Origin of the sequence: Polaromonas sp. CT11-55, assembly GCF_047303325.1 — a bacterium.
GTDB lineage: Bacteria > Pseudomonadota > Gammaproteobacteria > Burkholderiales > Burkholderiaceae_C > Polaromonas.
Window position 1 is genome coordinate 57,128 of record NZ_JBKBEX010000003.1, and the last position, 57,074, is coordinate 114,201.

47 protein-coding genes (2 of these 47 running past the window's edge) are annotated in these 57,074 nt (G+C 63.7%); 26 read left to right on the top strand and 21 right to left on the bottom strand.

Annotation, left to right across the window (positions count from 1 at the left end; genetic code table 11):
* Positions 1–40, top strand: partial view of a GspE/PulE family protein gene (locus ACEN8I_RS03880; protein WP_413326493.1) — the 3' portion only. The gene continues 2,366 nt to the left of window position 1, outside the view; only the last 40 of its 2,406 coding nucleotides appear in the window; the start codon falls outside the window, past its left edge; it ends in the stop codon at positions 38–40.
* Positions 41–71: 31 nt separating this feature from the next.
* Here ACEN8I_RS03880 and ACEN8I_RS03885 read toward each other — a convergent pair whose 3' ends face one another.
* From ACEN8I_RS03885 to ACEN8I_RS03895, 3 genes are read right to left on the bottom strand one after another with little or no spacing between them, the layout of a single operon-like run.
* A complete protein-coding gene (locus tag ACEN8I_RS03885) occupies positions 72–2,204 on the bottom strand; it encodes a tetratricopeptide repeat protein (RefSeq protein WP_413326495.1) in 2,133 nt (710 codons plus the stop codon).
* Positions 2,191–4,374: a tetratricopeptide repeat protein gene (locus ACEN8I_RS03890; protein WP_413326497.1), complete on the bottom strand. Its 2,184-nt coding sequence runs from the start codon at positions 4,372–4,374 to the stop codon at positions 2,191–2,193. Before ACEN8I_RS03890 ends, ACEN8I_RS03885 begins: the two co-directional genes overlap by 14 nt.
* The gene (locus ACEN8I_RS03895) at positions 4,371–6,758 is read right to left on the bottom strand and encodes a tetratricopeptide repeat protein (RefSeq protein ID WP_413326499.1); all 2,388 of its coding nucleotides are present in this window, start codon (positions 6,756–6,758) and stop codon (positions 4,371–4,373) included. The genes ACEN8I_RS03890 and ACEN8I_RS03895 overlap by 4 nt, the downstream gene beginning before the upstream one ends.
* Positions 6,759–6,995: 237 nt before the next feature.
* Here ACEN8I_RS03895 and ACEN8I_RS03900 point away from each other — a divergent pair, with 237 nt between their 5' ends.
* The 9 genes from ACEN8I_RS03900 to ACEN8I_RS03940 all read left to right on the top strand — a co-directional run bounded on the left by ACEN8I_RS03900 (position 6,996) and on the right by ACEN8I_RS03940 (position 15,431).
* Positions 6,996–7,295, top strand: coding sequence for a hypothetical protein (locus ACEN8I_RS03900; protein ID WP_413326502.1), 300 nt, complete (start codon positions 6,996–6,998; stop codon positions 7,293–7,295).
* Between the two features lie 192 nt (positions 7,296–7,487).
* Positions 7,488–7,949, top strand: coding sequence for a pilin (locus tag ACEN8I_RS03905; RefSeq protein ID WP_413326503.1), 462 nt, complete (start codon positions 7,488–7,490; stop codon positions 7,947–7,949).
* A gap of 225 nt (positions 7,950–8,174) precedes the next feature.
* Positions 8,175–8,636 carry a pilin gene (locus tag ACEN8I_RS03910; protein WP_413326505.1) on the top strand — a complete coding sequence of 154 codons (462 nt, stop codon included), beginning with the start codon at positions 8,175–8,177 and terminating at the stop codon, positions 8,634–8,636.
* 60 nt (positions 8,637–8,696) lie between these two features.
* Complete coding sequence (locus ACEN8I_RS03915) at positions 8,697–10,607, top strand: tetratricopeptide repeat protein (RefSeq protein WP_413326508.1); 1,911 nt, start codon at positions 8,697–8,699, stop codon at positions 10,605–10,607.
* Positions 10,608–10,627: 20 nt separating this feature from the next.
* Positions 10,628–11,515: a glycosyltransferase gene (locus tag ACEN8I_RS03920; protein ID WP_413326510.1), complete on the top strand. Its 888-nt coding sequence runs from the start codon at positions 10,628–10,630 to the stop codon at positions 11,513–11,515.
* Between the two features lie 92 nt (positions 11,516–11,607).
* Positions 11,608–12,705 carry a glycosyltransferase family 4 protein gene (locus ACEN8I_RS03925; RefSeq protein WP_413326512.1) on the top strand — a complete coding sequence of 366 codons (1,098 nt, stop codon included), beginning with the start codon at positions 11,608–11,610 and terminating at the stop codon, positions 12,703–12,705.
* Positions 12,702–13,565 (top strand): NAD-dependent epimerase/dehydratase family protein, encoded by an 864-nt coding sequence (locus ACEN8I_RS03930; protein WP_413326514.1) that lies wholly within the window; start codon positions 12,702–12,704, stop codon positions 13,563–13,565. Before ACEN8I_RS03925 ends, ACEN8I_RS03930 begins: the two co-directional genes overlap by 4 nt.
* Entirely contained in the window at positions 13,562–14,542 is a 981-nt protein-coding gene (locus ACEN8I_RS03935; protein WP_413326516.1) for a glycosyltransferase, read from the top strand. Before ACEN8I_RS03930 ends, ACEN8I_RS03935 begins: the two co-directional genes overlap by 4 nt.
* A gap of 154 nt (positions 14,543–14,696) precedes the next feature.
* Positions 14,697–15,431, top strand: coding sequence for a methyltransferase domain-containing protein (locus tag ACEN8I_RS03940; RefSeq protein ID WP_413326518.1), 735 nt, complete (start codon positions 14,697–14,699; stop codon positions 15,429–15,431).
* Here the strand turns inward: ACEN8I_RS03940 and ACEN8I_RS03945 are convergent.
* The 4 genes from ACEN8I_RS03945 to ACEN8I_RS03960 form a co-directional block, all read right to left on the bottom strand.
* Positions 15,421–17,277 (bottom strand): glycosyltransferase family 2 protein, encoded by a 1,857-nt coding sequence (locus ACEN8I_RS03945; RefSeq protein ID WP_413326520.1) that lies wholly within the window; start codon positions 17,275–17,277, stop codon positions 15,421–15,423. The two genes, ACEN8I_RS03940 and ACEN8I_RS03945, sit on opposite strands and share 11 nt — an antisense overlap.
* Positions 17,278–17,562: 285 nt before the next feature.
* Positions 17,563–18,477 (bottom strand): class I SAM-dependent methyltransferase, encoded by a 915-nt coding sequence (locus ACEN8I_RS03950; RefSeq protein ID WP_413326522.1) that lies wholly within the window; start codon positions 18,475–18,477, stop codon positions 17,563–17,565.
* On the bottom strand, positions 18,474–19,811 hold the full coding sequence (locus ACEN8I_RS03955) for an ABC transporter ATP-binding protein (protein ID WP_413326524.1): 1,338 nt from the start codon (positions 19,809–19,811) through the stop codon (positions 18,474–18,476). The genes ACEN8I_RS03950 and ACEN8I_RS03955 overlap by 4 nt, the downstream gene beginning before the upstream one ends.
* Positions 19,801–20,610, bottom strand: a complete 810-nt coding sequence (locus tag ACEN8I_RS03960; protein ID WP_413326526.1) for an ABC transporter permease — start codon at positions 20,608–20,610, stop codon at positions 19,801–19,803. Before ACEN8I_RS03960 ends, ACEN8I_RS03955 begins: the two co-directional genes overlap by 11 nt.
* Positions 20,611–20,989: 379 nt before the next feature.
* Here ACEN8I_RS03960 and ACEN8I_RS03965 point away from each other — a divergent pair, with 379 nt between their 5' ends.
* Entirely contained in the window at positions 20,990–22,507 is a 1,518-nt protein-coding gene (locus ACEN8I_RS03965) for a PglL family O-oligosaccharyltransferase (RefSeq protein ID WP_413326528.1), read from the top strand.
* Here the strand turns inward: ACEN8I_RS03965 and moaC are convergent, their stop codons facing one another.
* The gene (gene moaC / locus ACEN8I_RS03970; protein ID WP_413326530.1) at positions 22,508–22,993 is read right to left on the bottom strand and encodes a cyclic pyranopterin monophosphate synthase MoaC; all 486 of its coding nucleotides are present in this window, start codon (positions 22,991–22,993) and stop codon (positions 22,508–22,510) included. It abuts the gene before it with no gap.
* Between the two features lie 41 nt (positions 22,994–23,034).
* Here moaC and tfpZ point away from each other — a divergent pair, with 41 nt between their 5' ends.
* A complete protein-coding gene (gene tfpZ, locus ACEN8I_RS03975) occupies positions 23,035–23,814 on the top strand; it encodes a TfpX/TfpZ family type IV pilin accessory protein (protein WP_413326532.1) in 780 nt (259 codons plus the stop codon).
* Positions 23,815–23,845: 31 nt separating this feature from the next.
* Positions 23,846–25,429: a M48 family metalloprotease gene (locus ACEN8I_RS03980; protein WP_413326534.1), complete on the top strand. Its 1,584-nt coding sequence runs from the start codon at positions 23,846–23,848 to the stop codon at positions 25,427–25,429.
* Here ACEN8I_RS03980 and ACEN8I_RS03985 read toward each other — a convergent pair.
* The 3 genes from ACEN8I_RS03985 to ACEN8I_RS03995 form a co-directional block, all read right to left on the bottom strand.
* A complete protein-coding gene (locus tag ACEN8I_RS03985; RefSeq protein WP_413326536.1) occupies positions 25,385–25,738 on the bottom strand; it encodes a phage holin family protein in 354 nt (117 codons plus the stop codon). The genes ACEN8I_RS03980 and ACEN8I_RS03985 overlap by 45 nt on opposite strands.
* 77 nt (positions 25,739–25,815) lie before the next feature.
* Positions 25,816–26,265 carry a hypothetical protein gene (locus ACEN8I_RS03990; RefSeq protein WP_413326539.1) on the bottom strand — a complete coding sequence of 150 codons (450 nt, stop codon included), beginning with the start codon at positions 26,263–26,265 and terminating at the stop codon, positions 25,816–25,818.
* A 51-nt stretch (positions 26,266–26,316) separates the two neighbouring features.
* Positions 26,317–27,045 (bottom strand): TerC family protein, encoded by a 729-nt coding sequence (locus tag ACEN8I_RS03995; RefSeq protein ID WP_413326541.1) that lies wholly within the window; start codon positions 27,043–27,045, stop codon positions 26,317–26,319.
* A 440-nt stretch (positions 27,046–27,485) separates the two neighbouring features.
* On the opposite strand from ACEN8I_RS03995, the gene ACEN8I_RS04000 reads away from it, so the two are divergent.
* The 3 genes from ACEN8I_RS04000 (at position 27,486) to ACEN8I_RS04010 (ending at position 30,136) form a co-directional block, all read left to right on the top strand.
* Positions 27,486–29,186 carry a T6SS phospholipase effector Tle1-like catalytic domain-containing protein gene (locus ACEN8I_RS04000; protein ID WP_413326543.1) on the top strand — a complete coding sequence of 567 codons (1,701 nt, stop codon included), beginning with the start codon at positions 27,486–27,488 and terminating at the stop codon, positions 29,184–29,186.
* Positions 29,187–29,313: 127 nt separating this feature from the next.
* On the top strand, positions 29,314–29,751 hold the full coding sequence (locus tag ACEN8I_RS04005) for a DUF3717 domain-containing protein (RefSeq protein WP_413326545.1): 438 nt from the start codon (positions 29,314–29,316) through the stop codon (positions 29,749–29,751).
* A 64-nt stretch (positions 29,752–29,815) separates the two neighbouring features.
* A complete protein-coding gene (locus ACEN8I_RS04010) occupies positions 29,816–30,136 on the top strand; it encodes a DUF2007 domain-containing protein (protein ID WP_413326546.1) in 321 nt (106 codons plus the stop codon).
* Here ACEN8I_RS04010 and purB read toward each other — a convergent pair.
* The gene (purB, locus tag ACEN8I_RS04015) at positions 30,133–31,524 is read right to left on the bottom strand and encodes an adenylosuccinate lyase (RefSeq protein ID WP_413326548.1); all 1,392 of its coding nucleotides are present in this window, start codon (positions 31,522–31,524) and stop codon (positions 30,133–30,135) included. The two genes, ACEN8I_RS04010 and purB, sit on opposite strands and share 4 nt — an antisense overlap.
* 135 nt (positions 31,525–31,659) lie before the next feature.
* Here purB and ACEN8I_RS04020 point away from each other — a divergent pair, with 135 nt between their 5' ends.
* Positions 31,660–32,277: a glutathione S-transferase N-terminal domain-containing protein gene (locus ACEN8I_RS04020; protein ID WP_413326550.1), complete on the top strand. Its 618-nt coding sequence runs from the start codon at positions 31,660–31,662 to the stop codon at positions 32,275–32,277.
* 390 nt (positions 32,278–32,667) lie between these two features.
* On the opposite strand, the gene ACEN8I_RS04025 is transcribed toward ACEN8I_RS04020, so the two are convergent.
* On the bottom strand, positions 32,668–33,258 hold the full coding sequence (locus ACEN8I_RS04025; protein ID WP_413327050.1) for a glutathione peroxidase: 591 nt from the start codon (positions 33,256–33,258) through the stop codon (positions 32,668–32,670).
* A gap of 333 nt (positions 33,259–33,591) precedes the next feature.
* Here ACEN8I_RS04025 and ACEN8I_RS04030 point away from each other — a divergent pair, with 333 nt between their 5' ends.
* The 3 genes from ACEN8I_RS04030 to rfaE2 are packed head-to-tail and all read left to right on the top strand — an operon-like array spanning position 33,592 to position 35,324.
* Positions 33,592–34,461 (top strand): ferritin-like domain-containing protein, encoded by an 870-nt coding sequence (locus ACEN8I_RS04030; protein ID WP_413326552.1) that lies wholly within the window; start codon positions 33,592–33,594, stop codon positions 34,459–34,461.
* Positions 34,461–34,811 (top strand): Rid family hydrolase, encoded by a 351-nt coding sequence (locus ACEN8I_RS04035; protein WP_413326554.1) that lies wholly within the window; start codon positions 34,461–34,463, stop codon positions 34,809–34,811. The genes ACEN8I_RS04030 and ACEN8I_RS04035 overlap by 1 nt, the downstream gene beginning before the upstream one ends.
* 9 nt (positions 34,812–34,820) lie before the next feature.
* Positions 34,821–35,324 carry a D-glycero-beta-D-manno-heptose 1-phosphate adenylyltransferase gene (rfaE2, locus tag ACEN8I_RS04040; protein WP_413326556.1) on the top strand — a complete coding sequence of 168 codons (504 nt, stop codon included), beginning with the start codon at positions 34,821–34,823 and terminating at the stop codon, positions 35,322–35,324.
* Between the two features lie 16 nt (positions 35,325–35,340).
* Here the strand turns inward: rfaE2 and ACEN8I_RS04045 are convergent, their stop codons facing one another.
* From ACEN8I_RS04045 to glnE, 8 genes are all read right to left on the bottom strand, one after another.
* On the bottom strand, positions 35,341–36,585 hold the full coding sequence (locus tag ACEN8I_RS04045; RefSeq protein WP_413326558.1) for a beta-ketoacyl-[acyl-carrier-protein] synthase family protein: 1,245 nt from the start codon (positions 36,583–36,585) through the stop codon (positions 35,341–35,343).
* Positions 36,586–36,612: 27 nt separating this feature from the next.
* The gene (locus tag ACEN8I_RS04050) at positions 36,613–36,852 is read right to left on the bottom strand and encodes an acyl carrier protein (RefSeq protein ID WP_007870140.1); all 240 of its coding nucleotides are present in this window, start codon (positions 36,850–36,852) and stop codon (positions 36,613–36,615) included.
* 115 nt (positions 36,853–36,967) lie between these two features.
* Complete coding sequence (locus ACEN8I_RS04055; protein WP_413326560.1) at positions 36,968–38,014, bottom strand: SDR family oxidoreductase; 1,047 nt, start codon at positions 38,012–38,014, stop codon at positions 36,968–36,970.
* A 154-nt stretch (positions 38,015–38,168) separates the two neighbouring features.
* The gene (locus ACEN8I_RS04060; protein ID WP_413326562.1) at positions 38,169–41,276 is read right to left on the bottom strand and encodes an efflux RND transporter permease subunit; all 3,108 of its coding nucleotides are present in this window, start codon (positions 41,274–41,276) and stop codon (positions 38,169–38,171) included.
* A gap of 11 nt (positions 41,277–41,287) precedes the next feature.
* Positions 41,288–42,430 carry an efflux RND transporter periplasmic adaptor subunit gene (locus ACEN8I_RS04065; RefSeq protein WP_413326564.1) on the bottom strand — a complete coding sequence of 381 codons (1,143 nt, stop codon included), beginning with the start codon at positions 42,428–42,430 and terminating at the stop codon, positions 41,288–41,290.
* A 48-nt stretch (positions 42,431–42,478) separates the two neighbouring features.
* Positions 42,479–44,008, bottom strand: coding sequence for an efflux transporter outer membrane subunit (locus ACEN8I_RS04070; protein ID WP_413326566.1), 1,530 nt, complete (start codon positions 44,006–44,008; stop codon positions 42,479–42,481).
* On the bottom strand, positions 43,995–44,753 hold the full coding sequence (locus tag ACEN8I_RS04075; protein WP_413326567.1) for a CerR family C-terminal domain-containing protein: 759 nt from the start codon (positions 44,751–44,753) through the stop codon (positions 43,995–43,997). Before ACEN8I_RS04075 ends, ACEN8I_RS04070 begins: the two co-directional genes overlap by 14 nt.
* Before the next feature lie 45 nt (positions 44,754–44,798).
* A complete protein-coding gene (gene glnE, locus ACEN8I_RS04080) occupies positions 44,799–47,561 on the bottom strand; it encodes a bifunctional [glutamate--ammonia ligase]-adenylyl-L-tyrosine phosphorylase/[glutamate--ammonia-ligase] adenylyltransferase (protein WP_413326569.1) in 2,763 nt (920 codons plus the stop codon).
* 73 nt (positions 47,562–47,634) lie between these two features.
* Here glnE and ACEN8I_RS04085 point away from each other — a divergent pair, with 73 nt between their 5' ends.
* From ACEN8I_RS04085 to ACEN8I_RS04110, 6 genes are all read left to right on the top strand, one after another.
* On the top strand, positions 47,635–51,873 hold the full coding sequence (locus ACEN8I_RS04085) for a YhdP family protein (protein WP_413326571.1): 4,239 nt from the start codon (positions 47,635–47,637) through the stop codon (positions 51,871–51,873).
* 2 nt (positions 51,874–51,875) lie between these two features.
* A complete protein-coding gene (locus tag ACEN8I_RS04090) occupies positions 51,876–52,682 on the top strand; it encodes a carbon-nitrogen hydrolase family protein (RefSeq protein WP_413326573.1) in 807 nt (268 codons plus the stop codon).
* 13 nt (positions 52,683–52,695) lie between these two features.
* A complete protein-coding gene (locus ACEN8I_RS04095) occupies positions 52,696–54,768 on the top strand; it encodes a two-component system sensor histidine kinase NtrB (RefSeq protein ID WP_413326575.1) in 2,073 nt (690 codons plus the stop codon).
* Between the two features lie 9 nt (positions 54,769–54,777).
* On the top strand, positions 54,778–55,404 hold the full coding sequence (locus tag ACEN8I_RS04100; RefSeq protein ID WP_413326577.1) for a response regulator transcription factor: 627 nt from the start codon (positions 54,778–54,780) through the stop codon (positions 55,402–55,404).
* Between the two features lie 106 nt (positions 55,405–55,510).
* Positions 55,511–56,758 carry a murein transglycosylase A gene (locus ACEN8I_RS04105; RefSeq protein WP_413326579.1) on the top strand — a complete coding sequence of 416 codons (1,248 nt, stop codon included), beginning with the start codon at positions 55,511–55,513 and terminating at the stop codon, positions 56,756–56,758.
* A 19-nt stretch (positions 56,759–56,777) separates the two neighbouring features.
* Positions 56,778–57,074: the 5' portion of a hypothetical protein gene (locus ACEN8I_RS04110; RefSeq protein ID WP_413326581.1), read on the top strand. Its footprint extends 30 nt past the window's final position; only the first 297 of its 327 coding nucleotides appear in the window; its start codon is at positions 56,778–56,780; its stop codon lies beyond the right edge, outside the window.

Sequence of the window (57,074 nt, forward strand, 5' to 3'; positions counted from 1 at the left end):
GACCGACCTGAAGATGGTCCGCTCCGTCTGTATCAAGTAAGGCCTTGCCGCAAGCTGCGGCTCGCGCAGGCTCAGGCCTGCGCTCGGGCTTTTAATGCGGCCTGTTCCTCACACCACCTGCGCCACACATTGCGCAGGGCTTCTTCAAAATGCCGGGCAAAGCGCGGTGCGTCAAAAATAGGTGACCCCAGCACCCGCTCCCTCATGCCGGCGCGAAGCGATGCCAGGCGCGGCAAGTTGCCGGCATGCAATACCGCCTTCTTGACATAGTCATCGGCATCCTCTGCCACCCACTCGGGCAAGCCGGTATTCATCATCAGCCCGACGCCCTGGCGGGCCAGCAAGCTCTTGCCCGCCAAAGTCAGCACCGGCACGCCCATCCACAGGGCTTCGGCCGAGGTTGTTCCGCCCGTGTAGGGGAAGGGGTCGAGGGCGATGTCAACCTGCTGGTAGGTCGCAAGATAGGCCGCGCGAGGCCCTGCGCTCAGCACCAGCAAACGCTCTGCGGCTATGCCGTGAGCGGCAAAGCGCTCGCCTACGGTGCGCTGCCAGTGGACTTGCTGGTCCGGCGGTGCCACGAGTTGCAGGTTGCTGCCCGGTACGGCGTGGAGTATGCGGGCCCACAGCGCGACCACGGCGTCGTTCATCTTTGACAGAGTGTTAAAGCAGGCAAAGGTCACGTAGCCGTTATGCAGGGCGGGCAGCGGTGCGACGTCCACATCGTGTGCGGGCGGGGTAAAGCAAAGCCGGGTTTCCGGCAGGCGCAGGATTTCTTCGGTGAAATGGCTTTCCAGCTCGGGGGGCAAGGTCCAGGGGTCGGCAATCAGGTAATCGATGGCCGCGACGCCGGTGGTGGCGAAATAACCAAGCCAGCTGATCTGTACCGGAGCCGCTTTCCAGGCAAACACCGGAAGGCGATTTTTGCCGGTATGGCCGGACAGGTCGATCAGGATATCTATCGCGTCATCCCGGATACGCTGGGCCATGGCTTCGTCGGGCAGCCCGACCACAGATTGCCAGCGATGAAAGTGGCGCTTGATCCGGGCCGTGACCTCGTCGCTGTCCAGGGAATTGGTGTAGGCGAAGAGTTCCAGGCGACCGGGCGCTTCAGTAGCCAATGCAGCCAGCACGCTCTCAATGAAGTAACCCACGGGGTGTGAGCGCAAATCGCCCGAGACAAATCCGATCCGCAGGCACTTGGAGGGATCCGCGAGATTCCCTGGGGCGCCAGCGGGTGGGGCCAGCCGTGCAACCATCGCGCCGAAGCGCAGGGCTTCCTCCAAGTGCTGCTCGGCGGAGAGTCTGAACAGCAAGTTCTGAATTAGCAAAACATTGCTGTGCGCGATCGGGAAATCAGGCTTGATGGCCAGCGCCCGGCGGTAGCTCTCGAGCGCCTCGTCCAGCAGGCCAATGTCCTTGAGCGCGGCCGCCAGGTTGTGGTGCACCCCTGCGTTCTCGGGTTCGAGCTCCAGCACCTTTCGGTAGCTGGCCATCGCATCATTGAACAGGCGCAGCCCGATGGAAACATCACCGAGGTTGCAATGCGCATCGACAAAGTCGGGCCTGAGTTCGACCGCGCGCCGGAAGTTGGTGGCGGCGTCTTGCATACGGCCCAGATGGCGCAAGAGCAGGCCCAGGTTGTAGAGTATCTCCACATTGTCGGGATCGAGTTCCAGCATGCGGCGGTAGACGGTCGCGAGCTCGTTGGAGCGTCCGAGCCGTCCCAGCAGCTTGACCAGTTTTTCGTGGCTTTCGGCATAGTCCAGCCTGATCTCCAGGGCGCGGCGATAACTTGCCAGCGCCGCTTCTTCCTGCCCGAGTTCTTCCAGCGCTGTTCCCAGGGCCATCTCCGCCTCGGCGAAATCCGGCTTGAGCGCGAGCGCCTCGCGGTAAGCGGAAACGGCCGCCTCATGCTGATCCAGCCGCGCGTAAGCGGCTCCCAGGTTGAAATGCGCGCCGGCCGAGTCCGGTTTGTAGCGCACGGCCTGGGTGAAAGCTTCCAGGGCCTCACGCGCATCGCCGCGATCCAGCAAAATAGTGCCCCGGTTGAAGTGCGCCCGCGCCAGCCCGGGTACCAGGTTGACGGCCATGTCGTAACAGCGCAGTGCCTCTTCGGCCTGCCCTTGCTGTTCGAGCGCCATGCCTTGCTCCAGCAATTGCCCGGCGGATGGCCCGCTGTCCATGGCTGGCTCAAATTTTCCCATTTCGTACCTCTTCAATGTGCGGCGGAGCCGAAGACGGTGACGTATTCTGCTCGCACCACTTGCGCCATACATCGCGCAGGGCGGCCTCGAAGTGCCTGGCAAAGCGCGGCGCGTCGAAGATCGGCGAGGCGAGAACCTGTGACCGCAAACCCGAGCGCAATGCGGACAGTTTCTGCAAATCGCCGGCGTGCGCAACCGCCCGCCTCACATAGTCATCCGTATCGTCGGCAATCCACTCGGGCAATCCGGCATTCATCAGCAATCCGACACCCTGGCGCGACACAAGGGTGTTGCCCGCCAATGTCAGCACCGGCACCCCCATCCACAGCGCTTCGGCCGTGGTGGTGCCTCCCGTGAAGGGAAACGGGTCAAGGGCGATGTCCACGCGATGGTATGTTTGCAGGTAACTGGCACGTGGCACGGGCCCTTGGATCAGAAGCCGTGCCGCCTCAATGCCGTGCGCCGTGAAGCGCTCCAGAGTCGTTTGCCGGTTTGAGGCCTCGTTGAGTTGGGAGGCCATGAGGTGCAGGCGGCTCCCGGGCACCGCGTGCAATATTCTTGCCCACAAGGCAACGACGGCATCGTTTATTTTGGGCAGGGCATTGAAGCAGGCAAAAGTCACGTAGCCGTTGGCCAGTGCGGGTGGCGCGGCGGTGCCCAGATCAAGCGTGGGGGCGGTGAAGCAAAGACGCGTTTGCGGCAGGCGCAGGATTTTTTCGGTGAACTGGCCCTCCAATGCGGAAGGCAAGGTCCATGGATCGGCAATGAAGTAGTCGATGGCTGCAAGGCCCGTGGTGGCAAAGTAGCCCAGCCAGCTGATTTGCACGGGGGCCGGCCTGCGTGCAAAGGCAGGCAGGCGGTTTCCACCGGTATGGCCGGAAAGGTCGATCAGGATGTCTATGCGGTCATCGCGTATGTGCTGGGCCAGCGAGGCGTCGGATTGGTCGTGCACCGGTTGCCAGCCCTGCAGATGGGATCTGATTCTCGCCGTCACCTCATCCGATTGCGATGAGTTGGAGTAGGCGAAGAGTTCCAGCCGCCCCGATGCCCCGGCCGCCAAGGCGGCCAAGACGCTCTCAACGAAGTAACCGACGGGATGGGCGCTCAAGTCCGCCGAGACAAATCCCACTCGCAGGCACTTATCGGGTATCGGGCTGTTGTTCAGAGGCTCGAGGGGCGGTGCCAGGCGGGTGGCTGTTTCGCCAAACCGGCGTGCTTCTTCGAGTAGTTCTTCTGCGGGCTGTTCGGCCAGGTAGTTCTGGACCATCAAGAGGTTGCTGTGGGCAACCATCAGATCCGGCTTGAGGGTCATGGCCTTGCGATAACTTGCCAGGGCCTTGCCCAGGTCGCCGAGGTCCTTGAATGCGCTTCCCAGATTGTTATACGCATCACCGCTATTCGGGTCGAGCTCCAGCACCCGGCGATAGCTTGCCGCCGCGTCGCCGAACTGGTGCAGGTCCATCAGCACATTGCCGAGATTGCCATGTGCGGCCAAAAAGTCCGGCTTTAATTTCACCGCAAGCCGGTATTGATTGACCGCTTCATGAAGCTCGCCTTTGATGTTCAGGATGAGCCCCAGGCTGTTGAGGGCATTGACATTGTGGGGGTCCCGGGCAAGGATCTGGCGAAAGTGGACTGCGGCTTCGTCGAATTGGTCGAGCCGTACCAGGAGATAAGCCAACTTGTCCTGCGCCGCTGCGTACCCAGGGTCGATCTCCAGCGCACGCCGATACCTTTTCATGGCTTCCTCGTCATCCCCTTGCTCCTCCAGCGCGGCACCCAGGGCCATCTCCGCCTCCGCGAAATCCGGTTTGAGCATGAGCGCCTGGCGGTAGGCTGATATGGCCGCCTCATGGCGCTCCAGCCTGACATACGCGGCCCCCAAGTTGAAGTGGGCGCCGGCCGAGTCCGGCTTGTACTGAGCGGCTTTGGTGAAAGCTGCCAGGGCCTCCTGCGCGTCGCCGCGATCCAGCAAAATGGTGCCCCGGCTAAAGTGCGCCCGCGCGAGTTCAGGCACAAGGACTATGGCCGATTCATAGCATCTCAGGGCTTCTTCCAGTTGCCCTTGCTGCTCCAGCGCCATGCCTTGCTCCAGCCATTGCTGGGCCGATGGTCCGGGGGCGCCTGCGGCGGGTTCCCCGGCCTTGGCCACGGGCTCAAGCGCGCTCATCGCTTGCCTCCCGCCTGTGTGGCTGCGGTTGCGGCATTTTGCGCGCACCACGCTTGCCACATGCCGCGCATAGCCGTTTCAAAGTGGACGGCAAAGCGCGGCGCATCGAAGATCGGTGAGGCCAGCACCTGCGGCCGCAGGGCCGCGCGCAGCCGGGAGAGTTTCTGCAAGTCGCCGGCATGCGCAACGGCACGGGCGAGATAGTCGCCGCGGTCCGAGGCGACCCATTCGGGCAGTCCCGCATTCATCATCAGGCCGACACCCTGGCGCGACAAAAAGCGTTCGCCCGCCAGAGTCAGCACGGGCACACCCATCCACAAGGCTTCCGCTGTCGTTGTTCCACCCGGGAAGGGGAAGGGGTCCAGGGCGATGTCCACCCGCTGATAGGCGGCCAGGTAGTTCTCCCGGGGAACATAGTCTTCCAGAATCAGCCGGCCGGGTTCAATGCCGTGGGCGGCGAAACGGGCCATGACCTCGCGCTGTGCGGACGCCTGCTGCAACTGGCGGGCCTTGAGGAACAGGCGGCTCGCCGGTACGGCATTCAGTACCTGCGCCCACAGTTCCACGACGGCATCATTCATCTTGGTCAGGTTGTTGAAGCAGCCGAAGGTGACATAGCCATTGGACAAGGCTGGAAGCGGCGAGACGCCGATATCCGCACGCGGGGGGGTAAAGCACAGCCGTGTTTCCGGCAGGCGCCAGATTTTCTCGGTGAAACTGCTTTCCTCGCTGGCCGGCAAGGTCCAGGGGTCGGCGAGGAGGTAGTCCATCGTCTGCACCCCGGTGGTCGCGAAATAGCCCAGCCAGGAGAGCTGCACTGGCGCGGGTTTCCAGGCGAATACCGGCAAGCGGTTGAACGCGGTATGTCCTGAAAGGTCGATCAGGATGTCAATACCGTCTTCGCGTATCAGCTCGGCCACATGCTCATCGGAAAGCCCCGCCACTGGATGCCATGCGCTGCAGCAAGCCTTGAGCCGCTGGCTGAGTTCGTCATCGCAACTGCGTGTGGGATAGCCGAACAGTTCCAGCGAGGTGGCGCTGGCGGCCAAGGCCGCCATAACAGCATCCAGAAAATAGCCCACGGGGTGGATGCAAAAATCACCGGAAACCATGCCCACGCGCAAGCGGCGATGCGGGTCGGGTGCATTGGCCCAAGCGAGCGCAGGCCGGGCACGGCGCGCAAGCACATCGCCGAAACGCCTGGTCTCGGCCAGCAAATTCGCAAGGGGCTGGTCGGCCAGGTAGTTGTGTACGAAGAGCAGGCTGTTATGGGCTTCGGTGAAATCCGGCTGGAGCTCCAGCGCGCGGCGCGTGCTCTCCAGGGAGCTTTCGAGCTGCCCAAGATCCTGCAGGGCATTTCCGAGATTGCTGTGGGCCTGCGCGTAGTCCGGCTTGATGGCCAAAGCCCGCCGGTGGCATTCAACCGCCTCGTCAAATTGTCCCTGTGTCTGGAAAACCGCGCCCATGGCGGTGAGCGATTCGGCGAAGTCAGGGTTGATCTCCAGCGCCTGGCGGTAACTTGCCACGGCAGAATCGGCCTGACCCAGGTCGGCAAGGAGATTGCCCAGGTTGTGATGGGCCTCGATGAAGTTCGGCCGGATCTTCAGCGCTTGCCGGTAGCTGTCCACAGCCTCCGTGAGCTGCCCGAGCGTGCGCAATGTGGCGCCCAGGTTGTTGTGCGCCAACGCATCATCCGGGTCGGCCGCTACCGCCCGGCGAAAACTGGCGGCCGAATCTTTAAACCGGCCGAGCTTTCTCTGGACAGCTCCCAGGTTGTTGAGCCAGTCCGCGTTGTGGGGATCGGTTTCCAGCATCTGGCGATAGGTGTCGGCGACTTCATCGAGTCGCCCCGACCGGTTCAAGACCTTGACCAGCTTGTCACAGGCTTCGATATAGACGGGATTGATCTCCAGTGCGCGGCGATAGCTTGCCAGCGCTGCTTCATCCTGCCCCAGCTCCTCCAACGCGGCGCCTGAGGCCATCTCAGCCTCAGCGAAGCCCGGCTTGAGTGCGAGCGCCTCCCGGTATGCCGAGACGGCTGCCTCATGTTGATCTAGTTGTGTGTAAGCGGCTCCGAGGTTGAAGTGGGCGCCGGCCGATTCCGGTTTGTAGCGGACGGCTTGGGTGAAGGCCTCCAGGGCCTGCTGCGCGTCACCGCGGTCCAGCAAAAGAGTGCCCCGGTTGAAATGCGCTCGCGCCAGATCGGGCATGAGGCTCACGGCCGTGTCGTAGCAGCGCAGCGCCTCATCGAGCCGCCCTTGCTGCTCAAGCTCCATGCCGTCTTCGAGCAGTTGCTCGGCGCTTGGGCCGCCGGGTTTCAAAAACTCTTCGGCACCTCCGGCGGTGGTACGCCCGCCCTTCATGATTCGATCGAATATCCCCATCCCTTGCCTCTTCAATTGATTGCGGCCTCGGCCGAATGGTTTAATGGGTGCGCTGAAAGTTGCTTGCGCAACTGTCTTCCTGAGCGGGCTGGACTCTCCACCGGACCGAGGTGCTTCGTACCTCAGGCATCATTGCATCGCGATCAGAACGAAAGGGCAAAGCCGCCCCTCGGCCCGGTACGTTGCCATGACACCATTTTTATAATGCCACAATCGTGAAAAAGCACTGGAGGCCACATGATATTGAGTTGGTTTGACGCTCGTGAAGCGAAGACGTTTGGCGAATCTCTCGCGCGGTATTTCCTGGAGGGCATGCCTCCCGCCAACCAGATTGGGGACAAGGCCTTCGCGCAGAAGTCCACCAAGCTGCTGGGGAAAATGGCGGACCAGATATACCACTTCAAAAGACAGCACAAACTAAACATTTACAAGAAGGCCCAGCTTGGCAACGCCTTCAAATGGAAGCTCAAGGATGCCGGTGTTTCGTCCGACTACACGGATGAACTCACCAAGTGGCTCATACGGCATATCGGGTGAGCTGCTTGCAACGGACAAGAAGTGACAAAAATGCCACTTTGAGAGTCTGAATTGACAAGAACCGGCACAGGCAACCCGAATTCTGACCTGTCCGCTTGTCAAAACTGCGTGCTCAAGGAAGCTGCTGCTTTGGCACGATAACTGCTGTAAGTCGCCGGCTATTCTGTTTGCTTTTTATTTAAGGAGCTTTTTATGAAGCGTTCTCTCCAGCAGGGTTTTACCCTGATTGAATTGATGATCGTGGTTGCGATCATCGGTATTTTGGCTGCGGTGGCTCTGCCTGCGTACCAGGACTACATGGTCCGCGCCAAGGTCTCTGAAGTTGTGCTGGCCGCATCTTCCGGCCGTACGGCTGTGTCCGAGACTTTCTCGCAAAAATCCACGATGAACCTGAACCAGGCGTCGATGGGCGTGCAATCGCAGACATCGCGCTACGTCGCGACGGTGGTCTATTCGGGCACCAACTCCACTCAAGGCGACATTATCGTGACGTCTTCGACGGACACTGGTTTGTCGGGTGCTGCAAGCAAGACCATGATTTTGCGCGGCGTTGGCGACACCAGCACCGGCACCGTTGCCTGGACCTGCGGTACCGACAACAGCACGACCGCCATCCCCAAGAAGTACCTGCCAAGCTCGTGCAAAGACTTCTGATCGGTTGATTGGATTAAGCCCCTTGGCCTTGCCAAGGGGCTTTTTTCTTTTTTTGGCGCATGATTTTGCGATCCAAGTGACAAAAACTGCCATCCGCTAACGGGGTTTTGCTAGCTTCCGTTGTCAAAAGCGCAAGCTCAGAAGGCGCTGACTTGGTTTGGCACAGAAACTGCTGTAATTGAGCGGCTATCTGCCTGTGTTTGTTTTTTATTTAAGGAGCTTTTTATGAAGCGTTCTCTCCAGCAGGGTTTTACCCTGATTGAATTGATGATCGTGGTTGCGATCATCGGTATTTTGGCTGCGGTGGCCCTGCCTGCGTACCAGGACTACATGGTCCGCGCCAAGGTCTCTGAAGTTGTGCTGGCCGCATCTTCTGGCCGTACGGCTGTGTCCGAGACTTTCTCGCAAAAATCCACGATGAACCTGAACCAGGCATCGATGGGCGTGCAATCGCAGACATCGCGCTATGTCGCGACGGTGGTTTATTCGGGTACCAACTCCACGCAAGGCGACATTATCGTGACGTCTTCGACGGACACTGGTTTGTCTGGTGCTGCAAGCAAGACCATGATCCTGCGCGGCCAAGGTAATACCGCCACCGGCACCGTTGCCTGGACCTGCGGTACCGACAACAGCACGACCGCCATCCCCAAGAAGTACCTGCCAAGCTCGTGCAAAGACTTCTGATCGGTTGATTGGATTAAAAGCCCCTTGGCCTTGCCAAGGGGCTTTTTTCTTTTTGCACATATGCGAATCCGATACCTCCTGGCTGCCGCGGCAGTTTTTGCCATCGCCCTGGTTGCCATCTATTGGCCGGGTTTGCACGGCAGCTTCTTTTTTGACGATGGTCCCAGCATTACCCTCGCGGAAGGTGTGCGTCTTGAAACCTTGTCTCTCGAGACCCTCCACCAGGCCCTGACCAGCGGCGGTGCAGGTCCTTCGGGCAGGCCGGTTGCCCAGTTGAGCTTCGCGCTCAACCACTATTTCAGCGGCTTCAGCCCCTTTGCCTTCAAGGCCACCAATCTCGCCATCCACTTTGCCTGTGGCTTGCTGGTGTTTGCCCTAACGCGACGCTTGCTGGGCACAGTCAGGCCGCCGGCCCAGCAGCGTAACCTTTTACTCGCATCCGGCGCTGTGACCGCGCTGTGGCTGTTGCACCCTATCCAGTTACTCCCGGTTCTGCATGCCGTGCAGCGCATGACCAGCCTGTCGGCTTTCTTTCTTCTTGCCGCGCTGTTGCTGCATATCCGCGGCCGGGAAAGCGCAGGGAGGGTGGCCGTTAGCTGGCTCTTGCTGGCATGGACCGTTTTTTGGCCGCTTTCTTTCCTCAGCAAGGAAAGCGGCCTGCTGTTTCCCGTGTTCGTGCTTGCCTGGGAATTGCTGGTGCGCAGGAACTCGGTCGGGCGCCTCGATCGTTTTGCGCGTGGGTTGATGGCCTTGACGGCCCTGTTCCTGGCGGCTGGACTGGCCTATTCGCTGTCCGCCCGTGCGCAATGGCTGTGGGCCGGTTATCAGTTGCGGCCGTTCTCACTGACGGAGCGCCTGCTGACGGAGGGCCGGGTACTCTGGTTTTACCTTGACCTGATTGTGGCTCCGGACCTCAAGGCGTTCGGCCTGTACCACGACGATTTTGTGGTTTCCACCGGCCTGCTTTCTCCCTGGGCAACCCTGTCTGCGCTGTTGGGGCTGGCGGGCTTGGCATCGCTCGCGTGGTGGACGCGAATACGCGCGCCGCTTGTCGCGTTCGGCATCTTGTGGTTTCTGATCGGGCACGCGCTGGAATCCACCGTATTGCCTCTGGAACTTGTGCACGAGCACCGCAATTACCTGCCCGTCCTTGGCGTCTTGATGGTGGCGGGATGGGCGTTGATGCTCGCGCTGGAGCGACAGGGGACGCACAGGAGGATTGGCATCATGCTCGCGGCGGCGGCGCTGGGCTATTCCTTGCTCCTCACAGCCTTGCGTTCACACCAGTTCGGCGAGGAAGTGCGACGCACCCAGGTTGAGGCCCGTAACCATCCTTCATCGGCCCGCGCCCAGCATGAGGCGGGTGTCTCGCTGGCGGGATTGCCGGATGCGGCTTTGCGAGACTCACCCACCTATGCCTTGGCCCGCACGCGTTACGAGATGGCCGGCAAGCTCGACCCGAATCTCAAGATGAGCTGGCTCGGGTTGATCCACCTGAACTGCAAGGCGGGCATGCCGGCAAAACAGGCGGACATCGAAGAACTGGCCCGGCGCCTGCGGGAGACACCTTTTGCGCCGGGCGATACAGGCGTGCTGTACAACATGAAAGAGATGTCGATTGCCGGCTCCGTATGCCTTACCCGGGCGGAAATGGACGCCTTGTTCGCCGCCGCGCTTGCCAACCCCGGGGTATCGCCCGGAATCCAGGCCATACTGCATTCTTGGCATGCCGACTATCTTTGGCTGCATGAGCACGACCTCGCGGCAGCCCGCCGCGCCTTGGGGCAATCGCTGGCGCTGAACCCGTCCAACCCGAGCAATCGCCTCAAATGGGCACAGCTGCTCATGATCTCCGGGGAGATGGCGCAGGCTCGGCAATTGCTTCTGGCATTGCGGCCGGTGTATTTTTCGGCCGAAGAGCGAAAGACGCTCGATGAGCTGCTCGCTGCGCTTAACATGACGGCACGTTGACACCAACCGGCCGCCTGCCAATGCACCACATCGTCCCTATCTCGATTGTCCTGCCCGCCCGGAACGAAGCGGCCGGTTTGCGGGACATTCTCCCCCGCATCCTGGCCGTGATCCCTGATGCGGAGGTGCTGGTGGTTGATGACGGCTCCACCGATGACACGTCCGCCGTGTGTGCCGAGCACCGCGTCAAACACCTGCGGCACCATTACGCCAAGGGCAATGGCGCGGCGATCAAGACCGGCGCCCGGGCGGCGCTTGGGGCAGTGATTGTTTTCATGGATGCCGACGGCCAGCACAAGCCCGAAGACATCCCCAGCCTGCTCGAGGAATTCAACAAGGGCTACGACATGGTGGTGGGCGCGCGGCAAGCGGGATCCCAGGCAGGCTTGCACCGTGCGGCCGCCAACGACGTCTTCAGCCGTTTCGCAAGCTGGATGGTGATGCAGCCGATTGCCGACCTTACCTCGGGATTCAGGGTGGTTCGCGCGGCTCGTTTCCGCCAATTCCTGTATCTGCTGCCTAACGGATTTTCGTACCCGACGACGATCACCATGAGCTTCTTCCGCGCCGGCTATGGCGTGGCCTATGTGCCTATCCATTCGCCGCGCAGGAACAGCGGCGCCAGCCATATCCACCCACTGCGCGACGGCCTGCGTTTCCTGTTGATCATCATCAAGATCGGCACGCTTTTTTCACCGCAAAAACTTTTTCTCCCGATCAGCGCGGGTTTTTTCCTGACGGGGCTTGCGTACTATCTTTACACCTATATGACGGCCGGCCGATTCACCAACATGAGCGCGTTGCTGTTCATTTCGGCGGTTTTCACGTTCCTGATAGGTATTGTTTCCGAGCAGATCTCCGCATTGCATTACAAGAACATTGATACCAGCGACCGCGAAAGTGATTAGCATGGCCGCGGGATGCCTCGGCACCTGCTGTCCGTCCCGTTGAATATTGGCTGGCTCCCATCGATCTAGAAAGTCATGGTTTGAACATTCTGATGAGCAGCACCTCCTACCCGGAAAGCCCTAAGGACTGGCGCGGCCGTTTCATCGCCAACCAGGCCGGCGCGCTGGCACGGCGTGGCGACGTTCGTCTTTCGCTTTGGGCGCCGCCGGGAGAGCTGCCCGCCCATGTGGCCGCCGCTACGACGCCGGCCGATGCGCTCTGGCTCGCACGCCTGTCGGAACAAGGCGGCATCGCGCATCTGCTGCGCACCCGGAAGGCGCTCGCCGCTGGAACCATCCTGGCCTTGCTGGCACGCCTGGGCCGCACCTATCGCCGCCAACCGGCCGACGTCATCCACGTCAACTGGCTCCAGAATGCCCTGCCCTTGTGGGGCACCAAAACGCCGGCGCTGATCACGGTGCTTGGCAGTGACTTTGGCTTGCTGCGCTTGCCCGGCATGAAGGTCCTGTTACGCGCTGTGCTGCGGCAGCGCCGTGCGATCCTGGCGCCCAACGCCGATTGGATGCGGCCGGCGCTGGAGCAGGCCTTTGGCGATCTGGCCGAAATTCGCCCGATTGCTTTTGGCGTGGATGACCCCTGGTTTGAAGTCACGCGCCGGCCTCCGGCAGGCAATGTGCGGCAATGGCTGGCGGTGACCCGGTTGACCCGTGACAAGATCGGTGACCTGTTCAATTGGGGCGAAGGCTTTTTCGGCAGTGAACGGCAATTGCACCTGTTCGGTCCTATGCAGGAGACGCTCGAACTTCCTTCCTGGGTGCACTATCACGGCCCGACGCACCCGGCTGATTTGCTTGAAAACTGGTTTCCCCAGGCCTGCGGATTGATCACCCTCAGCCGTCACGACGAGGGGCGGCCGCAGGTAATGCTGGAAGCGATGGCCGCGGGCATGCCGGTTCTTGCGTCCGACTTGCCGGCACACCGCGACATGGTTCAACACCGCGTCACGGGCTGGCTTGCGGCTGGCCGTGAGGAGCTGTCCCAGGGCCTGGAATGGCTGGAGGATTCCGTGCATAACCGGGTCACAGGACAGGCGGCTCGCGGCTGGATCAGGGACACGATAGGCACCTGGGACGGCTGCGCCGGCCGTTATGTGGCTGCCTACCAAAATCTTCTGGAGCGCCGCGCGTGAGGCGTGACGGCGTATTGCTGCTGGGCGGCGCCGGCTTCATCGGCAATGCCCTGGCCAGGCGCCTCCAGCGTGACAAGAGGCCGGTACATATCCTCGGCCGCCAGCAGCAAGCGCAGCTTGAGCAGGTGCTGCCTCAATGCGGCACGGTAGTGCATCTTGCCTGCTCCACCACTCCGGGCGTGTCCGCCTCCAATCCAAACCTTGAGCTGGGCAATCTCACCTTGACCTTGCGTTTGCTGGATTTGTTGAAAAGCCGACCAGACACTCACCTGATCTTTTTTTCATCCGGCGGCACCGTTTACGGTAACCCTCAAAGCCTCCCCGTGACTGAAGACAGCCCGCTTGCGCCGCTTTCCCATCACGGCGCAAGCAAGGCCTCGCAAGAGTTTTTCTGCGGCGCCTTGCGAGCCCGCGGCCATGCCGTCACCATCCTTCGTCCTTCGAATGCCTACGGCCCCGGGCAGACTGTGAAAAGCGGCTTTGGTCTTGTGCGGACCGTGCTTGAGCATGCCCGGCTAGGCACGGAAATGGAAATCTGGGGCGACGGTGAGAGTGTGCGTGACTTCATTCACGTCGATGACGTCGCCGAGGCGTGCGCGCGCCTGGTGTCCCTGCCGGACGACAGCGGAACTTACAACCTTGGCAGCGGCAAAGGGCATAGCGTCAACGAGGTACTGCGTATCGTCGAGAGCGTCGGCCGGCGCGAGGTGAAGAAAACGTATCGTCCGGCTCGTACGGTGGACGTGCGCAATATCGTGCTGGACATTTCGCGGCTGGAAACCCGCCTGTCCTGGGCGCCGCGCATTCCTCTTGAAGAAGGGGTTCAGGGAAGCTGGGAATGGCTATTGGGTCAGCCATGAAATCACACACCGCCGGGAACGCAATGTCACGCGCCGGAACGGAGGCAGTTCCTTTGCAGCAAGACGTCTGCAGTGCGTCCCTGGGCCTGGTATGCGCGGTCGTCGTCGCTTATTACCCCGACGAGGAATTCATTACACGGCTTCGCGGCCTGTCGCCCCAGGTTGCGCGTTTAGTCATTGTCGACAACACGCCGGCGGAATGCGCCGTGCGCCAGTTGGAGTTACCGGAGGACGCGGCAAACATCCACCTTGTTTCAAACCGGGCCAATCTGGGCATTTCAGCCGCACTCAACCAGGGCCTTCACCATGCCCTGGATGCTGGATGCAAATGGGCGCTGACACTGGACCAGGACACCCAGTGTTTTGCGGATATGGTGAGCACGCTTCTTGGCGTGTCCCAAGCCTGCTCGCCCGCACCCGCAGTAATCGGGGGGAACTATCTGGATCCAAGGAGCAAGCATCCCAAGGTCGCGATCGGAGAGGCTGCGAGCTTCCTGGTGCAAAAAACAGTCATCACATCAGGCAGCCTTGTCGACGTGCGCCTTGCGCTGGCGATGGGGGGGTTCCGGGAAGACTATTTCATCGACCAGGTGGATCACGAGTTCTGCCTGCGAGCCAGAGCGCATGGGCATCAGGTGATCATCAGTCGCAAGCCGGTCATGACCCATAGCGTCGGCGAGTCCGGCGGTGTGCGCCTTCCCTTGTTGGGCATACTTCCGAATCATCCGCCGGTGCGCAAATACTACATCGCCCGCAATACGGTGGTCACCGTGATGACCTACTGGCGGCGAGAGCCCGAGTGGTGTCTGCGGCGGCTGGCGCGCCTGCTCTTGGGGCTGGGAGGTATGGCTTTTCTGGAGAAGCAGGGCTTTGCCAAAGTCCGTGCATTCGCGGGGGGCATCGTGGACGGCTTGCGCGGGCGCATGGGTCCTTGCGCGAGGGAGTCGGTGCTGCGACCTCGCTCTGGGATATCCTGACCTCATTCAACACATGTTTTGGTCGCCAACCAATTCCCGCTTCCAGTCCTGAACTCCCCTCGGTAGTAACGCCATGATTCGAAGAGCCATTCACATACTGCAATCGCGGGGAATCCGAGGCCTTGCGCGTGCGGCGACAGTCCGTGCGCGCGGCTTGTTGGCGAAACAATCCGCGCTGTTGCGGATTTACCAGAACAGTTTTATAGGCAAGTCCGGGATCGAAATAGGCGGGCCCAGCCAGGCCTTTTCACGAAGAGGCGTCTTTCCTGTCTACCCTATGGTGGGAAATCTCGACAACTGTAATTTCGGTGCAAACACGGTGTGGGAAGGAACTCTCCAGCAAGGGAAAACCTTTGTGTTTGATTCAGCAAAGCCCGCCGGCCAACAGTACCTGGCGGAAACGACAGCATTGGGCGAGCTTCCCTCCGGAGCTTATGATTTTGTGCTGTCCTCGCACATGCTGGAACATACCGCCAACCCCATCCTTGCCCTGCTGGAGTGGAAACGCTTGTTGGTCGATGGCGGAACCCTGGTGCTTTTGTTGCCTGATAGACGCCACACTTTTGACCACCGCCGACCGGTGACCACGTTGTCGCACCTGATGGCCGACTTCAAGGCAGGAGTGGGGGAGGACGATTTGACCCATTTGCCGGAGATTTTGGCGCTGCACGACCTGGGACGCGATCCCGACGCGGGTGACATGGATTCCTTCAAGGCGCGTTCCCTGCGCAACGTGGAAAACCGCTGTTTACACCACCATGTATTCGATACGCGTCTTGCGTCTGAGCTCGTCGAATACATCGGCTTGGACGTTCATGGCGTGGAAGAAATAGTGCCGCATCACATACTGTTGCTGGCTCAAAATAGCCGGCAGCCAGTTAAGATTTGACTCCCCGGCGCTTCGCCCGGAGCTTGGCCACTATCCGAATCAATATGTAATAAAACAGATTCAACCAACGATTCTTCACCAGAATGTTTCTTATCTGGGATTTGGGAATCACCACCGCGTAAATGCTTTTCGAGAGTTCCATGGAGTAATCAATGACCTCCGCGGGACTAAGAGAAGTCAACATTTCCCTCTGCTTTTTCACCGCCAGCGCGTAATACGCGTCAAGCTGCAGGTGCCGATCCCGATAAGTCGCGCGGTCGCTGGGTACGCGATAGAGGGAGGTCGCTTTCTCCACCAACAGAAAATTGTGCTTGAGCGAATAGCGAGTCCACAGGTTCCAATCTTCCAGGTTTTCCATTGACTCATCAAAACCGCCGTACTGTTCATAAAGGGTGCGTCGGAACAGGACGGCCTGAATGGGTAGATAGTTGTGATGCCACAGGATAACGCGGGAAAACGTCTGAATATTAATAATGTCGCGTGCCGTCTCTTCGTATCGCAGAGGATCCACTGAGTTAACGCGAGTAGCCACCTGGTAAGCCAGAGAGTACGTGGCGGCAATATTGGGCCGTATGGAGAGCTCTGCGACCAATGTCTCGATATGCTCCGCGAAAAACAAATCGTCATCGTCGAGAAATACCATGAACTCACCAGTCGCCTGCTCCAGACCCGCATTGCCGGACTTGCAGCGCCCTACCTTGGGCAGGGGCCTGTAAACCACTGAAGTAATCACTTTCCTGCTGGCAACTTCTTCCAGATAGGCGCACGCATCATTCGAGCCGTCTTCTGTTACGACCAGCTCAATGTTGGGATAAGTTTGATTCAGCACCGACGTGACTGCCTCGCGCAACCAGGGAAGTCTGCCCCGATAGGTGCGCATAATCACGCTGACCAAGGGCGGATTGAGTGTTGGAGGGAGGCATGAATAAAACGCTCCTTCGCGTGCGCGCTCATAATCCCAGCGATTCAGCGGGAACGCCGCTTGGCTACCTCTTCTGGTGCGAAGAAAATAAAAGGCATTCCGAAGCATGTGCAAGCCATTTCGTCCCAGCCCTTTCCACAGGCCCTGAACCGGTGGGTGAAACATGTACAAGGAAAAATACATGAAGACACCCGCCAGAATCTGGAGGGGAGTGCCATAGCGCAAGCGGATATAGAAATTAGCCAGCGTGCTGCCGAAAAACTGCAGTGGTTTCAACTGCCCCGCACTCTCGTAGCTATGGTGCAGGCACACTGCTTTGGGGCAATACTTGAGCTTGAACCCCCGATCACGCAGGCGATAGGAGAGTTCGACATCCTCTCCGTATAAAAATATGCGTTCTTCGTAGCCGCCAACAGCCTCAAGTGCCGATCGCCGGAACAGTATGCAGGCGCTGGAAGACCACTGTGTTTCGAGGGTGACCGGGTTGTACCATTTTGGATGCTCGAAGGGCGTTTGCCTCAACTCCCACGACGCGACGTCTTCGGCATCCGCTTCGGCGGCGAAGATTACATGCCGGATCGAATCGGGTGCAAACTCCAGATCGACGTTCGTGACCAGGAAGTAGCTTGCGTCACCCTGATCAAGATTGCGGTTATGCCCATAACCAAAACCTAGATTCTTCCCCGTGTTGATGTGGAACCCGTGGAACAGTGCGCCGTAACGTGCCGCCATTGCCTGGCAGGCGGCCAAGGTATCGTCACCCGAAGAGTTGTCCCTGACAAAAATCCTGATTCGGGCAAGAGGATAGTCTTGCTTGAAAAGGCTCTCAAAAAACTTGCTTATCCATTTGCCCGAGTTATACGTCACCACCGACAGGTCGAGGAGCGGCAGGCTTTCAACGGTTTTTGTGTTTTCTTGACTCATCAGAGGCAGCCTGCAGTGGTCTCTCGCCTTGTCGGAAAAAGCGAGTCGATGTACATATGAAATGAGTGGGCGGCTGGAAGCATGCAGGATTGACTGGCTGCCCTGAGGCGGCCAGGCATGTGCTTAGTCAGCTTCGGCGGGATATTCATCTTTTGTCCCTGGTGCTTGCGTCGAGGCGGAGCCGGAAAAACATCATCAAGGCGCTTAGCTTGCAGAGTGCTTCTTTCGGGTCGGTGCATGTGCTCCGCGGACGCAAGGTTGATGTCGAGATGAAGTGCCGCAAACTCACGCACGTGGCGCGCGCAGCCCCAGCAACCTTGAGATCAAGTACTGGAACAACCGCAGCGGTTTAGTGAGCTGCCAGGAGAGCGTGGCCTTGACGCGCCCGATCTCTGCTGCCAACGCATCCCGATCTTCGGTCATTTTGGCAAGCTGCGACTCGCGATCCCGATAGAAGAAGTCAGTGCCGTCGAAAAAGCTGATCCTGGGAGGAGGAAGATCGCTATCGGAAATTACCGCAACGAGGAAAAGCGGTTGCGGATCCACCGGGCTGCTGACGATGGCGTTGTGGCTGCCCGTATGGAAGGAAAATACACCGCCCCCCTCGCTGGCGACCATGGGCGTCATTAACGATCCGTGGCGTACGCGCTGGCTGAAAAATGCGCTGTGCTTGAAGTGGCCTGCCAATAACTCCGTGAACTCGCCAAGACTCAGTTCCTTGACGTGATATTCGTTGCGATCCTGAGCAAGCTCGTTCAGAAGGTGCTTTTCCGGTGTTGAGATGACCACCACTCCATTGGGCCTGAGGACTCGTTTGATCTCGGCGAGCATGGCTTCGTGCTGATCGTGGTGTTCGATAGTCTCAAAGCTGACCACCACGTCCACGCTGCTGTCTTTCAAGGGGATGCGCGTGCAATCGCCTTGGAGAAACTCAAGGCCGGGCGCCGCATACTTTGATCGCGCATGTTGGATTACGATTTCGGACAAGTCCACGCCGACCACGGTTTTTGCCGTACCGGCGAGGAAATACGATCCGTAACCTTCGCCGCAAGCAATATCCAAAACATCCTTTTGAGCAGTGAAATCCCGAGCGAATGCGTATCGGTGCAAATGCTCCAGCTCAATGTCCCCTCGCAAGAAGGGAACGAACCGTTCGCCTGTCCAGGAAAACTCCTTTGTTTGGTCCGCGGTCGGTGTCATGCTTGCTCCGTATTCCTTTGATTGAGCGTTGTTGTCAACGAGATATCCCGCATCGGCAATCCAATGAGTGCGCCATCTACACTGCCCCGGCGGGATTCGAATACCAGTGCGTCATGAACCCAATGCTGGAATTCGTGAATGCCCTGGCTGCCTTCAGCAATAGCGGCCGCAATGGAATACTGGCCTATGGGCAATCGAGGCATGCGGAAACAAAATCGCGCCTCCAGTGTCTCGCCAGGAGAAGCGGCGACCGGATGATCGGCATAGCTCAAGTAGGTGTTATCGCCAAACAGGGCTTGGCCGATGCCGTCTTTAACGGTAAAACCGATGATGGGGGAGATCAGGTTCTCAATAACATGCGCCCGAATCGACAACGTAACGATCTCGCCGCCCACGACCCAACTGTATGGTCGTCCGGACTGGTCAATCAACCGGACATCCCGTATGCGCGCCCCACTTCCACCAAATGACGGCGCGGCGGGATCAAAGCGGAACAGCTTTAAATCATTTCGAAGGTTGCTTGCCTGCAAGTAGGGTAGTCGCTGGTCGGCCCAGTCGGCAATGCTGTCTTCTGGCGATGTTCGTTCGCTGTGTTGCGCACCCCCGAACAATGCCGAAAGGTAATTTTCGCAGACGGCCTTGACCGGGCCGAATGCTTGTACTACCCCCCGATCAAGCCACAACGCCCGTTCGCACAGGCCATTGACGGCGCGCATATCGTGGCTGACTACGATAAGCGTGCCTTTCTTGCGGAAATCGTTAAGGAAGCGGAAGCATTTTTGGGTAAAGAGGGCATCTCCAACTCCGAGGGCTTCATCCACAATCAAAATGTCCGGCTCAACATGAATGGCCACTGAGAATGCCAGGCGCACGTACATTCCGCTTGAGTAAGTCCGTACGGGTTGATCGATGAATTCCCCGATGTCGGCAAAGCTGGCAATCCTGTCGAAGCGGGCATCCATGTCCGCCTTGGTGAACCCGGTCACGGCGCCCTGAAAATAGACATTTTCCCGCCCGGTAAATTCTGGATTGAAGCCCGCCCCGAGCTCAAGCAGCGCCGAGATTCGGCCATTGACCTGAACGCGTCCGGATGATGGTTTGAGAATTCCGCAAATCAGCTGCAGCAGAGTGCTTTTGCCCGATCCGTTGCGTCCAATGATGCCAATGGTCTCCCCTCTTTTAATGTCAAAAGAAACCTCGCTCAACGCCTTGAATTCGTCGTGAAAGCGTATGCGCCCGAACGTGAGGGCTTGCTTGATGCGGTCGCCGGGATGGCCGAAGACCCGGTAGGTTTTGCCCAGATTCTCGGCAGAGATCGCCACTTCAGAGTGCATCGGCGAACTCCTCTTTGCTATGCTGGAAGAAGGCGTAACCGAGCACGGCCGCTCCCAGGCAAAAACCAAATGCGAGGATCCAGGCTGTCCATCCAATCGCCTGTCCGGTGACTGCGGCACGAGAGGCTTCAATGACAATGGCCAGGGGATTGACCTGGTAGAGCGGGCGCAACATCTGCGGCACTGCGCTTACCGGATAAAACACGGGCGACAAGAACATCAGCATCTGGATGAACACGGGAACAATTTGTGTCATGTCCTTGACGAACACGCCCCACGCCGCGATAAACCACGAAAGCCCCAAGGCAAGCAGCAACACGGGAAGGAGCAGAAGCGGGAAAAGCACGATCTGGCCATGCAGGCCGCCCACCCATGCCAGTGCTGCCACCAGGATCAGGAAGTTGAATGCGCCATGGACCAGGGCAGCACCCAGCGGAACGACCGGCAGGATATTTACGGGAAAGATGATTTTCTTGACAAAGCTGGGATGGCCGCGCACCGATGTCGGCGCACGGGAAGCAGTCTCGGCAAAAATATTAAAAGTGATCAAACCGCTGTAAAGCAGCAGCCAGAAGGGCAAACCACTGTTTTGCTGGGGCCAGCGCGTCTGGAAGACCTCGCCGAAGATAAAAGCAAAAATCGCCAGCATTAGCAGCGGGCTGAGAAAAATCCACAGTACGCCGAACATCGCGCCCCTGTAGCGCAGTAGGACGTCCCGCTTGATGAGTTGGCCGAGCAGGTAGCGGTGGCGCCAGATATCCGAAGCGATCCGAAGAGGGTTTAAAGCAACCGTGCTCATGGTTTGGCAAGCGCTCCGTCGGCCAGGGCACCAAGCCCGGCTCGAGTCACATTTGGTCGCGCTTGTTTGCAGGGGGTGTGCATATTTTCGATGATGGATGACTGTACCGGCGCGAAAAGCCTTGTTCGTACTGGGTTTCAAGGCGAAACGACACGATGCTAACGCATGGCGGCCTGAAAAGACGTTGCTATCGTGCATGAGGTGCCCTGCCGGTGCAGCCTGGCAGACCGGCGGCTGAAGTCGGCCTGACTGCTGTGCTTGCCACTCGCCTGTGACGAGGCAAGTCCCAGCTGCCAGGATCAGTTAATCTCACAAGCTTCGGTCTGATTCTCATCGTTTTGGTGAGTGACCGTTTTGAGCTTTCCGGCGTCCCACGTTTATGCAATTTATCGCCATTTTTTTTCTGGCACTCCCCTGGCTCAACCCGCTTGCGCCCGGCCCTTCGCCGGGCGTGGTGCCCTGGCTGGTGTCACTCGCCGCGGCGGCTGCCCTGGTGTTTCTGGCCTCGCTGCGTGCCTTCCCGGACCGGGCGGTGGGCGATACCTCCTTCGCCCAGCGCTGGGTGGTGCCGGCGGCCTGGGCCTGGCTGCTCGCCGGCCTGATCAGCAGCCTGATAGGCTTGCTGCAATACTTCGGCGCTACCGCGGCGCTGGCTGGCTGGGTGAGCCAGACGGTGGCGCCCGGAGAGGCATTCGCCAACCTCCGCCAGCGTAACCAGTTTGCCAGCCTCACCAATATCGCCCTGGCCGCGTTGGTCTGGTTCGCTGGACGGCGCGATTGCGCAGGACCTCTCCGGTGGCTTCAGTATCTGGGGGTCGGCCTGCTGGCGGCCGGCAACGCCGCATCTTCCTCGCGTGTGGGCTTGCTGGAGCTGATCGTGCTTTGCGTCCTGACGGTGATGTGGGGGGTGTGGCGCCGGCCCCGCGTTTGGCGCCTGCTGGTCACGGCGGTGCTGGCCTATGCCGTGGCGACGCTGGCGCTGCCCTGGTTGCAGGGGTTCGACCCGGTGGCGCATGGCATGGTGGCGCGGCTTCGCGGCGGCGAGCGGGCATGCGCGAGCCGCATCGTGCTGTGGTCCAACGTGCTGGACCTGATCGCGCAGAAACCCTGGCTGGGCTGGGGCTGGGGAGAATTGGACTATGCGCACTACGCCACTTTGTATGCCGGCCCGCGCTTTTGCGACATTCTGGACAATGCTCACAACCTGCCCCTGCATCTGGCGGTTGAACTGGGCATTCCGGCGGCGCTTCTGGTTTGCGGCTTTGGTGGGTGGTGGGTGGTGCGGAGGCGGCCCTGGCGCGAGACGGATGCCGTGCGCCAGCTGGCCTGGAGCGTGCTGGTGGTGATCCTGCTGCACAGCCTGCTCGAATACCCCCTCTGGTACGGGCCGTTTCAGATCGCTTTCGGCTTGTGCATAGGCTTGTTGTGGCGCAGCGGCGGCGAGGTGCCGGTGTCTGCCACGCCAAGAGCGCCTGTTTTGAAGAGGCTGCTGGCCGCGGTGGCGATGGCGTGCTGCGTCTACGCCGCATGGGATTACCACCGTGTCAGCCAGATTTACCTCGCCCCGCAGGATCGCAATGCGGCCTACCGCGACGGCACCCTGGCCAAGATCCAGGATTCATGGCTGTTTCGCAACCAGGTCCGTTTCGCCGAACTGAACCTGACGCCGTTGACGCGCGACAACGCCCGGTGGACCTTTGATACGGCGACGGCTCTCCTGCACTATTCGCCCGAGCCGTCCATGATTGAAAAAGTGGTTGAAAGCGCCGTCATGCTGGGGCTTGACGACGAGGCCTTGATGCATTTGGCGCGTTACCGGGCGGCTTTCCCGAAGGAGCACGCGCGCTGGGCGGCAGCAAAGGCCGGCTTGCCCGAAGGCGTCGAGCGTTTGCCCTGATCAGGGATTGGTGAAGCTGCCGGATTTCCCGCCGTGCTTTTCGAGCAGCTTCACGTCGGTGATGGTCATGGCGCGGTCGGCCGCCTTGCACATGTCGTAAATCGTCAGCAACGCCACTTGCACCGCGGTGAGCGCCTCCATTTCCACCCCGGTGGGGCCGACGGTTTCCACGGTGGCGCGGCAGGTGATGCTGGAATCGCTCTCCTGCGGCAGGAAGTCGATGGCCACGCGGGTCAGGGCCAGCGGATGGCACAGGGGAATCAGCTCGCTGGTTTTTTTGGCGGCCATGATGCCGGCCACGCGAGCGATGCCCAGGACGTCTCCCTTTTTGGCGTTGCCTTGAAGAATGATGGACAAGGTCGCCCGATTCATTACGATACGGCCCTGCGCAATGGCGACACGGTGTGTGGCTGCCTTGCCCGCCACGTCAACCATATGGGCCTGGCCTTGGCCGTCAAAGTGGGTGAGTGCGGGAGGGGAGGCCATGCTTTTACGAAACCTTTACAACGGGCCCTCATCATAAGACCATGTTTGCGAGTCAGAGTCCCCTCAAGAGCCGTTTGCTGGCGGCGGGTGTTCACTTTGGTATCAGTGTGACCGTTGCCGCCCTTGCGGCGGCGCTGGTTTTTTGGATCTGGTATCCCTACCCTTACCGGGAAATCTCAGGCGGCCGCGAGCTGTTCATGATCGTGGTGGCCGTCGATGTGGTCATGGGCCCTTTGCTCACATTGGCGGTGTTCAGTGTCAAAAAAGCCGCCAAACTGCTGCGGCTTGACTTGACGGTGATAGGCCTGTTCCAGCTGGCCGCGCTGGCCTACGGTTTATGGACGGTGGTCGTGGTGCGCCCGGTACACCTGGTATTCGAAATAGACCGTTTCAGGGTGGTCCATGCCATCGAGGTGCCCAAAGAGGAGTTGGGATTGGCGCCGGCCGGATTGGCTACGCTGCCATTGACCGGCCCCACGCTGCTCTCGGTGCGTGACTTCAAGGACGACAAGGAGCGCTCCGATATGACTTTTGAGGCTCTGGCGGGCAAGCCCCTGGGTACGCGCCCCGGATTCTGGCAGCGCTACGATCAGGGCAAGTCCCAGGTCCTGGCGCACGCCAAGCCGCTGGAGGAGCTCAAAAAACGTTTTCCGGCCCAGGTGGGCGAAATTGACACCGCGTTGAAATCAGCTTCCAGCAGAGGAGACAAGGCCAGGCCCATAGGCTATATCCCCATGGTGGGGCGTAAAACATTCTGGACGGTCCTGCTGGACACCAACACCGCAGAGGTCATTGCATTTGTACCCATTGATTCGTTCTAAGCACAGCCGGCTGCCAAGGTCCGGCCCGGTTTTGGGCCGGCTGGCTCTGGCCGTGCTCGCGTGGGTGGCTTCAGCCAACCTCTCGCTCGCCCAGGCGCCCGCCAGCGTACCTGGCGTCACCACGGGCTCCTTGCCCTCGCTGGGCGAAACTTCCGAACTGGCGGCCGCCGCGGAGCGGCGGATCGGCGACCGCATCGCCGCGAGCATCTACCGGGACCCTGATTACATCGACGACCCGGTGCTGACCGATTACCTGCAAAGCATTTGGCAACCACTGGTGGCCGCCGCGCGTACGCGCGGGGAATTGCATGCGGAGCTCGAAGAGCGCTTTGCCTGGCAGGTGTTCCTGATCCGGGACCGCAGCATCAACGCGTTTGCCTTGCCCGGCGGTTACTTCGGTGTGCACCTGGGGCTGATCGCCGCGGTCGGCAATGCGGACGAAATGGCTGCCGTGCTCGGCCACGAGCTCAGCCACGTCACGCAGCGGCACATTTCGCGCATGCTGACCCAGCAGTCGCGCCAGACGCCGTGGATGATTGCCGCCATGGTGCTGGGCGCCCTGGCGGCCGGGAAAAACGGCGACGCCGCCAGCGCCGCCATTGTCGGCGGCCAGGCCGTCGCGGTGCAAAACCAGCTCAATTTCTCAAGGGACATGGAAAGGGAAGCGGACCGCGTTGGGTTCGGCGTGATGACCGATGCCGGCTTTGAAAGCCGCGGCGTGACCACCATGTTCGAAAAGCTGCAGCAGGCTTCGCGCCTGAACGACAACGGCTCCTTTCCCTACCTGCGCTCTCACCCACTGACCACCGAACGGATTGCCGCGGCGCAGGCGCGCGTGCAACTGGCGGCCGCCGAGGCCGAAAAGCCTTCGCGTGAAAAACTGGTCGAGGCCGGCAAGGCCCGTGTGCTGCACGCCATGATGGCCTCGCGCGCGCGCATTCTGGCGGCGCCCGGGGTTGACGCGCTGCGGTCCATGGTGACGGAAGCCCAGCGCCGCACCGCTCCCCTTGCCCTGCAGTCGCCGGCCTCGGCGGACAACGTGCGCGATGCCGGCGTTTTGTACGCGGGCGCCTATGCGGCGGCGCAGCTGCGCGACTTCACGGGCGCCCGAAGCTTGCTGGCAAAACTCAGGCCGCTGGTCGCGGAGGTGCCGCAGGCGGCCGGTGCGGTGGATTTGCTGGGCGTCGACATCGATCTGCTGGCCGGCGTGGTACCGGCCACGGCCGCGAGCTTCGATATCTCCAAGGCGGCATCGCGCGCGGAGGTTTTGACCCAGGCGCGTTCACTGCTGGCGGCGCAACGGGCCCAGGACGTCTCCAGCCGGTTGCAAACCTGGGTGGCAGCGCATCCCAAGGATGCGACGGCCTGGCAGCTGCTCGCGGTCGCGTACGGCAACCAGAACCAGAATGTGCGGGCGGTCCGGGCCGACGCGGAAAGCCGGGCGGCGCAGCTGGACTATCCGGCGGCGCTGGACCGTTTCAAGGCGGCGCAGGCCATGATGCGCAGCAACCCCGGTAGCGCGGACTATGTGGAAGGCTCCATCCTCGACACGCGAACGCGCCAGACGGAATCACTTGTCAAGGAACAGGCGCTCCAGGACAAAGTCGATCACTAGCTGTAGCGCTGAATAAATCAGCGAGCCTATCAGCGCGGCGACGAAGCCCGTCACGTTCAGGCTGCTGGTCAGGCTGGCCGCGGCCCAGAACATGAGGGCGTTGACGACGAAGAGGAACAGCCCCAGCGTCACCAGCGTCACGGGCAGCGTCAGCAGCACGAGGATGGGACGCACCACCATGTTGAGCGCGCCCAGCACGGCGGCCGCGATCAGCGCGCCGGTAAAGCTGCTCACCACCACGCCCGAATACAGGTAGGCGACCGCCAACAGGGCGGCCGCGCTGAAAATCCATTTGAGGATGAGTTTCATACCCAAAGAATACCATCGGGCCGCCCAAAGAAAAATGCGCCCCTGGAGGGGCGCATTGCAATGGGCGGCAGGTCCCGTCAGTCGGTCGCGACCAGCAGGCCGGCGCCCGCCAGCGCGGTGGCGTAACCCAGCACCCCGTGGCTTTCCTGGGCCTGCGAGGCCGTTACCGGCTGCATATCCTGGCCGAACTTCGGCCGACGGGCATCCAGCACGCGCGCGGCGCCATGCCGCTTGATCAGGGACTCTGTCTGGGTGATCAGGGTGGTTTGCGCCAGCTGGGTCAGCACCATGTCGCCCTCTTGTTGCAGCAGGGGCATCAGCTGGGCGAAGACTTTTTCCGCCCACTTGCCGCGCCAGCTTTCGCGCGCGCTGTGCGTCACCCATTTGCTGACGCGGTGCGTCACGCGGGGTGCGCAGCCGACCACGATCCAGCGGGTGGGGTTGCGGGAGCCGCCTGCGGGCAGCATGGGTTGCAGCATCTGCAGGGCGTATGCGGCGTCGTCAACGTACACGATGATGTTGTCCATGAAGTTCTCCTTGAGTTGTCGTCGTTTTAGAAAGCTTGCCGGTTGCGGGCTTCAGTGAGGGATCAGGTCCGTGTCGCGGGTAGAGCGGTTGCGCCGGGTGGCCCACCAGCCCGCGCCGAGCACGCCGGCCACTGCCGCCGCATAGGTGAGCCACTGGGCGGCCGTATGCAGGGTGGCGGCGGAGGGTAAGGCGCCGGGTCCGCCGTAAATCGGGTCGAGCAGCTGTTCGCTCACGATCATCTTGGCGGCGGTGAAGGCCAGCACGGCGGCGCCGATGTTGATGATGACGGGGAAGCGCTCCACCAGCTTGAGCACCATGGTGCTGCCGAACACCACGATGGGGATGCTCACCAGCAGGCCGATGACGACCAGGTCGAAAGAGCCATGGGCGGCGCCGGCGACGCCGAGCACGTTGTCAATGCCCATCAGGGCGTCGGCCACCACAATGGTCTTCATCGCGCCCCAGAAGGTGCTGGCGACGGGGCCGTCGTGGTCCTTGTCGCCTTGGTCGGCCAGTAATTTGTAGGCGATCCACAGCAGCCCCAGGCCGCCTACCAGCATCAGGCCGGGGATTTTCAGCAGCCACACCACGCCGACGGTCATGGCGGAGCGGACCACGATGGCGCCCACAGTGCCCCAGACGATGGCTTTTTTCTGCAGATGGGACGGCAGGTTGCGCGCGGCCAGGGCGATCACGATGGCGTTGTCGCCGGCGAGCACCAGGTCAATGAGGATGATCGCCAGCAGGGCGGACCACCAGGGGGCGGTAAATAGTTCCAAAGCTCACACTCCATGTCAAGTTTCGACTTGGAAATCCGAACGGACGGACTTCCGGGCTCGTGAAACCGGAACAGGTTTGTGGATGGTTCGGCTCTGGGACTGGTGCCGCGAACGCCTCGATCAAACCTGTTCAGGTTTCAATCGAAGGTCTGGCTCGACATGCAGTGTCGCTGCATGCCCAGCAAGCCGGAAGTGTGAACTTCGTAATGACGACTTGCTGTTAGCGATTTTGCTGTGGTGTCTGTTATCGAATATTGCAGCAAAACGAGGGAGTTACTCCCCTTCGTCTGGATATTTGACAATAAAAACGGATTTTTTGCAAATCCCCCGTTCATCCAGGCCTGAGTGCACCCTGCTCCTCCATCCGGGGGGGGTGACAGCGGCCCGCCCCGGGCTTAAGGTTGCTCCCGTTCCCCCATCCACGGCGAAGGAGCGCGTCCATGAACAGGCAATTGATCATCTGCTGCGACGGCACCAACAACAACCTGACCGGCGGCGCCAGGGACACCAACGTCACCAAGCTGTGCGGTTTGCTGGCGCCGGACGCCAACGACCAGCTGCTGTACTACGACCCTGGCGTGGGCAACCCCGGTGAGCTGCCCGGCGCGTCCCTGACCGACAGTGCCAGCCGCATTTTCGAGCGGCTGCACGGCCTGGCCTTCGGCAAGGGCGTGTATGAAAACATCGCCGAGGCTTATGTGTTCCTGATGCGGCATTACCGGCCCGGCGACCAGATTTTCCTGTTCGGCTTTTCGCGCGGCGCCTTCACGGCGCGCAGCATAGGCGGGCTGGTGACGCAGTTCGGCCTGTTGCGCTCCGAGATGGAGGGCCTGGTGCCCACCCTGCTGCACGTCTATTTTTCGGACCGCGAGCTCGGCGGCCGCAAATACACCGCGATCCGCGACCAGATCAGCCGGCTCTTTGCCTCCGAGCAGACCCGCGCGGCGCCGGTCTGGTTTGTCGGTGTCTGGGAAACCGTGTCCTCTGTGGGCGCACCTTTGCTGAGCCGCACTATCACCGCCTCGCCGACCATTGTCGGCAAGCGCTTTCATCATGTGCGCCAGGCACTGGCCCTCGACGAATACCGCCGCTCCTTCGAGCCGCGCCCCTACTATGTGGATCCCGCGCACGACTATGCGGCCGGCGGGCAGAGCATTACCCAGCTGTGGTTTTCGGGCGCGCATTGCGACGTGGGCGGGGGTTATGTCCAGGCCGAGGCTCGCCTGTCGCTTGATGCCCTGCTCTGGATGCTGCAGGAGGCCGCTGCTTGCCAGCTGCGCCTGCGCGCCGGCCTGCTGGATGCCGCGGGCCAGCTCGAGACGCAGGCGGTGCTGGCTGCGCTGGCGACGCCCGCCCCCGGCGGCCCGCCTCCCCGGCCTCGCATCCACAGCGAGACTTATTCCACGGCCCTGTGGGCGCTGGCCGGCCTGCAGCAGCGCAATCCGCATGTGGTGCTCGACGCCGGGAAGCCGCAGCGGGTGGTGCCGGTGGAGCACCCTTCGGTGGCGGCGCTGGGCCTCTCCTTTCCCGCCGATACGGTCTGGGCGCGCCGCCGGCCTGTGGCGGGGCTGTTGGTGGCGCTGGCCCTGGCCGTGGTTTTCTGGTTGCTGGCAGGCGGGTTGTTGAACGGCAGTATCGTGCCGGCCCGCATGACGCTGTGGGAGTGCCTGCTGGCCTTGGGCCGGGATGCCGGCCAGGCGGCGGCCGCCAACCTGGCCCTGGCGCGCTGGCAGATCGGCTGGGTGGCGTCCTGGGCCTATCCGCTGGCCACGCTGCCGCAAGCGGCCGGCCGTGTGGCCGGCGCTGTGTGGGCCGATTTCGGCCTGGTGGCCGCCTATGCCTTCATTCTGGCCCGCGCCGTGACCTGGGCGTTCGCCCGCATCGTGCGCGTGCAGCGCGCCGGGCACAGGCCGCCGGCCTTGCTCAACGCGCTGGGTTTGGCTGCCACCGTGGCCGTTTTGGGCGACGTCGCGGAGAACCTGCTGACGCTGGCCCTGGTGTCGGCCTTTCCCTGGCCCTTGCTCGCCGGGGTGGAGCCCTTGCTGGGGCTGGCCATGACCGTGGCTGCGCTGGCCAAATGGGTGGGGCTGCTGGGCTGTGGGGTCTTGTTCTTCTGGGGATTGGCCGCCAGATCGTCCTGACGGCGGCTAAACCCGCGCGGGGAAAGCGATTTTGCCGTCTGGCCGATAATGAACGGCCCGGCTCAGCGGCTTCGCGCATTCTTCTTCCTTGGCGCGGCCAGCCCCCTAATTTGGTACTTTATTTCCCATGCCCGGCATCCACATCACCGATATCGAAGCCGCCATCAATTACTGGCGCGATAAAAAGCCCTCGCCCGATGGCATCACGCTGGCACCCGAGCTGCGCGCCCTGGCCGAGGTCTATGCGCTCATGGTTTTTTACCATGAGGACGAGGCCGACGAAAAAACCTTCCCGCCCAAGGCACTCGCGGCGTGGCGCGCCTGGTATGACACTACCGCCGACACGCCCTGCATCGCCATCTGCTCGACCAGCCAGGGCGACGCCCTGTGCAAGGGCTGCGGCCGCACTTTCGACGAGGTGCAGCATTGGCCCGAAATGACGCCCGGCGAAAAGCGCGCGACCTGGCGGCGCATCACGCAGGAGGCCAGCGCTTGGCGCTTTGGCCGCTATGCCGACCGGGCCCTTGAGGGCAAGACGCCGGCCCCCGAGGACGAAAAGGTTTGATTTCGAGGGCGCCAAAGCTATCAATTTGGTAGCGAATGCTTGTCAAGCGGACTACACTGGCTGCATGCTCAGACTGGCCCGCGCTCCCAATATCGCCATCGCCGCACTGTGGGTGGACGCCTTGCGACAGGCGGGCTTTGCGGCCAGTGTGCAGCGTTATTTCCTGGGCAGCGTGGCCGGTGAGCTACCGCCCGACCAGTGCCTGCCCGAAGTGTGGCTCACGCACGACCACGAAGAGGCGCGCGCGAAAGAGTTGCTGCACAGCTTGCAGAACATGCCGCAGCGGCGCTGGCTGTGCAGCTGCGGTGAGATGGTGGAGGGCGGGTTCGAACAATGCTGGCAGTGCGGCGCCGACATGCCGGAGCCGCCTGCGGCGTCCGCCTAGACGCGCTTGGCGAGCTCCGCCGCCAGGCCGACATAGCTGCCCGGCGTCATGGCCAGCAAGCGGGCTTTTTCGGCTTCGGGAATTTCCAGCGAGCGGATCAGCGCATGCAGGTCTTCGGCCTTCACGGTCTTGCCGCGCGTGACTTCCTTGAGCTTTTCATAAGCGCCCTGCACGCCGTAGCGGCGCATCACGGTCTGTATCGGCTCGGCCAGCACTTCCCAGGAGTTGTTGAGGTCGTCGCTGAGCGCTTCGCGGTTCAGCTCGAGCTTGTTCAGGCCCACGCTCATGGAGTTGTAGGCCAGCACGGCATAGCCCAGCGCCACGCCCATGTTGCGCAGCACGGTGGAGTCGGTCAGGTCGCGCTGCCAGCGGGAGATCGGCAGCTTCTCGCTAAGGTGGCGCAGCAGCGCGTTGGCCAGGCCCAGGTTGCCTTCGGCGTTTTCAAAGTCGATCGGGTTGACCTTGTGCGGCATGGTGGAGGAGCCGATTTCGCCGTCCTTCAAGCGCTGCTTGAAGTAACCCACGCTCACATAGCCCCAGATGTCGCGGGCCAGGTCGATCAGGATGGTGTTGGCGCGCGCCACGGCGTCGAACAGCTCGGCCATGTAGTCGTGCGGCTCGATCTGGATGCTGTAGGGCTGGAAGGTCAGGCCCAGGCCCAGCGGCTCGGGAGTTTCGATCACGCCGCGGCTGAAGGCCTCCCAGTCGAAATCGGGCCAGGCCGAGAGATGGGCGTTGTAGTTGCCCACGGCGCCATTCATTTTGCCCATCAGTTTGACGGCGGCGATCTTCTCGCGCGCATTGGCCAGGCGCACCACAACGTTGGCGATCTCCTTGCCGACCGTGGTCGGGCTGGCGGTCTGGCCGTGCGTGCGGCTGAGCATGGGCTCGTCGGCGAACAGATGAGCCATCTCGCGCAGCTGGGCGATCACCTTGTCGAGCGCCGGCAGTACCACCAGATCGCGGCCACTTTTGAGCTGCAGCGCGTGGCTGGTGTTGTTGATGTCTTCGCTGGTGCAGGCGAAATGCACAAATTCGCTGGCGCCCTTGAGTTCGGGCCTGGCCTCGAATTTGGACTTGATCCAGTATTCGACGGCTTTCACGTCGTGGTTGGTGGTTTTTTCGATGTCCTTGATGGCTGCGGCATCGGTTTCCGAGAAGTTCTTGACCAGGCCCAGCAGATAGGTGCGGGCACCTGGGCTCAGCGGCTTGAATTCGGCGAATTTGGCGTCGGACAGCGCGATGAACCAAGCCACTTCCACCTGGACGCGGCGGTGCATATAGCCTTGCTCGGACATGAGGGGGCGTAACTGGGCAAGCTTGCCGGCGTAGCGGCCGTCCAGCGGGGACAGGGCGTTGATGGTGGAAAACGGGGTGGAAGAGCTCATCCTCCAATTGTAGGGCGCCCCCGGGGGCCGGCCCGCGGGACTGTCCAGATTTGCGACGTTTGGAGGAGCCTGTCAGCCGAGGCCCGGGCTTACTCGATAGAATGCACTTCCCTCGGACCACGATCTCACACCACCATGAAACTCATCGGATCCGCCACCAGCCCCTATGTGCGCAAAGTGCGCATCGTAATGGCCGAGAAAAAGCTCGACTTCCAGTTCATCCTGGAAGATGTCTGGGCGGCGAACACCACCATCAGCGCGTCCAACCCCCTGGGCAAGGTGCCCTGCCTGGTCATGGAAGGCGGCGAAGCCGTGTTCGACTCCCGCGTGATCGTCGAATACCTGGACACCCTGTCGCCCGTCGGCAAGCTGATCCCGACCCAGGGCCGTGAGCGTGCCGAAGTCAAAACCTGGGAAGCCCTGGCCGACGGCCTTGTCGACGCCGCCATCCTGGCGCGCCTGGAAGCCACCTGGAGCGGCCGCAGCGCCAAGCAGCGCAGCGATGCCTGGATTGACCGCCAGATGGGCAAGATAGACGCCACCCTCAAGGCCATGAGCACCGGCTTGGGCGACAAGGCCTTTTGCAGCGGCATCCACTTCAGCCTGTCAGACGTGGCGGTCGGTTGCGCGCTGGGCTATCTTGATCTGCGCTTCACGCAGGTCAACTGGCGCGAACTCTATCCCAACCTTGCCAAGCTGCAGGACAAGCTGATGCAGCGCGCCAGCTTCGCAGAAACGATTCCGCCCGGCTGATCAAACAAGGAGTGGCTTCGGCCCGGTTGTTCGCCGCGGCGGGGTGAGCACCCGTAGCCAAGGGACCGCAACGCGCAAGGGCGCGCCGCCCGTGGGCGGGGCCTTGCTGGCTGGAATATAAAAATGCTGCGAAGCGCCCCGGCGCGAACGAGGGAGGGAGGGAGGAGGAGGAGCGCCCCGGGATTGCAGCTGAACCTGGACGGTCCAGAAGGCTTCGCAACAATGAAACTGTTTGTGCCAGCGCTGCTTGTGACAGCAATATGCGCTTGCGTAAGTATGAGCGCACAAGCTGCCTGGAGTTCCCCCCGGCGACGCTGCATCAGGTAAATTTTTGTTAACGACGCTGCGGCCGGTGTGGCATGCCGAAATGGCCGCGTACGGCGTTGCGCTTCACGGCGCCGCCACAAGCTGCTTTTCGATCTCCTGGATGAAGGATCGGCCGGCCGGATCGGCCGTGGAGTTGAAGCTGGTGACGCTGTTGCCGTCCCGCGCGATCACGTATTTGTAGAAATTCCAGCGCGGCGTGGTGCCCGTTTTGGCCGCCAGCTGCTTGAAAAGCGGGTTGGCGTCTTTGCCGGTCACGCTGGTCTTGGTGAACATCGGAAATTTCACCCCGAAAGTGTTTTCGCAGAAGTCCGCTATCTCCTTGTTGCTGCCGGTTTCCTGCGAAAAGTCGTTGGAGGGAAAGCCCAGTACCACCAGCCCCTGGTCCTTGTATCTGGCGTAGAGCGCCTCCAGCCCCTTGTATTGGGGCGTGAAGCCGCAGAAACTGGCGGTATTGACCACGACCACCACTTTTCCGCTGTACTGGCACAGCGACTGCGGTTTTTCATCCTGCAGGCGCAAAAAGTTTTGTTGCAAAAGACCCGGGCAGGCCGCAGGCGCCGGTCCGGCCGGGGCCGCTGCCGCCGGGCTGGCGGTGACCAGGGCGCCGCAGCAAAGTATGCCCAGCAGGAGGATTCGAGGCTTGTAGGCGGGCATGGTTAAACTCACGGGCAATTGAGTGGTACGTGGATGGCGGTTCATTCTGACGCTGTTCGGTTTGTGGCACAAATTGTCTGGACGGGAGACCCCACAGCGGGCGTTGCGGCATTTGTGAGATTCAATATTTTTGAATGAAAAAATGCGGCTGAAATCGAGCTTCACGTAGGCAAACATGCCGGAATGAGCCCGAATTTGCCTGATTTGCCGGTAAATTGCCGACAAATCGCAAGTTGTCACATTAGCCGCCTAAAATCACCCCTAATACCCAGGATGCGCCCTACAGCGTCCAAGGCAGATTTATCCGCGAATTCGATCGCGAAGGAGTTCTCAATGCTTTACCCCGAACTGTTCAAACAACTTGAATCCGTCCGTTGGGACATGGACAAGGACATTCCATGGGCCAGTTTTGATCCGGCCAAGCTGACCGATGAGCAGGCCCAGACCATCAAGATGAATGCCATTACCGAATGGTCCGCATTGCCCGCCACGGAAATGTTCCTGCGCGACAACAAGGATGACAGCGATTTTTCGGCCTTCATGTCGATCTGGTTCTTCGAAGAGCAAAAACACTCGCTGGTGCTGATGGAGTACCTCAAGCGCTTCCGGCCCGACCTGGCGCCCACCGAAAAAGAGCTGCATGAGGTTCGCTTCGAATTCGAACCCGCGCCCGCGCTGGAAACCCTGATGCTGCATTTTTGCGGTGAGATTCGCCTGAACCACTGGTACCGCCGAGCCAGCGAGTGGCACACCGAGCCGGTCATCAAGCAGATCTACACCCAACTGAGCCAGGACGAAGCGCGCCACGGCGGCGCTTACCTGCGCTACATGAAACGCGCCATCAACAACTTCGGCAATGAGGCGAAATCCGCCTTCACCAAGGTCGGCGTGCTGATGGCCAGCGCCCGCCGCACGGCGCAGGCTCTGCACCCGACCAATCTGCACGTGAACAAGAGCCTGTTTCCGCGCGACACCATCCAGAGCCGCCTGCCCAACCCGGAATGGCTGGAGCACTGGCTGGACACGCAGATCAAGTTCGACGCGGTGTGGGAAGGCAAGGTGGTTGAGCGCATCCTGCACAACCTGAGCCTGCTGATGAACCAGAGCTTCAAGACCGTGCAGGAGCTGAACCGCTACCGCAAGGAAATCGGCAAGGAGCTTGCCGATTCCATCGCCGCCAAGCCCTCACCCGCCGGCGCCTGATGCAGGACCTGCGCTGGCCGAGCAGCGCCGGCGGCAGGAGCCGGGTGGTTGCCCGCGGCGCGCAGGTGTTCGCGGTGGCCAACGCCAGTGATCCTGAACTGGATTTCGATGGCCAGCTCTCGCAGACTCTGGAGATGCTTGACCTCCACCTGGCACATGTGGGCGCTACGCGTGCCGCCCTGCTCAGCGTACAGATTTTCCTGGTTGATATGCAGCACAAAAAGCAGCTGGACACCGCCTGGCGCGCGTGGATAGGCGAGGACAGCGCCGCCTGGCCCCAGCGCGCCGTGGTGGGTGCCCAGCTGGACGGCGGCCTGCTGGTCGAGATCGTGGCCCAGGCCTTCCGTTAAAGTCGCGGGATGCCTAGCCATCCCCAGCCCCCAGAATTCCTGAAAAAAATCGTCTCCCGCGAGGAGGCGCCGCGGCGCCTGGCCACGCTGCCCCGCCCAATCGTCTTCACCAATGGGGTGTTTGACGTGCTGCACCGCGGGCATGCCAGCTACCTGGCCCAGGCGCGCGCACTGGGCGGCAGCCTGGTGGTGGCCCTGAACACCGACGCCTCGGCCCGGCGGCTCGGCAAGGGGCCGGACCGGCCGCTGAACAACGAACAGGACCGCGCCATCATGATGGCCGCGCTGGAATCGGTGAACCTGGTCACCTGGTTCGACGAGGACACGCCGCTGGAGCTGATTTCCGCGCTGCGGCCCGACCTGCTGGTCAAGGGCGGCGACTACGACATGGACAAACTCGCTGAAACGGCGGTGGTCAGGGCCTATGGCGGCGATGCCCGGGCGATCCCGTTTGTGGACGGTTATTCGACTACCGCGCTGGTGAAAAAAATCAGGGCCTCGGGCGGCGCTTGACGCCGGCGCGACAGGTTCAGGCGGCCTTGGCGATCAGTACGGCATTGGATCCGCCGAAGGCGAAGGAGTTGGACATCACCGCACGCAGGCCCTTTGCGCCGCGCGGCGTCAGCGGGACGAAGTCCAGGTCGCAGCGCGGATCGGGGTGGTGCAAAAAGGCCGTAGGCGGTAGCTGCCCGGCGCGCAGGGCCATCACGCTCGCGATAAATTCCATGGCGCCCGCCGCGCCCATGGCATGGCCGTGCACACCTTTGCTGGAACTGATGGGCAGGTCCCAGGCCAGCTCCTGGAAAGCCAGCTTGATGGCGCTGGTTTCCACAACGTCGCCCACATCGGTTGCGGTGCCGTGGGCATTGAGGTAGCCGATGTCGGAGGCCCGCATTCCCGCATCCGCCAGCGCCAGCGTCATGGCGCGCGCCTGGCCTTGGGCGTCGGGCTGCGTCAGATGGTGGGCGTCGGTGGTGGAGGCGTAGCCGCAGAGCTCGGCCAGGATGGTGGCGCCGCGGCGTTTGGCGCTTTCCCATTCTTCGAGCACCAGCATGGCGGCGCCTTCGGCCAGCACCAGGCCGCTGCGGTCGGAAGAGAACGGGCGGCAGGATGTTTCGGGGCCGTCGGCGTGGGGTTTGGCCAGGGTATGCATGGCTTGCCAAGCCTTGATGGTGCCGCGGTTAAGCAGCGCTTCCGAGCCGCCGGCCAGCATGGCGTCGGCATAGCCGTGGCGAATCTGCCGGAAGGCCTCGCCGATGGAAGCGGCCGACGAGGCGCAGGCGTTGGAGATGGTGCTGCTCGGCCCTTTCAGGCCGAATTCCATGGATACATGGGCGGCAATCGCGTTGTTCATCGCCAGCACCACGGTCATGGGGCGCAGGCGCGCAACTTTTTGCTCGAGCAGGGCCGTGTAAGCCACATCGGTGGAACTGGCGCCGCCGCTGCCCGTGCCCAGGGATACACCAAAGCGCTCGGCGGCAAAGCTGTTGTGCACAGCGGTGAGATCACCCAGGCCGGCCTGCGACATGGCTTCGCGGCCAGCCACCAGCGCAAACTGGCTGACGCGGTCCATGGTCAGAAGCCGGGCGCGCGGGAAATGGGGGTCGGGATCAAAATCGATCGCGCCGGCCAGCACGCTTTCGGTGCCGGTGGGAAAGGGGATGTCAACGGCGCGGATGCCGGAGCGGGCGGTCAGCAGGGCGTCAAAAAAAGCCGGGGTGCCGGTCCCCACGGCGGAGATGACGCCCAGACCCGTAATGGCAACGCGACGCATGGATGTCCTGGGGCGCCCGCCAGGGGCTTAAGCGGCGGGCTTGCCCGATGGCAGCAAAGGCTCAATCAGTTGAACCATTTCGGCCAGAGTCCGGGGCGGGTTGGCCTGGTCGGGAATCTGGATGCCGAACTGGTCTTCGATCTGGAAGAGGAATTCGATGACCGCCAAGGAGTCCAATCCAAGGCTTTCCAGCGTGGCATCAGGCAGCAGTTTTTCCTCGCTGATGCCAAATGTCTCGGCAAAAAGTTTGATCAAATCAGAATTCATCACCCAACCAGTACTTGTATGTGCAAAGCGTCATTGTCCCACCATCGCTGTGACAGCTGACTTTTGTGCAGACCTCGGGGTCATTCTACAAAAGCGGTGGCGTTGTTTTTGTGCTTCAGGGTGTGTACATCTGCCGGACGGCGTCCGACAGGCTGAATGTTCCCAGGAGCTCTCCTAAATAGCTGACAGGCGCCGGTGCAATGGCCGCCGCACCGATTTCGGCGCGCAAACGGGCGTTGCTGAACACCGCATCGGCTGTCAAAAAAGGCAGATAGGGTTGCAGTGCCTCGAACATCCAGCGCTGGCGGGCGAATTTGGGTGTCGGGACGAAGTCGCGGCCCCGCATCACCAGCTTGCCTATGCCCGGCATGGTGGCCGTCAACTCATCGGCCAGCACTTTGAACGTCATGGAATCTTCACCGGTTGACACGTGGTAGCAGTCGTGGGCCAGTTCGCCCTTGAGCAGCATTTCGGCGAAAGCGCCGGCGATAAAGTCCACGGGCGCGAAATCGAGCCTGGCCAGGGGGTCCAGGGGAACGTCCCCCAATTCGGCCATCACGGGAATCGACCACAGCATGTTGCGGGAAAGCTTGGCGTCGTCAATGCCGCGCGACAGCACAATGCCGGGGCGCAGGCTCACAAAGGGGCTACCGGCGGCGCGCAACAGGGTCTCAGCGTCGCGCTTGGACCGGATGTAGTCATTGGCATAGCCGGCAAAGGGCATGTCTTCCGTGATCACGCCGCGCGGCTCGGTGGTGACCGCTGCGGTGCCGACGAAAAAGCCGCGCTGAGAGGGGCCCAGTTTTTTGAGGATGCCGGAAAACTGCTCGGCCGCCTTGATATTGATAGGGTAAACCCCTGCGCCGGGCTTGAAGGACGTGCTGGCCGCCGAGTGCAGGATCACGTCGGCGGATTGCAGCACGGCTGTGCTCAGGCCGAAATTGGGCTCTATGACGTCGCCAGCTTCGGCGGACACCATCTCGGCGAACTCGGGTTTCCACAGAACGCTCTTTTTCAGGCGCTCCAGGAGGCGGTCGCGGGCTTGGTTCGAATCGGCGGCGCGCACCACAGCCGTGCTGTAGACGCCGCGCGCGGCCAGAAGAAGCATTAACTCGCCGCCAATCAGGCCGGTTGCGCCCGAAAGCAGTACGCGTTTAGACATGTGAAGAAATGTAAAGCAGAACCTGGAAGTATAAGCCAGCCCATGTGACAGAGCTGCAAAATCCCACTGGGCGAAACCGTCTAAATCAGCACAATCACACGCCGGCCAGGCTTTTTTTGGCGAGGAGACAAGAGCCTCCTCGCCGCGCCCCGGCTTATTCCCCAGCCTGGGCCGGGGCGGGGCTTTCGCCGCGCCGGCCGCGCAATCGCCTGCTGGTGCGCCGGATGAAGTGCTCCAGGTCGTCGATATAGGTGAACACCGCGGGCACCACCAGCAGGCTGAGGACGGTGGATGTGATCAGGCCGCCGATCACGGCTATCGACATCGGCGAGCGAAAGCTCGGGTCGGCCGCGCCCAGGCCCAGGGCGATGGGCATCATGCCGGCGCCCATGGCCAAGGTGGTCATGATGATGGGACGCGCGCGCTTGTGGCAGGCGTCCAGCAGCGCGTCCCAGCGCGACATATTGTGGTCGCGCCGTGCCACGATGGCGTATTCCACCAGCAGGATGGAATTCTTGGTGGCGATGCCCATGAGCATGACGAGGCCGATCAGCGAGGGCATGGAAAAGCTCTTCTGTGCGATCAGCAGGCCGACGAAGGCGCCGCCCAGGGACAGCGGCAGCGCCGCCAGGATGGTCACCGGGTGCAGGAAGTCCTTGAACAGCAGCACCAGCACGATGTAGATGCACAGCACGCCGGTTGCCATGGCCAGCAGGAAGCTGCCAAACAGCTCGCCCATGACTTCGGCGTCGCCGATTTCCACCACCTTGACACCCGCCGGCAGGTTCTTGATCGCCGGCAGCAGCTTCACCGCCTCGGTGATGTCGCCCAGGGCCTGGCCCGACAGCTCGATTTCAAATTTCACGTTGCGCGATCGGTCGTAGCGGTCTATGACCGCCGGCCCACCGGTGATTTCCAGCGTGGCCACTTGCCCCAGCATGACCGGGCCGACGCCGGGCTTGACGCTCGGCACGGCCAGGCGCTCCAGCACGCTCAAGTCCTTGCGGGCCGCGTCGTCGAGCTTGACGACGATGGGCACCTGGCGCTGTGAGAGGTTGAGTTTAGGCAGCGATTCCTCGTAGTCGCCGACCGTGGCGATACGCAGCGTCTCGCCCATGGCCGCGCTGGTCACGCCCAGGTCCGCCGCGCGCGCGAAGTCCGGCTTGATGGCGATTTCAGGCCGCACCAGGCTGGCGCTCGATGAAATATTGCCCAGGCCGGGAATGGTCCGCAGGTCTTTTTCCACCGCCATCGCGGCGGCCTGCAGCGCGTTGGCGTCTTCGGCCGTCAGCACCAGCATATAGGCTTCGCCGGATCCGCCCAGGCCGACCTTGCTGCGCACGCCGGGCAGCGATTCCAGGGCCGCGCGCATTTTGTTCTCTATGCCCTGCTTGCGCGGGCGTTCGTTGCGCTCGTCGAGCAGAACGGTCAGCGTGGCCTTGCGGGTTTCCGCCGCGCCCTGCATGGCGAACGGATCCCCGCCGGCGGTACCACCGCCTATGGTGGTGTAGACGTTCTTGACGTGCTCGACCTTGCTGATGAGCTGGCGCGCGTGCTCCGCCGAGGCCCTGGTCTGGGCCAGCGTCGCGCCAGGCGGCAGCTCCAGGTAGACCTGGGTCTGCGAGTTGTCGTCGGCCGGGATGAAGCCCGTGGACAGCAGCGGGATCAGTGCCACCGAGCCGAAGAAAAACAGCGTGGCCAGGATCATGGTCTTCAGGCGGTGATGCAGGCACCAGGAGGCGGCCCGCATGTACCACTTCATCCAGCCCGGGTCGCTGTGCGTGCCCACCACGGGCTTGAGGATGTAGGCCGCCATCATGGGCGTGAGCACCCGCGCCACCACCAGCGAGGCGAACACGGCCAGCGAGGCGGTCCAGCCGAACTGCTTGAAGAACTTGCCGGCCACGCCGCTCATGAAGGCGGTGGGCAGGAACACCGCGATCAGGGTGAAGGTTGTTGCCACGACCGCCAGGCCGATTTCGTCGGCCGCTTCCATCGCAGCTTCGTAGGGCGTTTTCCCCATGCGCAGGTGGCGCACGATGTTCTCCACCTCGACGATGGCGTCGTCCACCAGGATGCCTATCACCAGCGAGAGCGCCAGCAGCGTGATCACATTGATGGAGAAGCCCAGCATGTGCATGCCGATGAAGGCCGGGATTACCGACAGCGGCAGCGCCACTGCGGAGACGAAGGTGGCGCGCCAGTCGCGCAGGAACAGCCACACCACCAGCACGGCAAGGATGCCCCCTTCGTAGAGCAGGTGCATGGAGCCGTCGTATTCCTCCTGCACCGGCTTGACGAAGTTGAAAGCCTCGACGAGTTCCACGTCGGGGTATTGCCGCTTGAGCTCGGCCAGCGCGGCCTGCACGGCGGCGCCTACCGCGACCTCGCTTTCGCCGCGGCTGCGCGAGACTTCAAAGCCCACGACGGGTTTGCCGTCCAGCAGCGCGGCCGCGCGCGGCTCGGCGGTGGTGTCGGTCACAGTGGCGACCTGGTCCAGCCGTATGCGCCGGCCGTCGCTCAGGGCCAGCTCGATGCCGGCCAGTTCCGCGGCCGACTTCACCGTCGCCAGGGTGCGCATGGGCTGCTCGCTGCCGCCCAGGTCGGCGCGCCCGCCGGCGCTCTCCGTCTGCACCTGGCGCAACTGGCGGGAAATGTCGGACGCCGTGGCGCCCAGGGCCTGCAGGCGCGACGGGTCCAGCGCCACGCGCACCTCGCGCGAGACGCCGCCCACGCGGTTGACTGCGCCCACGCCGCGCACCGCCAGCAGCTTGCGCGAGACGTCATTGTCGACGAACCAGGACAGCGCCTCCTCGTCCATGCGCGGCGAACGGATGGTGAAGGCCAGCACGGGCTGGCCGGCCAGGTCCATCTTGGAGACCACGGGCTCGCGCACGTCGGCGGGCAGTTCGCTGCGCACCTTGGAGACCGCGGCGCGCACATCGTCCACCGCTTCCTGCACGGGTTTTTCGAGCCGGAACTCGGCCGTGATGGTGGCGCCGCCGTCCTGCACCTTGGTATAGATGTGTTTGAGGCCCTGCACCGTGGCGATGGAATTTTCCAGCTTGCGCGCCACTTCGGTTTCGAGCTGGGCGGGCGCCGCGCCCGGCAGCGAGGCCGACACCGTCACCGTGGGCAGGTCGATGTCGGGAAAGTTCTGCACCTTCATTGCCTTGAAGGACAGCATGCCGGCAAAGGTCAGCAGCACAAACAGCATGACCGCCGGAATCGGGTTCTTGATCGACCAGGAGGAGACATTCATGGGCCTGCTCCTTACTTGCTGGCGACCGGTGCGGCGGGGACGGCGTCGCTGACCCTGACCAGGTCGCCGTCGTTCAGGAAGCCCGCGCCGCTGACGACGATGCGCGCGTCCGGGGCCAGGCCGGAGGTGATCTCTACCCTGTCGCCGGCCAGCCGGCCGGTCTGCACCTTGAGCTGGCTGATGCGGTTGTCGGCATTGAGGCGAAACAGGTAGTTAAAGCCGTCGCGTACCACCAGCGCCGGCTGCGGCACGGTCAGCGCGGGCGTCTCGCCCAGCTCGAACTCCCCGCGCGCGAACATGCCAGCCTTGGCCGGCGACGCCATGCCGGCGGAAACCGGCAGGTCCACATAGACGAGCGCCGCGCGGGTTTGCGGGTCCACGCTGGGAGCGATCATGCGCACCCGGCCCTTGAGTTCAGCGCCGCTGGCGGCCACCACCCTGGCCATGGTGCCGGCCTTGATGCGGCCCAGCTCGGCGGAGGTCACCTCCGCGCGCCACTCGAGGCGCCCGCCCCGTATCAGGCGGAACAGTTCGGTGCCCTGGGGTACCACTGAGCCGACCGTCGCGGTGCGGGCGGAGATCACGCCGCTGTCGGGCGCCAGCACCTGGGTGTTTTTGCCGCGCAGCTGCTGCGCGTCGAGCACGGCCTTGGCCGCCTCGACGCGCGCCTTGGCAGTCTGCTCGGCGGTGTTGTACTGGTTGATCTGCTGGTCGCTCAGTGCGCCCGAGCTGGCCAGGGTGCGCGCGCGCGCCGCGTTGTCGGCCGCGTCGGCGGCGTTGGCCTGCGCCTCGATCAGGCTGGCGCGGGCCTGCGCGGTGTCGGCCAGCACGCTGTCGCCCGAAAACACCGCGAGCACCTGCCCGGCCTTGACTTGGTCGCCGACGTTGGCCTGCACCTGCACCAGCCGCAGGCCGTTGGACTCGGAGCCGATCACGGCTTCCTGCCAGGCCGTGATGTTGCCGTTGGCGCTGAGCTTGACCGGCAGCGTCATTTGCCGCGGCAGCGCCGTGGCGACGGTCAGGGCGGGCTTGGCGGTGGGCGGGGTATCCCCTTTGGCCTGCGAGCGGGAAAGGAAAAAGGCGGCACCGCCCGCCACCAGCACGGCAACGGCGACCAGGGCGATGGCAAAAGGGGTGGGCTTGAGTTTTGGCATGGTGTGCAAGGGCTCTGTCAAAGGTGGCGGAGTGATGGCGTGGCGGCCTCAGGGCGCGGTGATGGCTGCGGGGGTGAATGGGGCCGGTACGTCCGACACCAGGGGCGGCACCGGCGGCTCGGCCGTGGTCCAGCCGCCGCCCAGTGCGCGGTACAGCGCGACCCAGGCGCTGCGGCGTTCGCGCTGCAGCGTGACCACATTGCTTTGCGCCGCCAGCAGCGTGCGGCGGGCGTCCTCGAGCTCGACCAGGCTGGCCAACCCGCTCCTGTAGCGGGCCTCGGTGCCGGCGAAGGAGGCGCGATAGCCCTGCGCGGCGACCTCTGCGTCCTCGTTGCGCTCGGCGGTGCTTTGCAGCTTGACCAGCGCTTCCTCCACCTCCTGCACGGCCTTGCGCACGCTGGCGCGGTACTGGGTCGCGGCATCCTCGTAGCGGGCCTTGGCGGCCTCCACATTGGCTTCGCTGGCGCCGCCATCGAAAAGCGGGACGGTCAGCTGCAGCGGCCCGACCGTCCAGGTGTCAAACCGCTGGGTGGAGGCGCTGGTGCGCGACTTGGTGGTGAACACAGAGCCGCTCAGGCTCAGCCTCGGAAAGCGCTGCGCGCGCGCGCTGCCCACCTCCAGGTGGGCCGCATCCACCTCGCGCGCCGCGTTGAAGATGTCGGGCCGTTGGGCCAGCACCTCTGCGGGCACGCTGATGACGGGCGCTATGGATTCCCGTGTCAGGTCGACGGGAGCGCCGGCCAGCTTTTGCCGCAAGGCGGGTTCCTCGAGGGCCGTGAGCGCCACCAATGACTTGATATCCAGGTCGCACAGCGTGCGCTGCTGGATGGCGTTGCCGTGTCCTTCCGCGGCGCTGGCGCGGGCCAATGCCGCCGTGGCAGGAGCCTGGAAGCCGGCCTTGGTGCTCAACTCCGAGAGCCGCGCGGTTTCGGCCCGCGAGGCGGCGTCGGCGCGTGCGACCTCCAGCAGTTTTTCGCAGGCGCGCAGGCTGTAATACTGCGTCGCGACTTCGGCGGCGACTGAAACGCGCGCCGCATGCCATAAGGCCTGGGAGCCTTCAAAGCGCTGCTGGTCGGCATCCCGGCTGGCCGCGTACTGGCCGAACAGGTCGATTTCCCAGGACGCCTGCAGGCCCGCTTCCAATGTCGTGGCAATCGGCGGTGTCGCCCGGTTCACCGGGGCCGAGCGGCCGCGGCTGGCGCTGCCGATGGCGTCCAGCGTGGGCAGCATGGCCGCGCCGGAAGCCACGCGCGAAGCCCGCGCCTGCTCGATGTTGGAGCGCGCCGTCGAGACGCTGGGGCTGACGGCCTCCGCCGCCATGATCAATTCCACCAGCAGCGGGTCGTTTTGCTGCGCCCACCAACGGGACAGTCCGGCCAAGCTGCCGCTGTGGGGTAAGGTCGCCGTGGTGCCCGGCGCCGCGGCCGGCAGGGGTGCTTGCCATTGCGTCGGAACGGGAGCGGCCGGCGCGTTGTGGGGAAGGTCCGTGGCGCAGCCGGCCAGCAGCAGCGCGCAGGCGGCCGAGAGCCCCAATGCCGGCAGGCGGGACGGTTTGCGCCGGGAATCAGGTTTTTTCATGGCTTGCGGTTTTCAGGTGCGGCGTGCCGGCCGCGGGATGGTCGAGAAAGTGCGTACGGCGCGTCGTGTCGACGGCGACCATGGCCTCGGCATAGGCCACCAGGCTGGCGGCCCACTGCTCCACGGCATCGGGCGCGCCGAACAACTGGGGCCGGATCGCGTCCACCACCTCGCGGCTGATGAACATGTGAATGGCCAGGCCGGTGATGGAAAAAGCCAGCCTGTGCACCTCGTCGTCGGCCTTGGAAAGCCCCAGGTGGCGGCACAGCACCTTTACCAGCGCCGCGTGCGCGGGCTTGATGCCGTTGTCGATTTCTTCGGCCCACAGGCCCGTGGGCTCCAGCATCTCGCGAAAGTGCAGCCTGGTCGACAGCTGCACCAGTTCACCCTGGCGCAGGGGCTCCAGGAACCCCGCGAAAAAACCTTCGAGTGACTGGTGCAGCGTGAAGTGCGGCTGGTCGTACAGCGCGATGTCGTCGCGCGCGCTGCCCAGCGGCTCGGTGAACACGGCGCGGTACAGCCCCGCCTTGTCGCCGAAGTAATAGCTGATGGCCGCCACGTTGGCACCCGCGGCCTGGGCGATGTCGCGTATCGAGGTCTTGGCAAAACCCTTCTCGGAGAACAGGCGCAGCGCCGCGTGAAGCAGGTGCGCCCTGGCGTGAGCGCCGTCGGAGCGCTGCTTGCGGGCTTCGCCCTCGGTGCTGACGGTGCGCGAAACTGTTTTGGGGCGTGGATCGGCATTCATGTGTCCGCATTAGAGCACATGAGTCAAACAAATGATTGAATTAAATCAATCGTTTGATTTGAAAGTGGATATCCATAGCTGCCGGATGGCGTCGCACTCCGCCTGCAGCGCCGGCGGGCTGACCTGGGTCGGCTCCTCGTTGAGGCGCGCGCGGTGCTGGACACGGCGCAGTTCGCGGTAGGCGGCGGCCGCGCGCTGGCCCACGCCGGGCGGCAGCAGGCCGGCGGCTTCGGCGCGTTGCAACAGGGAAATGTTGCCCACGTTGGCGATCAACTCCGGGTGCCGAGCGGATTCGGACAGCACCAGGAACTGCACGGCGAACTCGGCGTCCACCATGCCGCCGGGGCTGTGTTTCACGTCGAATTTGTCGCCCCGCACCGGGCGCGCGCTGCGCACCTTTTCGCGCATGGCGACGATCTCGCCGCGCAGTGCCGCGGTGTCGCGCGGGGCGGTGATGACGGTCTCGCGCACCTGGTCAAAGCGCTGGCGCAGCGAATCGCCGCCGAGTACGCAGCGCGCGCGCGTCATGGCCTGGTGTTCCCATGTCCAGGCGGTGTTGCTGCCGCGCTGCTGCTGGTACCGGGTGTAGGCCTCGAAACTCGTGACCAGCAGGCCCGAATTGCCGTTGGGGCGCAGGGCCGTGTCGATTTCGAACAGGTCGCCCTCGCCGGTCTTGATGGTCAGCCAGTTGATCAGCTTGCGCACAAAGGCCGCATAGACCTCGGGCGCGCGTTCGTCCTCGTCCTCGTAGACGAAGACGATGTCCAGGTCGCTGCCGTAGCCGAGTTCCTTGCCGCCCAGCTTGCCGTAGGCAATGACGGCGAACTGCGGCGTTTCGCGATGGCGGTTTTTCAGGCGCTGCCAGCACCAGCGCGCGGTGATGTCCAGAATCGCCTCGGCCAGCGCGCTCAGGTCGTCGGCCACCTGCTCGACCGTGAGCACGCCTTCGAGGTCGCGCGCCAGCGTGCGAAAAACCTCGGCATGATGGGCGCGGCGAAGCAGGTTCAGGCAGGTTTCTTCGTCGTCCTCGCCGGTGCTGCGCAGGGCCGCCAGCCGTTGCTCCACGTCGCGGGCGAAAGCCGTGCCGTCAAAGCGTTCCTTGAGCAGCTCGTCGCTGGCCAGCTCGTCGATCACGCCGGGGTGCTGCAGCAGGTAGCGCGCGGGCCATTTGGCCGCGCCCAGCAGGCGCAGCAGGCGTTCATGCACGGCCGGCCGCTCCAGCAGCAGCGCCAGGTAGCTTTCGCGCCTGAGCAGGGGTTCTATCCAGTCGAGGATGCGCACGGCGGCGTCTTCCGTCACCGTGCCCTCGGCCAGCCAGGCGGCGGTGCGCTGCACCAGCCGCGTCAGGCGTGCGCGCGAATCCTCGCGCAGGCCCAGCACGCGGGGATGCTGGCGCCACAGCGCCAGGCGCGCGCGGAACTGTTCGGGCCATTGCTCCGACAGCTGCTCCAACAGGTCGTCAAGCTGCTGCGGCGCGGCCTTGGCCTTGCCGCCGCAGCCCTTGCAGTCGGCCTTGCCGCCCAGCAGCTTGTCGAACTCGCCGGCCACCAGTTCGCGGTGCGCGTCGAGTTCGCTGAGAAAGGGGCAGCAGTTGTCGTAGCCCAGCGTTTGCGCGATCCAGGCCAGGTCGTCGTCGCGCGTGGGCAGCACATGGGTCTGCTGGTCGTCCAGGTACTGGATGCGGTGCTCCACCCGGCGCAGGAAATCGTAGGCCCGCGCCAGCGCGTCGGCCGTTTCTTGCGGCATCAGGCCCGCGCGGGCCACGCGCTGCAAGGCGTCCACCGTGGGTCGGGTGCGCAGCTCCGGAAACTGTCCACCGCGCACCACCTGCAGCAGCTGCACGGTGAATTCAATTTCGCGTATGCCGCCGCGCGACATCTTGACGTCGTTGGCGCGTTCGGGGTGGCCGGCGCAGCGCTTGGCCGCATGCTCGCGGATCTGCCGGTGCAGCGTGCGCAGCGCGTCGAACACGTTGTAGTCGAGGTAGCGCCTGAATACAAAGGGCAGCACCGGGCCGCGCAGCGCCTGCGCGGCGCCGCTTTGCACGCATGCCAGCGGTGCCACCACGCGGCTCTTGAGCCAGGCAAAACGCTCCCACTCGCGGCCCTGCGCCTGGAAATACTCTTCCAGTGCGCTGAGTGAGACGGCGGAGGGGCCGGAATTGCCGTTGGGCCTGAGCGCCAGGTCCACCCGGAAGACAAAGCCGTGCTCGGTGGCGTCGCCGATCAGGCTGAAGACGGCCTTGACCTGGTGTGCGAAGTATTCGTGATTCGAGATCTGCCCGCGGCCGTCGCTGCGCCCGGCGGTTTCACCGTGGTGGTCGTAGACATAGATCAGGTCGATGTCGCTGGAGACATTGAGTTCGCGCGCTCCCAGCTTGCCCATGCCGACCACCCACATCCGGGCGCGCTCCCCGTCAGGGGCTTGCGGCGCGCCGTGCTGGGCGTCGAGCATGATGCCCGACTCCCGCATGGCCACGTCGAGGGCCAGTTCCGCCAGTTCGGTCATGGCGCAGGTCACGACCTTCAGCGGCGCCTGCTCTTCGCTGGCGCCGTCGCAATCGAGCACCACCAGCCTTTCCATCACCAGCTGGCGTAACACCCGCAGCGCGGCGCCGGTATCCAGCCCCTGCGTCAGCAGGGCATCCAGGGCGGTCTGCATGCTTGCCCGAACTGGTGCGCCGGGGGGCAGCAGCGCAAGCCATTCGGCATAGCGGCGGCGAACGCGCTGGACAAAGCGGGAATAACCTGACGCGGCCGGCCCGGCGGCGGAGGGAGAGTCAGGGCTGGCGGTCAGGGCAACGGTCATCACACTACTTCACAAAACTTCATGGTCTCACGCCGGGCGGATAAGGGCGCCGGCGGTCATAATTCTCTGCTCAATGGAGCCAACGATTCCCAGCCTGTCCACCCTGCCGCCGCGCCGCCTGCACTGGCTTGCCTTGATTCTGCGGATCCTGTTGTGGCTCGTCGGCGCGGCCTGGCTCCTCTTTGGCCTGAGCTGGTTCGTGCTGCATGGCTGGATTGTGCCGCGAATCGGCGAATTCCGTCCGCGCCTGGAAATAGAGGCCAGCAAGGCCTTGGGGGTGCCCGTGCGCATAGGCGGCATCACCGCACATTCGCAGGGCATGATCCCTTCCTTCGAGTTGAGCGACGTCACCCTGCTGGACGCGCAGGGCCGCGAAGCGCTGAGGCTGCCGCGCGTGCTGGGCGCCCTGTCGCCTTCCTCGATCTGGGGGCTGGGCTTTGAGCAGATCTACATCGACAAGCCCGAGTTGGACATACGCCGCGCTGCGGACGGGAAAATCTATGTGGGCGGCCTGGACGTCTCACAGGACCGGGCCGGCGGCCAGAGCGCCGCGGCTGACTGGTTTTTTTCGCAAACCGAGTTCGCCATACGCGGCGGTACCGTGCGCTGGACCGACGAATTGCAGCGGGCCCCGCCGCTGGCGCTCACGCAGGTCGACTGGGTCATGCGCAACGCGCGGCGCCGCCACCTCTTGCGCCTGGACGCCACGCCGCCCCCCGAGTGGGGCGACCGCTTCACCGTCAGGGGCATGTTCCGCCAGTCGCTGCTGTCGGGTAGCGCCGGCGACTTCGACGCCTGGACCGGCCAGCTGTTCGCCGAATTCGGTCGCGTCGACGCATCGCGCATCCGCCAATACCTGAGCATGGACACGCTGGGCGTGGAACTGACGCGCGGCAACGGCGCGCTGCGCGCCTGGGCGGATGTGAACAAGGGCCGGATCACGGGTGGTACCGCGGACGTGGCACTGCAAGACGTGGATGCCCGCTTCGGCGCCAAGCTCCAGCCGCTGGCCTTTGAATCGGTCGCGGGCCGCATAGGCGGCGGCCAGCGCGCCAACGGCTTTGACTTCAACACCGAGGGCTTGCGCTTTCGCACCCGCGACGGCCTGCAGTGGCCGGGCGGCAATGTGGCCCTGGCGCACACCGGCGATGAGGCCGGCGTGCCGCAGCACACTGAGCTCAAGGCCGACAAGCTCGATCTGGCTGCGCTCGCGCAGATCGCCAACCGCCTGCCACTTGATGCCGCCACGCATGGTTTCATCGCCTCCTTCGCGCCCAAGGGACTGGTGGAGACGGTCGAGGCGCGCTGGCAAGGGCCTATCGCCGCGCCCAGCACCTATGCTGCGAAAGGCCGGGTGGCCGGCCTGAGCGTTGCGGCGCTGCCGGCGCCCCAGCCACAGGCGGCGGCCGCTGCCGCCGCGCCGCATGCCACGGCACATCCCAGGCCCGGCAGGCCGGGCATCAGCGGTGCTGCTATCGACTTTGACCTCACTCACGAGGGTGGGCAAGCCAAGCTCAAGATCGCCAACGGTGCGCTCGACCTGCCCGGCGTTTTTGAAGATTCGCTGGTGCCTTTCGACCAGTTGGCTGTCGAGGCCCAATGGAAATTCTCGGGCCGCAAAATCGAGGCGCAACTGCGCAACCTGCAGTTCGCCAATGCCGACGCGCAGGGCCAGGCGCAGGCCAGCTGGCGCACAGAGGACGTGGCCGGCCCGGTGCCCGCCGCGGGCGCGCCCGACCTGCGTTTTCCCGGCGTGCTCGATCTGCAGGGCAGCCTGAGCCGTGGCGATGGCGCGCGGGTGCACCGCTATCTGCCGCTGGTGCTGCCCGACCCCGTCCGCCACTATGTGCGCGACGCGGTGGTGCAGGGCCAGGTCAGCGACGTGAAGTTCAAGGTCAAAGGCCCGCTTGAGCACCTGCCCTTCACCAACCCGGCGCAGGGGGATTTCCGGGTGTCCGCCAAAATTCGCGGCGGCCATTTCGCCTATGTGCCCAAGACCATACAGCCGGCCGGTGCGGCGCCCTGGCCGGCCCTGACCGAGCTGGGCGGCGAACTGGTCTTCGACCGTGCCTCGCTGGAAGTGAACGGTGCCAGCGGCAAGGTCGCCGGCCTGCCGGGTCTGCAATTGGCCAAGGGCGAGGCGCGCATTCCGGACCTGACCCATGATTCGACGGTCCACGTGAACGTCGAGCTCAAGGGCGCGCTGGCCGACGCGCTGGGCTTCGTCAACCAGTCGCCGGTGGGCAACATGACCAGCCACGCGCTGGCCGGGGCCAAGGCCAGCGGCACAGGCGACTATCGCTTTCGCCTGGAATTGCCCATCCATTCGATCGACAAGTCGCGCGTCGAAGGCACGATCACCCTGCCCGGCAATGACGTGCAGTTCGCGGCGGCCGCACCTATGCTGGCAAAACTCAAGGGCGTGGTGAACGTCAGCGAAAAGGGTTTTTCCGTTGCCGGCGGCCAGGCCAAACTGCTGGGCGGCGATGTGCGCTTTGACGGCGGCCTGAGCACGCACCCGCGCGCCACGGGCAGCGCCGAAACGGAAACCGTCGCGACCTTCAAAGCGCAAGGCAGCGTGAGCGCCGAGGGACTGCGTCAGGCCAGGGAGCTGGGCCCGCTGGCGCGCATGGCGCAAAACGCCAGCGGCAGCACGGCCTACACCGCGACACTCGGGTTTCGCCGCGGCATGCCGGAGCTGGCGATTTCCAGCAACCTGCAGGGCATGGCGCTGAACCTGCCCGCGCCCCTGAACAAAACCGCCGACGCGATGCTGCCGCTGCGTTTTGAAAATGCCTTGCTGCAGGCCTCCATGGGCCCAGGGCAAAAACTTGAAGACCAGCTGTCGGTCTCGATAGGACGCACCGCCTCCGTGGCCTACGTGCGCGACCTGAGCGGCAGCGAGCCGCGCGTGATTCGCGGCGGCATTGCCGTGGGCCTGGAGCCCGGCGAGGCCGCGCCCATGCAGGAGACTGGCGTCGCGGCCAACATCAACCTGGCCCATGTGGACCTCGACGCCTGGCAGAAACTGCTGGGGGACTCCACGGTGGGCGGCACGCCGCAGGCAGCCCCGCCGGCGGCATCCGCGGCGCTCAACCGCGCCGCCGCGAATGCCACCATGAGCTACCTGCCGACCACCATGGCCATACGCGCCCGCGAGCTGGTGGTGGAAGGGCGCAAGCTCAACAACGTGGTGGTGGGCGGTTCGCGCGAAGGCCTGACCTGGCGCGCCAACATCGACGCCACTGAGCTCAACGGCTATGTTGAATTCCGCCAGCCTGGCGGCATAGGCGCCGGCCGCGTCTATGCGCGGCTCTCGCGCCTGAGCCTGGAGCCCGGCACGGCCAATGAGGTGGAGGCCATCCTCAACGAGCAGCCGGCCAGCATCCCGGCCCTGGACATCGTTGTGGAGGACCTGGAGCTGCGCGGCAAGAAGCTGGGACGGGTCGAGATCGACGCCGTCAACCGCGGCGCTTCAAGCGCGGCGCGCGACGGCGTGCGCGAATGGCGGCTGAACAAATTCAACGTGATCCTGCCCGAGGCCGTGCTGACGGCCAACGGCAACTGGGTGGCCCTGAACGCGCAGGCCGCCGCTGCCGCGGGCGGCAACCGCGCCGCGCGCGCGGCCGCCGAACGCCGCCGCACGGTGATGAATTTCAAGCTCGAAATCGCCGACTCGGGCGCCCTGCTCAAGCGTTTCGGCATGGGCGAGGTGATTCGCCGCGGCAAGGGCAAGCTCGAAGGCCAGGTGGCCTGGGTGGGGTCGCCGCTGAGCTTCGACTACCCGTCCATGAGCGGGCAATTCAACGTCAATGTCGAATCGGGGCAGTTCGTCAAGGCCGACCCCGGCATCGCCAAGCTGCTGGGCGTGTTGAGCCTGCAGTCCCTGCCGCGTCGGCTGGCGCTGGATTTTCGCGACGTCTTCTCCGAGGGATTCGCCTTCGATTTCGTGCGCGGCGACGTCAACATCAACCAGGGCGTGGCCCATACCAACAACCTGCAGATGCGCGGGGTCAATGCCGCTGTGCTCATGGAAGGCTCGGCCGACATCGCCAGGGAGACGCAGGACATCAAGGTCGTGGTGGTGCCGGAGATCAACGCCGGCACGGCCTCGCTGATCGCCACTGCCATCAACCCTGCCATCGGGCTGGGCAGCTTCCTGGCGCAGATGTTTTTGCGCCGGCCCCTGATACAGGCGGCCACCCAGGAGTTCCACATCGACGGCACCTGGTCTGATCCCCGGGTCACCAAGCTGGACCGCAAGGCCCAGGCCGACAACAAGCCCAGCCAGGCTTCCACGGAGACGCGCTGACCATGAAAGTAGCCGCAATTCAAATGGTGTCGGGTACCCGCATCGAGGACAACCTCGAGGTGGCGCGCGAGCTGCTCGGGCAGGCCGCGGCACAGGGCGCCGAACTCGCGGTGCTGCCCGAGTACTTCTGCATCATGGGCCGCAAGGACACCGACAAGCTGCAGTTCCAGGAGTCCCCGGGGCAGGGGGCCATCCAGGATTTCCTGAGCCGTTCGGCGCGCGCGCTCGGGCTGTGGATTGTGGGCGGCACCCTGCCCATGGCCACGGATGATCCCGGCCGCGCGCGCAACTGCTCGCTGGCCTACGCGCCCTCGGGCGAGTGCGAGGCCCGCTACGACAAGATCCACCTCTTTCGCTTCGCCCAGGGCCAGGAAGACTACGACGAAAGGCGCGTGCTGGAGCCCGGCACTCAGCCCGTGCGCTTCGAGCTCGCGTCGCGCGACGGCCATGTCTACACCATAGGCATGAGCGTCTGCTACGACCTGCGCTTCCCCGAACTGTACCGCGCCCTGGAGGCCGACGTGCTGCTGGTGCCCAGCGCCTTCACCTACACCACCGGCCAGGCGCACTGGGAAGTCCTGCTGCGCGCGCGGGCCATCGAAAACCAGGCCTATGTGCTGGCGGCGGCCCAGGGCGGCGTCCATGAAAACGGGCGCCATACCTGGGGCCACACCATGGCTGTCGATCCCTGGGGCCAGATCCTGGCCGAGCGCGAGGAGGGCCCGGGAGTGGTGATGGCCGAAGTCCTCGGCAGCAACCTGCGGGGTGTGCGCGAGCGCCTGCCGGCCCTGCGCCACCGCGTCCTGTGAGGAGCCGCCGGGCGTGAAATTTCCGCGCATCAACGTGAGCCGGGCCAGCCGGCGATGGGCGCTGTGGGCCCTGCTGGTGGCGCTCGTCGTGGCCTTGCTGGGCATCCTGGTCTGGCTGGCGGGACGCTATGAGTCCAGCATGGTGCAAAGCCGGCTCGAGCACGACGCCGCCGAAACCGTCACCGACATCCGCTCGGGCCTTACGCGCAACATTCAGACTTTCCAGGCGCTGCAGTCCGGCGAGCGCACGCCCGGGGCATGGCATGCGCCGGCCGCCGAAGTGCTGCGCGAGCACCGCGAGATCATGCGGCTCGAGTGGCGCAGCGAGTCGCTGGACGTGCTGGCCTTTGTCGAAACACCGTACCGCACCTCGGTGTTCGAGCGGCTGGGCAGGGCGAGCATGCAGGCCGACGTGGCCCTGACCTGCACCACGGCCCGGCGCCTGAGCGGCTCGGCCTATTCCACCAGCTATTTCATGCCGCAGCCCGACGGCCTGGGCCTGGAGGTGCTGGACATGTGCCTGCCCATCGTGGTGGGCGGCCGCCTTGCGGGCTATACCGTCGCCACCTATTCGCTGCAGGACATCCTGGGCGAACTGGTGGGCCGGCAGCTGGCGCGCGGCGTGGGCTTGTCCTTCACCGAGGCGGACGGCACGCGGCTGGCGCTGCACGGCGTGCCCTCGCGCGGCAACCGTATCTACATCGCGCAGCAGCTTCTGGACCTGCCGGGCAACACGCTGGTCGTACGCATGGAAAGCCGGCTGGGCACACCGGCCCTGTTTCCCAACGTGCTGACCGCGCTGGTGACCGCCATGTCGCTGGCTCTGATGGCGGTGCTCTTCCTGCTGGCCAGGGACATGCGGCGCAGGCTCAAGGTCGAACACGACCTGGGCGAGGCGCTGGCCTTTCGCAAGGCCATGGAGGACTCGGTGCTCACCGGGCTGCGCGCGCGCGACCTGCAGGGGCGCATCACCTATGTAAACCCGGCTTTTTGCAAGATGGTGGGTGTGGAGGCCAAGGATTTGCTGAACCAGAGCTTTCCTTCGCCCTACTGGCCGCCGGAGCTCGCTGGCGTCTACCAGCAGCGCCAGGAAATCCGGCTGGCGGGCAGCAACCTGCCGCGCGAAGGCCATGAGTCGGTGTTCATGCGGCGTGACGGAACGCGCTTTCCGGTGCTGATCATGGAGGCGCCGCTGATCAACGCCGTGGGCAAGCACACCGGCTGGATGAGCGCCATCCTGGACGTGAGCGAACAGCGCCGCGTCGAGGAGCTTTCACGCGCCAGCCAGGACCGCCTGCAGGCCACAGCCAGACTGGCCATGGTCGGTGAAATGGCCTCGCTGCTGAGCCATGAACTCAACCAGCCGCTGGCGGCCATCTCGAGTTACGCCACCGGATCGCTCAATCTGCTGCAGGAAGAAACCGGCGCGGCTGCCCCGACCCCGGCCCCGCTGTCCGAAGACCTGCAGCTGGCCATGCGCCGCATCGCCGAGCAGGCCGAGCGCGCCGGCAAGGTCATCAAAAGCGTGCACGACTTCGTGCGCCGGCGCGACCAGGTGCGCGAGGCGGTCCAGCCGCGCGCGCTGCTCGACGCCATCATGCCGCTGGTGAGCCTGCAGGCCCGCAAGCTCGGTGTGCGCGTCGTGATCGAGGTCGATGAAGCCTGCGAACCCGTGCTGTGCGACCGCACCATGGTCGAGCAGGTGCTGCTCAACCTCTCGCGCAACGGCATGCAGGCCATGCAGGCCCTGGCCGAAGGCGCGCAGCCGGCCGGCGGCGCGGCGCAGGCCGAAAAGGTGCTGACCCTGCGCATACGCCCGGCCGCCTCGAACGCGCACAGCCGCTGGGTCGAGTTCGCGGTGATCGATCGCGGCGAGGGCATTGCCGGGGACGTCGCGGAGCGGCTGTTCACGCCCTTTTTCACCACCAAGGAAGAAGGCATGGGCCTGGGGCTCAGCCTGTGCCGCACCGTGATAGAACAGCACGGTGGTTTCCTCGGATTTGAAGCGGCCGAGCCGCAGGGTACGATTTTCAGTTTCACCCTGCCTGCGGCGCCGGCCCGGGAAGGCGAATCACCGCAAGCCTGAAGGACAGCCATGGAACCGATTCACAATGCCACGGTCTACATCGTCGACGACGACGCCAGCGTGCGCGACGCGCTGGCCTGGCTGCTGCGCTCGCGCCGCCTCTTGAGCGAAACCTTCGACAGTGCCGAGGCCTTCGACGCCCGGGTGTCAAAGGGATTTGAGGTGCGCTCGCCCTCCTGCGTGCTGCTGGATGTGCGCATGGCGGGTTTGAGCGGCCTGGCCATGTTTGAAAAACTGATCGGCTACGGCTTGTTGCCGACCTTGCCGGTGATTTTCCTCACGGGCCATGCCGACGTCCCCACCGCCGTGGATGCCGTCAAGCGCGGGGCCTTTGATTTTTGCGAAAAGCCGTTTTCGGACAATGCGCTGGTAGACCGCATCGAGCAGGCGCTCAAGCATTCCGCCGCGGCGCTGGCGCAGCACAGCGAGTCCACCGGCCTGCAGTCCCGCATCGACGGCCTCACCGACCGCGAGCGCGACGTGATGCGGCTGGTCGTGGGCGGCCTGCCCAACAAGCTGGTCGCGGACCAGTTGGATATCAGCGTGCGCACGGTGGAAGTCCATCGCGCGCGGGTGTTTGACAAAATGGGTGTCAAATCAGCGGTGGAACTCGCCAACCTGTTGCGCAACCTGTAGTGCCGCAGGCCGGGTTTATTTTTTTCGGGACTGCGCGTCGGGCGCCGGCTGTTCCGGGTCCTTCAGTTCGCCATTCTTGCGGCCTGAAAACATCGTCCACCACACAATGAACACCAGCAGCAGCAATGCCCCCAGGGCTTCCAGCAAAAGTAAGGTCATGACATTTCCTTGGATTCCGTCGATACGCGCCGGGCATGAAAGGCGTTCCATGCGCTCCATGCGGATGGGGACAATTATCGCCATCACGGCTTTGCTGGCCTCCTGCGCCAGTCCGCCGTTGCCGCCTTCATCGGCGCCCGGCGAGCCCGCGGCGGCCGGCAGCCGCCCCGGCGATTCCGGCCCCTTGCCCGCGCCCATGCTGCAAGGCAAAAGCCGCTGGGTCGCAGTGCGCTGGGCCGAGCTGCCGGGCTTTGAGGAAGATGCGCTGTTCGAGGGCTGGAACGCCTGGCTCAAGAGCTGCGAGCGGCCGGGCCCGGTGTTTGCGCCCCTGTGCGCCGAGGTCCGACGCCTGAGCATTGCCTCGGCCGAAGCGCAGCGCAGCTGGATGGTGAGCCGGCTGCAGCCCTACCGGGTCGAGAGCCTGCAGGGCGCGGCCGACGGCTTGCTGACCAGCTATTACGAACCCGTGCTCAAGGCCAGCCGCCAGGCCGGCGCTGGCTACGAAGTGCCGCTGTACCGCCCACCGGCCTCGCTGGCCAGCCGCAAGCCCTGGTACTCCCGCCAGGAAATCGATACCCTGCCCGAAGCCAGGGCGGCGCTGCGCGGTCGCGAGATCGCCTGGCTGGCCGACCCGGTCGAGGCGATGTCGCTGCACATCCAGGGCTCGGGCCGGCTCAGCCTGACCGAGGCCGACGGCTCGCAGCGCATGGTGCGCGTGGCTTATGCCGGCTCCAACGAGCAGCCCTTTCGCAGCGTCACCCAATGGCTGCTGGATCAGGGCGAAGGCCGCATGACGGCGCCCTGGGTTGAGTCCACCAAGGCCTGGGCTGCGAGAAACCCGCCGCAGCGCGTGCAGCAAATGCTCTGGAGCAACCCGCGCTACACCTTTTTCCAGGAGCAGCCCCTGAGCGAGCTTGACGCCGCCTTCGGCCCCAAGGGCGCGCAGGGCGTGGCGCTTACGCCGGGACGCTCCATTGCGGTCGACCCGGGCAGCATTCCCTACGGCACGCCGGTGTGGCTGGCCTCGCGCGGCGGGGCCGGCAGCCTGCAAAAACTGGTGCTGGCCCAGGACACCGGCAGCGCCATCGTGGGCGCGGTGCGGGCCGACTACTTCGCCGGCACCGGGCCCGAAGCCGGCCAGTTCGCCGCCCGCATGAACCAGCCGCTGCGGCTGTGGGTGCTCTGGCCGCGTTAAACCATTCCCGGGAGCCATCATGAACAAGCCATCGAACACTTGTGCGGCGCTGCTGGCGGCGGCGGCATTGGGCGGTTGCGCCGGCGGCAACTGGCAAGCCGACGGCCCGCTGTATCGCTGCGAACACGGCATCGAGTTCCGCGTCAAATTCATAGACGACAGCGTGCTGCTGGAAGGCCCCGGCGGCCGGGACGTGCTCCAGCGCGATGCCGGCGGCGAGGGGCCGCAGCAGACGGTGTACAGCAATCCGCGCATGCGCGCTGAATTCGGCCTGGGCGCCAGCGGGCGTGAGGCGGTGCTGCGTTATCCCCTGCTG

What these genes read in the sequence shown, in the direction of transcription:
- ACEN8I_RS03885 (WP_413326495.1), bottom strand. Translation starts at nt 2,204, where the DNA reads ATGGGAAAATTTGAGCCAGCCATGGACAGCGGGCCATCCGCCGGGCAA.
- ACEN8I_RS03890 (WP_413326497.1), bottom strand. Translation starts at nt 4,374, where the DNA reads ATGAGCGCGCTTGAGCCCGTGGCCAAGGCCGGGGAACCCGCCGCAGGC.
- ACEN8I_RS03895 (WP_413326499.1), bottom strand. Translation starts at nt 6,758, where the DNA reads ATGGGGATATTCGATCGAATCATGAAGGGCGGGCGTACCACCGCCGGA.
- ACEN8I_RS03900 (WP_413326502.1), top strand. Translation starts at nt 6,996, where the DNA reads ATGATATTGAGTTGGTTTGACGCTCGTGAAGCGAAGACGTTTGGCGAA.
- ACEN8I_RS03905 (WP_413326503.1), top strand. Translation starts at nt 7,488, where the DNA reads ATGAAGCGTTCTCTCCAGCAGGGTTTTACCCTGATTGAATTGATGATC.
- ACEN8I_RS03910 (WP_413326505.1), top strand. Translation starts at nt 8,175, where the DNA reads ATGAAGCGTTCTCTCCAGCAGGGTTTTACCCTGATTGAATTGATGATC.
- ACEN8I_RS03915 (WP_413326508.1), top strand. Translation starts at nt 8,697, where the DNA reads ATGCGAATCCGATACCTCCTGGCTGCCGCGGCAGTTTTTGCCATCGCC.
- ACEN8I_RS03920 (WP_413326510.1), top strand. Translation starts at nt 10,628, where the DNA reads ATGCACCACATCGTCCCTATCTCGATTGTCCTGCCCGCCCGGAACGAA.
- ACEN8I_RS03925 (WP_413326512.1), top strand. Translation starts at nt 11,608, where the DNA reads ATGAGCAGCACCTCCTACCCGGAAAGCCCTAAGGACTGGCGCGGCCGT.
- ACEN8I_RS03935 (WP_413326516.1), top strand. Translation starts at nt 13,562, where the DNA reads ATGAAATCACACACCGCCGGGAACGCAATGTCACGCGCCGGAACGGAG.
- ACEN8I_RS03945 (WP_413326520.1), bottom strand. Translation starts at nt 17,277, where the DNA reads ATGAGTCAAGAAAACACAAAAACCGTTGAAAGCCTGCCGCTCCTCGAC.
- ACEN8I_RS03950 (WP_413326522.1), bottom strand. Translation starts at nt 18,477, where the DNA reads ATGACACCGACCGCGGACCAAACAAAGGAGTTTTCCTGGACAGGCGAA.
- ACEN8I_RS03955 (WP_413326524.1), bottom strand. Translation starts at nt 19,811, where the DNA reads ATGCACTCTGAAGTGGCGATCTCTGCCGAGAATCTGGGCAAAACCTAC.
- ACEN8I_RS03960 (WP_413326526.1), bottom strand. Translation starts at nt 20,610, where the DNA reads ATGAGCACGGTTGCTTTAAACCCTCTTCGGATCGCTTCGGATATCTGG.
- ACEN8I_RS03965 (WP_413326528.1), top strand. Translation starts at nt 20,990, where the DNA reads ATGCAATTTATCGCCATTTTTTTTCTGGCACTCCCCTGGCTCAACCCG.
- moaC (WP_413326530.1), bottom strand. Translation starts at nt 22,993, where the DNA reads ATGGCCTCCCCTCCCGCACTCACCCACTTTGACGGCCAAGGCCAGGCC.
- tfpZ (WP_413326532.1), top strand. Translation starts at nt 23,035, where the DNA reads ATGTTTGCGAGTCAGAGTCCCCTCAAGAGCCGTTTGCTGGCGGCGGGT.
- ACEN8I_RS03985 (WP_413326536.1), bottom strand. Translation starts at nt 25,738, where the DNA reads ATGAAACTCATCCTCAAATGGATTTTCAGCGCGGCCGCCCTGTTGGCG.
- ACEN8I_RS03990 (WP_413326539.1), bottom strand. Translation starts at nt 26,265, where the DNA reads ATGGACAACATCATCGTGTACGTTGACGACGCCGCATACGCCCTGCAG.
- ACEN8I_RS04000 (WP_413326543.1), top strand. Translation starts at nt 27,486, where the DNA reads ATGAACAGGCAATTGATCATCTGCTGCGACGGCACCAACAACAACCTG.
- ACEN8I_RS04005 (WP_413326545.1), top strand. Translation starts at nt 29,314, where the DNA reads ATGCCCGGCATCCACATCACCGATATCGAAGCCGCCATCAATTACTGG.
- ACEN8I_RS04010 (WP_413326546.1), top strand. Translation starts at nt 29,816, where the DNA reads ATGCTCAGACTGGCCCGCGCTCCCAATATCGCCATCGCCGCACTGTGG.
- purB (WP_413326548.1), bottom strand. Translation starts at nt 31,524, where the DNA reads ATGAGCTCTTCCACCCCGTTTTCCACCATCAACGCCCTGTCCCCGCTG.
- ACEN8I_RS04020 (WP_413326550.1), top strand. Translation starts at nt 31,660, where the DNA reads ATGAAACTCATCGGATCCGCCACCAGCCCCTATGTGCGCAAAGTGCGC.
- ACEN8I_RS04025 (WP_413327050.1), bottom strand. Translation starts at nt 33,258, where the DNA reads ATGCCCGCCTACAAGCCTCGAATCCTCCTGCTGGGCATACTTTGCTGC.
- ACEN8I_RS04030 (WP_413326552.1), top strand. Translation starts at nt 33,592, where the DNA reads ATGCTTTACCCCGAACTGTTCAAACAACTTGAATCCGTCCGTTGGGAC.
- ACEN8I_RS04035 (WP_413326554.1), top strand. Translation starts at nt 34,461, where the DNA reads ATGCAGGACCTGCGCTGGCCGAGCAGCGCCGGCGGCAGGAGCCGGGTG.
- rfaE2 (WP_413326556.1), top strand. Translation starts at nt 34,821, where the DNA reads ATGCCTAGCCATCCCCAGCCCCCAGAATTCCTGAAAAAAATCGTCTCC.
- ACEN8I_RS04045 (WP_413326558.1), bottom strand. Translation starts at nt 36,585, where the DNA reads ATGCGTCGCGTTGCCATTACGGGTCTGGGCGTCATCTCCGCCGTGGGG.
- ACEN8I_RS04050 (WP_007870140.1), bottom strand. Translation starts at nt 36,852, where the DNA reads ATGAATTCTGATTTGATCAAACTTTTTGCCGAGACATTTGGCATCAGC.
- ACEN8I_RS04055 (WP_413326560.1), bottom strand. Translation starts at nt 38,014, where the DNA reads ATGTCTAAACGCGTACTGCTTTCGGGCGCAACCGGCCTGATTGGCGGC.
- ACEN8I_RS04060 (WP_413326562.1), bottom strand. Translation starts at nt 41,276, where the DNA reads ATGAATGTCTCCTCCTGGTCGATCAAGAACCCGATTCCGGCGGTCATG.
- ACEN8I_RS04065 (WP_413326564.1), bottom strand. Translation starts at nt 42,430, where the DNA reads ATGCCAAAACTCAAGCCCACCCCTTTTGCCATCGCCCTGGTCGCCGTT.
- ACEN8I_RS04070 (WP_413326566.1), bottom strand. Translation starts at nt 44,008, where the DNA reads ATGAAAAAACCTGATTCCCGGCGCAAACCGTCCCGCCTGCCGGCATTG.
- ACEN8I_RS04075 (WP_413326567.1), bottom strand. Translation starts at nt 44,753, where the DNA reads ATGAATGCCGATCCACGCCCCAAAACAGTTTCGCGCACCGTCAGCACC.
- glnE (WP_413326569.1), bottom strand. Translation starts at nt 47,561, where the DNA reads ATGACCGTTGCCCTGACCGCCAGCCCTGACTCTCCCTCCGCCGCCGGG.
- ACEN8I_RS04085 (WP_413326571.1), top strand. Translation starts at nt 47,635, where the DNA reads ATGGAGCCAACGATTCCCAGCCTGTCCACCCTGCCGCCGCGCCGCCTG.
- ACEN8I_RS04090 (WP_413326573.1), top strand. Translation starts at nt 51,876, where the DNA reads ATGAAAGTAGCCGCAATTCAAATGGTGTCGGGTACCCGCATCGAGGAC.
- ACEN8I_RS04100 (WP_413326577.1), top strand. Translation starts at nt 54,778, where the DNA reads ATGGAACCGATTCACAATGCCACGGTCTACATCGTCGACGACGACGCC.
- ACEN8I_RS04105 (WP_413326579.1), top strand. Translation starts at nt 55,511, where the DNA reads ATGAACACCAGCAGCAGCAATGCCCCCAGGGCTTCCAGCAAAAGTAAG.